This is a genomic window from Sporacetigenium mesophilum DSM 16796 (genome assembly GCF_059569055.1).
Map to the genome: position 1 here is coordinate 1 of NZ_JCANUR010000012.1, position 57,671 is coordinate 57,671.

Below are 57,671 nucleotides of genomic sequence, written 5' to 3' on the forward strand. Positions count from 1 at the left end.
AAGGGGTATTGGGAATAGAGATTTTATTAAGGTTATCAGGGGGATAACCATGTATTAATAATAACAAATTGCGACAAAGTTTGCAATAGTTTTTTAAAAAAATATTAAAATTTATTAAAATATAATATATAATTTAATATAACATATAAAAATTTAGGGAGAGTGTATTTGGTTATGGAAATGATTCAATATGTTATGAAAAACCTATCAGAAAGAAAAATTAATAGCAAGTATTTTGAAAATAGAGAAGAATTAATTGAAGAATTGTTAAAAGAAATATCTATTGAAGAGCTAGTGGCTATAGGTGGTACTAGTACAGTTGAATCTTTAGGTATATACGATAAATTATGTGATAGAGGAAATGATGTTTTATGGCACTGGAAGGTGAAACCAGAAAAAAGGATGGAACTTTTTAAAAAGGCTTTATTCTCAGATGTGTATTTAACTAGTTGTAATGCTTTAACACAAGATGGAAAAATAATAAATATAGATGGAAATGGAAATAGAGTAGCAGCCATGTTCTTTGGTCCTAAAAAGGTTAGAATAATATGTGGATTAAATAAAATAGCCAAAGATTATGATGATGCTATGAATAGAATAAAAACTGTTGCTTGTCCTCAAAATGCAAGAAGGTTAGAAAGAAAAACTCCTTGTGCAGTAACTGAAAACTGTAGTGATTGTAAGAGTCTTGATAGAATGTGTACGGTAACTACTATTATTGAGCAAAAGCCTCCATTTGTAGATTTTGAGGTTTATATACTAAATGAAAATATAGGATACTAATAGGTTACATTTATTTACAAAAATAGATAAATAATATATATTATAATAGAGACAAAAAAGGTCCCATGTTATTTTACTACTTTATATAAAGTTTTAAAATAATATTGGGACTTTTTGAAATATATAAATCAAAAATGCAAAAAATAAAATTAGTAGTTTATATTAAATAACAAAGAAGAAAGTTGGTGTGAATATATGGAAATATATTTAGATAATAGCGCTACTACAAAACCTTACGATGAAGTTATAAATAAAATGATTCAAGCTTTAACTATTGAATATGGTAATCCATCATCTATTCATAAAAAAGGAATTATAGTTGAAAAAACTATAAAACAAATAAGACAAGATATAGCAAGGTCTATTGGAGCTAAGGATAAGGAAATATTCTTCACATCTGGAGGTACAGAATCAAATAATGCAATAATAAGGGGTGTGGCAAATCTAAATAAAAAAAGAGGAAAGCATCTTATAACTACAGAAATAGAGCATCCATCAGTTCTTCATACATTTAAAGATCTAGAAAGTGAAGGCTTTGAAGTTACATACCTTAAAGTAAATGAAAAAGGAATAATAGATTTTGATGAATTTAAAAATTCTGTAAGAGATGATACTTTATTAGTAAGTATAATGCATGTGAATAATGAGGTAGGAAGTATACAACCTGTAGATAAAATAGGAAATTACTTATCTTCATTAGAAAAAAAGGTGTATCTTCATGTGGATGCAGTTCAGTCATTCGGGAAAATAGAGTTTAGACCTAGTAAATATAATATAGATTTTATGAGTGTTAGTGGACACAAGATACATGGGCCAAAAGGTATAGGGTTTATGTATATAAAAGAAAATAATAGACTAAAACCTATTATAACAGGTGGAGGACAAGAAAGTTCTATAAGATCTGGGACTGAAAATGTACCTGGAATATATGGACTTGGAGAAGCTATAAGAATAACTATGTCAAACTTAAAAGAAAATATATCTAATATAAGTAAACTTAAAGACATATTAAAAAAAGAGTTACAAAATAATATAGATAATATAAAAATAAATTCTCCAGAAGATGGAGTATGTCATGTTTTAAATGTATCTTTTATTGGGATAAAAGGCGAGATATTGCTGCATTATTTAGAACAAAAAAATATATATGTATCAACAGGATCAGCTTGTTCTTCTAAGAAAAAAGGTAGCCATGTACTTTTAGCTATGGGATTAAAACATGAAGAAATAGAAGGTGCTATAAGATTTAGTTTATCAAATATGAATAGCGAAGAAGATATTATAAGTGCTGTGAAAATAGTAAAAGAGTCAGTAACAGAATTAAGGGATATAATAAGAAAAAGATAAATATGAGGTGATGAATTTGTATAATGCAATTATAGCTAAATACGGAGAAATAGGAATAAAAGGAAAAAATAGATATATATTTGAAAATAAGCTTATAAAAAATATAAGAAATATATTAAAGCCAATAGGAAAGTTTGATGTATATAAGGAATACGGTAGAATATATATAAATTTAGATGATTATGATTATGAAGAGGTAATAGAAGAAGTTAGAAAAGTATTTGGGATAGTATCTGTAAGTCCTGTTATAAAAACTGAAAAGGATTATGAAAAATTAAAAGAAGCTGCACTTAAATTACTAGACGAAAAAGTAAATAATGGAGCTAAAACATTTAAGGTAGAAAGTAGAAGAGGGGACAAAAGCTTTAGACTAACTTCTCAGGAAATGAACTTAGATATAGGTGGTTATTTATTATCAAATTTAGGAGACAAAATAAATGTAGATGTTCATAAACCAGAAATAAGAGTAAGTACAGAGCTAAGACAAGATTGTGCTATTGCATATGTAGATGCTATACCAGGGTATGGAGGATTGCCTCTTGGAACTAACGGAAAAGCTATAGCCCTTTTATCAGGAGGAATAGATAGCCCTGTAGCAACTTGGATGGTTGCTAAAAGAGGTGTAGAAGTAGAAGCTGTACATTTCCATAGCTATCCATTTACTAATGAACAATCTCAAGAAAAGGTAAGAGATTTAGCTAAAATACTATCTAAATATTGTGGAAAAATAAGACTCCATAAAGTTAATTTACTTAATATACAAAAGGAAATAACAAAAAACTGTAGAGAAGAAGAAATGACTATAATATCTAGAAGATTTATGATGCAAATAGCCCAGGTTATAGCAGAAAAAAGATATGCAAATGCGCTTATAACAGGAGAAAGTATAGGACAAGTTGCATCACAAACAATACAAGGGCTAACTTGTACTAATGCAGCGGTATCAATACCTGTATTCAGACCTTTAATAGCTATGGATAAGTCAGAAATAGTAGATATGGCTAAAAAAATAGATACTTACGAGACATCTATAATAGCAGAAGAAGATTGTTGTACTGTTTTCTCACCTAAAAAACCTGTAACAAAGCCTAGATTAGAGAAAATAGAGGAATCTCAGTCAAAATTAAATGTAGAGGAACTTATAAAAGAAGCAATAGATAATATGGAAGTAGAGGAACTTGAATATTAAAAAGCAGAGCTTATGAAGCTCTGCTTTTTATTTCGATTTTGTATTTTGATAAAACTTCATTTGCTTTTTCTATATCTTCTTTAGTAGCTTCAGGAACACCTTTTAGTGGGTATTCAAGTCCCATATATTCCCATTTATGCATTCCTAAAATATGATAAGGAAGAACTTCTACCTTTTCTATATTGCTTAAGTTTGATACAAACTCCCCTAGGGCTTCTAAATCATCTTGAGAATCTGTTATTCCAGGGATTAATACATATCTAATCCAAACAGGTATATTTTTATCATAAAGATGTTTAGCTAAAGCCATCGTTTTATCGTTAGTAACCCCTGTTAATTCTTTAGCCTTTTCTTTATTCATATGTTTTATATCAAGTAAAACTAAATCTGTGTAATCAAGTATAGGATCTACAACATCTATATCTACAAAGCCAGACGTGTCAAGAGCCGTGTGTATGTCATTAGCTTTTGCTTCCATAAGTAATTCTTTAAGAAATTCAGGCTGCAATGTAGCTTCTCCACCAGATACTGTTAGTCCGCCGCCTGAAAATTTCATATAAGTAGAGTATTTTTTTACATCTTTTATTATTTCATCTACAGTATATTCTTTTCCGCCTTTAGTATCCCATGTATCTCTATTATGACAGTACTTACATCTTAAAGGGCAACCCTGCATGAATAATATATACCTGATACCTGGTCCATCAACTGTACCAAAGGTTTCTATAGAATGAACTCTTCCTTTGATGCTCATATAAACTCACCCCTCTAACAAATCTATAATTAATTTATAATAAATAATATTTCAACTTTAAATTATATACATTGTACTACTTTCTATATATTAATTATAAAACATATTGTATACAATGTCCATAAATGTATTGATTAATTAGTAAAAAAAGTGTGTAAACTGTAGTAGGGTTTACACACTTAAAATACTTTGATGATTTTTATTTAATATTATTATATTCTTTCGTGGAATGTTCTATTTACAACATCTAATTGTTGTTCTCTTGTTAATTTTATAAAGTTAACAGCATATCCAGATACACGGATAGTTAATTGAGGATAGTTTTCTGGATGCTCCATAGCATCTAATAATGTTTCTTTGTCAAATACGTTGACATTTATATGGTGTCCATTTTGAGCAAAGTATCCATCCATCATAGCTGATAAGTTGTTTACTCTTTCTTCCATAGTTTTACCAATAGCACCAGGTACTACTGAGAATGTGTAAGATATACCATCTTGAGCATGTTCATATGGTAATTTAGCAACTGATGATAATGAAGCTAAAGATCCGTTAGTATCTCTTCCGTGCATAGGGTTAGCACCTGGAGCAAATGGTTCACCAGCTTTTCTACCATCTGGAGTGCTACCAGTTTTCTTACCATATACAACGTTAGAAGTTATAGTTAATACAGATTGAGTATGATATGCATCTCTGTATGTTTTTGTATTTCTTATTTTATTCATAAAGCTTTCAACTAAGTCTGTAGCTATTTCATCAACTCTTTCATCGTTATTACCGAATTTTGGATAGTCACCTTCGATTACATAATCAACGGCTAAACCTTGTTCATTTCTTATAACCTTAACCTTAGCATGTTTTATAGCCGATAAAGAGTCAGCAGTTACTGAAAGTCCTGCTATACCACAAGCCATAGTTCTAAATACATCTCTGTCATGTAATGCCATTTCTATTGCTTCATAAGAGTACTTATCATGCATATAATGTATTACGTTTAGTGTATTTACATAAAGAGAAGCTAACCAATCAGTATATAACTCAAACTTTTCCATTACTTCATCGTAATTTAAGTATTCAGAAGTTATAGGAGCATAGCTTGGAGCTACTTGATTACCTTTCTTTTCATCTATACCACCGTTTATAGCATATAGTAAAGTTTTAGCTAAGTTAACTCTTGCACCAAAGAATTGCATTTGTTTACCTATTCTCATTGCAGAGACACAGCAAGCGATGCCGTAATCATCTCCCCAATATGGTCTCATTAAGTCGTCATTTTCGTATTGGATAGAACTTGTATCTATTGACACCTTAGCACAGAACTTCTTAAAGTTTTCTGGCAAATTATTTGACCAAAGTACAGTTAAGTTTGGCTCTGGAGCAGGTCCTAATGTATATAAAGTATTTAATATTCTATATGAACTCTTAGTAACTAACGTTCTACCATCTTCACCCATACCACCTATAGACTCAGTTACCCAAGTTGGGTCTCCAGAGAATAAATCATTGTAGTCAGGAGTTCTTAAGAATCTAACCATTCTTAATTTCATAACGAAATGATCCATTATTTCTTGAGCTTCGTCTTCAGTTAAAACTCCATTTTTTATATCTCTTTCCATATATACATCTAAGAATGTTGCAACTCTACCTATAGACATTGCAGCACCATTTTGTTCTTTAACAGCAGCTAAGTATGCAAAATATGTCCACTGAACAGCTTCCTTGGCATTTTGAGCTGGCTTAGATATATCATATCCATAGCTTAATCCCATTGTATTTAAAGCTTGTAAAGCTTTTATTTGATCAGATATTTCTTCTCTTAATCTTATTACATCTTCAGTCATAGGACTTGAGTCTAAAGTTTTCTTTTGAGCTGTTTTATCTTCTATTAATCTATCAACACCATATAAAGCAACTCTTCTATAGTCACCTATTATTCTACCTCTGCCGTAAGCATCTGGTAAACCAGTTATTATTCCGGCACCTCTAGCAGCTCTCATTTCAGGAGTATAAGCATCAAATACACCTTGATTATGAGTTTTTCTGTATTTAGAGAATATCTCGCTTATAATTGGATCTAGTTCATATCCATAAGCTTCACAAGAAGCTTCAACCATTCTTATTCCGCCATATGGTATAACAGCTCTTTTAAGAGGAGCATCAGTTTGAACACCAACTATTTGTTCTAACTCCTTATCTATATAACCAGCACTATAAGCATCTATACCAGAAATTGTCTTAGTGTCAACATCTAGTGTTCCGCCATTTTCTATTTCTTTTTTCATTAATTGAGAAACTTCATCCCATAATTTTTTTGTTCCTTCTGTAGCACCAGATAAGAAAGAATCATTACCTTCATATGGAGTATAGTTTAATTGTATAAAATCTCTAACGTCTACTTCCTTGTCCCATTTCCCAGTCTTAAAACCTTCCCAAGCTTTCATCATAATGGGTTTCCTCCTTCATAAAATATATAATATAACACCTAATTAGGTATTTTGTATGTATTAACCGTATTTATAATAACATAGGAAAAGTACTTTGTATACACAAAGTAGCAGAGTTAAAATAGTAAATAAATATCAAATTTTAAATATTATTTTAATTGTCTGAATCTTAAATTACTAAAAATTACATTATTAATATATTTTAATTTTACCCAAAATAATATAAATAAAAACATAGATTAATAAATTATATAAATGAAGTAAAATTTAAATATAAAAACATGTAATATAATTTAACTATAGACAATATGTTTAAAATAGAGTATTATAGAGAGATGCCATAAATGATTAGAAAATTAAAGTTAATAATTATGGTAGATCAAAATTTAATTATAGATTTTCGGGTTATGATATTGATTATTTTAATTATACCTACTATAGATGACTATGTTATAGATATTGTATATGACTAAATAAAAGTCCTTTAAGAGGGCTTTTTCTACGTATAAAAAAGGGCGATAAGGTAGAAAATATTAATTGCATATTATAAAAATAAAATATATAATTGTTAAGTTAAGATAAAATAGAAACGGAGAGGATATAAAATATGGAAAAAATTAGATTTGATGAATTACCTTTAAGTGATGAAGTAAAAAGATCAATAGCGGATATGGGATTTGAGGAGCCTTCTCCTATACAAGCTCAAGCTATACCTAAAATATTACAAGGAAAAGACATAATAGGACAAGCGCAAACTGGAACGGGAAAAACAGCAGCTTTCGGTATTCCTATACTTGAAATGGTGGACCAATCAGATAAAAGCCTACAGGCTTTAGTTCTTTGTCCGACAAGAGAACTAGCTATACAGGTATCAAAAGAAATAGGCAATTTAGCCACATATATGAAAGGGATAAAAATCCTTCCTATATATGGAGGACAACCTATAGATAGACAGATAAGATCATTAAAGGGCGGAGTACAAATAGTAATAGGAACACCAGGACGTGTTATAGACCATATTAAACGTAAAACATTAAAGATGAATAATATAAAAACAGTTGTATTAGATGAAGCTGATGAAATGCTTGATATGGGATTTAGAGAAGATATAGAAATGATACTAGAAACTACTCCAGAAAGTAGACAAACTACATTCTTCTCAGCTACTATGGCAAAAGAAATATTAGAACTTACTAAATTATATCAAAAAAATCCTGAACATATAAAAGTTGTACGTAGAGAACTTACAGTTCCTAACATAAAACAATACTATGTAGAAACTAAAAGAGCTAATAAATTAGAAGTTCTATGTAGATTAATAGACGTTTATGATCCTAAATTATCGGTAGTTTTCTGTAACACAAAAAGAGGCGCTGATGAGCTAGTAGGAGATTTACAAGCTAGAGGATATTTTGCAGATGCATTACATGGAGACTTAAAGCAAGCACAAAGAGATATGGTTATGGATAAGTTTAGAAATAGTACTATAGATATATTAGTTGCTACAGATGTTGCTGCTAGAGGAATAGATGTAGACGACGTTGAATGTGTATTTAACTACGATTTACCACAAGACGAAGAATACTATGTACACAGAATAGGTAGAACAGGACGTGCAGGTAGAGAAGGTGTATCATTTACATTTATATTCGGAAAAGAAATGAGAAAATTAAAGGATATAGAAAGATATACAAAATCTAAACTTGAAAAACATGATATACCATCAGTTGCAGATGTTGAAGAAAAGAAAATAAATTCTTTCTTTGAAAAGGTAAAAGGGGCAATTGAAGAAGGTCATATAGCAAAGGAAAGACAATGGATAGAAGCTTTCTATGAAGAAGAAGAATTTGATCTATTAGATATAACTGCTGCGCTTGTTAAAATGTCTTTAGGGAATAATAATGCAAAAGAAGAAATAGTAGAAGAAGAAACATTTGACAATGGTTCAGAAGCAGGAATGACTAGATTATTTATAAATATAGGTAAAAGTCAAAAAATACAACCAAAAGATATAGTGGGATCTATAGCTGGTGAAACGGGAATGCCAGGTAAATTAATAGGAACTATAGATATACATGACAAATATACATTTGTTGAAGTACCTAAACAACATGCTAAAAAGGTACTTGATAAAATGAAACAAATAAAGATAAAAGGAAATAAAATAAATATAGAACCAGCAAGTGCTAGAAGAAAATAAAATTCGCTACGCTCAAGTTAAATAGTTGGAAATTTAAAAAGGTGCCTATGGCACCTTTTTTTATATTTGAGCAACGGATCTGCTTTTCAAGGTCGTTGGCGACATGAGCAAAGCGAATTTTAAAATACTAAGTTTAATTTTAAAAGCCTTTCTTTTAAATCGTTCATTGTTTTTACTTCTTCCTCATAGTCTTGAGCCTCATAGGTTACAGAAAATCTTAAAAAACTACCTGCATCATCCCAGGGAACAGTAGATACTAAACTATTTAGTAATATATACTCACAAGCTTCTTCTGCATTTCTAAAGATAACTCCATCTTTAGTACCTTTGGGAATAGGAACATAACAATAAAATCCACCTTTAGGCTTATATGAATCAAAACCGACTTCCTTTAATATCTTAACTAATAAGTCGAATCTCCTAGAATATCTTCTACAATTTTGATTAAATAATTCATGAGTATCTAGAGCATATATACCAGATTTTTGTATAGCCCTAAACTGCCCTGAATCAGTATGGCCTTTTATGGTACTATATAATTTAATAGCCTTTTCATTTCCGACTACGAATGCAAGTCTCCATCCTGTCATATTAAATGATTTTGATAAAGAGTGAAGTTCAATTCCTACATCAATAGCTCCATCTACAGATAAAAAGCTAAGGGGTTTATAACCATCATAGGTTAGCGAACCATAAGCTAAGTCAGATACTACGAATATATCATTTTTATATGCAAAATCTACGACTTTTTCATAAAATTCTTTTGTTGCTACTTGTCCTGTAGGATTATTAGGATAATTTATATAAAGAAGTTTTGCTTTATTTAATATATCTTTAGGTATATTATCTAAATCTGGGTAAAATCCATTTTGTGGAAGTAAAGGAAGGTTATAGATTTCTCCTCCCATAAATTTAGTATAAGTCCCCATAACAGGGTATCCAGGAACTGTCATTAGACTTATATCACCAGGATTTATAAATCCTATTGGTATCATAGCAAGAGCTGGTTTGGAACCTATGCCATGTACAATATTCTTTTGAGGATCTAAATTGTCTAGTCTATATATTGATTTTAGATATCGGCAAGCTGCTTCTTGGAACTCTATTATACCATTATCTGAGTACCATCTATTTTCAGGTTTGCCTGCCTCCATATATAATATATCAACCATAGCCTTGTCAGCTGCTTTATCTGGTTCACCTATACCCATATCTATAAATGGTATATTAGGATTGTTCGCAATTGCTTCTTCTTTGGCTTTTTTAATTTTTTCAAACTTATATGATTTTGTGTTATTAAAAAAGTCTTGCCCACCCATTCTGTCCGAAATCTTGTTGTCTATAAAACTCATAGTATACCTCCAGTTAAATTAATTATGCTAAAATATGAGTATATGATTATAATATTAAATAAAGTGATTTTGGGTACAATCTTTTCTAAAGGAGTGATTTAATTGAAAATTATAAGTCATGGATGCACATTAGATTGTTGGGACTGTTGTAAGTTCAATGTCTATGTAGAAAATGAAAATGTTATAAAAATAGAAGGAGATAAAAACCATCCATATACAAAAGGCTTTATATGTATAAAAGGTAAAAAACATATGGAAAGGTTAAACCATAAAGATAGAATATATAAACCGCTTCTTAAAGTAGACGGAAAATGGGAAGAAATAAGTTTTGAATACGCTATTAAATTACTAGCAAGTAAATTAGAAAATTATAAGGAAAAATATGGGTCACAATCTATACTTCACTATTATGAATCAGGAAGTGGGTCTATACTTAAGGGAATACAAGATATATTTTTTAACTTTTATGGTGGCATAACTAGATCAAAAGGGAGTACATGTTGGGGAGCAGGAATACAAGCTCAAAGATATGATTTCGGAGATGTAAAAAGTCATTCATTAGAAGATATGTTAAATTCTAAGAACATATTTGTTTGGGGAAGAAATCCTTCTAATACCTGTTTACATACTATGCAAATGATAAAAAAGGCTAAATTAAACGGGGCTAATATTATAGTTATAGATCCAATATATACTGATAGCGCTAAAATAGCAGATAAATATATAAGAGTAAATCCATCTACAGATGGAGCTCTAGCTATGGCTATGGCTAAAATAATAATAGAAGAAAAATTATATGATGAGGAGTTTATAAATAAATATGTTTTAGGGTTTGATGAATATAAGTCATATTTAGATACTTTAGACATTATGTATTTATCAAATGAATGTGGAGTTGACATAGATACAATAAAAGATATGGCATATATATACTCAAAAGATAAATACAACACAATATATTTAGGATATGGATTTCAAAAATATAAAAATGGTGGAAACACAATAAGAGCTATAGATGCATTATGTGCTATAACAGGACAAATAGGAAAAGTAGGAGGAGGGGTAAACTATGCAAATAGAGTTTATCCAGACGTTTTAAATTTAGACCCATATAATAGTTCACAATATGAAAACAATAGGTATTTTAATGTACATAACTTTGCAAATTTTATAAATAAGAAAAAAGAAACACCTGTAAAACTAATTATGGTTTCTAAGGCAAATCCTCTTAATCAATGGCCAAATTTAAACGAAGCTATAGATGCCTTTAAAGATGTTGAATTTAAAGTATGTATAGATATGTTTATGACAGATACAGGGGAACATTGTGATTTATTTATACCTTGTACAAATACACTAGAAACAGAAGATATAATATATAGTTCTATGGGTAGTCCGTATATAATATATAATGAGAAAGCTTTAGAGCCTAGATATAAACTTATGGATGAATATTACTTCTTTATGGAATTAGCCAAAGAAATGGATATGAAAAACTATCCTTATGTTTCTAAGATAGAATATCTAAATAAAGTCATTGAACCATTGAAAAATATAGATTCGTCTATAACACTAGAAAAGATAAAGAAGAATTACATAACTATACATAATGAGATAGCTTGGGAAAATCTGAAATTTAAAACACCATCTCAAAAATATGAACTATACTCAAATAAGGCAAAGGCAGATAATCAAAGCCCTATACCTATATATACTAGTAGTAAGGAAGAGAAGAAGATAAGACTTATAACTACACACCCAAGAAACTCTCTTTTTAGTCAACACTTCCTAGATGTAGAGGGAAATTCAAAGGCTAGTATAAATAAAGAAATGGCATGTAAATATAATATTGAAAATAGAGAAAAAGTAACTTTAAAATCACAATATGGAGAAGTAGAAGTAGAACTATATATAAATGATGATATTCCTAACGATATAATTCATATGTATATAGGTTGGTGGCATAAACATGGAAATCCTAACTTTGTAACGTACAACGGAAGTTCGGATATGGGTGGCCAAGTAACATATAACGAAAGTTTCGTAGACATAATAAAACAAAAATAGTTAAATTTCTCTGAAGGAAACAATATAGAATTTATAGAATCCTATTAAATATTACTTTTTTATGTATTTTTAAATTTGGGTTAGGGGGGGATACGAATGATGAATTGTTTTATAGATAATAGGAATTTACGAGTAGAGTTTTTGTATGCAGAGCTAGACCACCACATAGCAGGAGAAGTTAGAGAAGAATTAGATGCTATAATAACAGAACACAATATAAAAAATATTATATTTGATTTTAAAAATATGAGATTTATGGATTCTTCTGGAATTGGGGTTGTTATCGGTAGATATAAGAAAATAGCAAAAGATGGTGGTAAGGTAGGCGTAATAAATGTAAGTACACAGGTTAAGAAGATATTTGATTTATCAGGGATGAATAAAATAATTGGAGTTTACAACACTTATGAAGATGCAGTTAGTTCTTTTTAAAGGGGGAATAAAGATATGAATAATTTTATGGAAGTTAAATTTGCAGCAAAATCTGAAAATGAATCACTTGCTAGAGTAATAGTTTCAGCATTTGCGTCACAATTAGATCCGACAATAGATGAACTAGCAGATATAAAAACTGCTGTATCTGAAGCTGTTACAAACTGTATAATCCATGGTTATGATGAAGACGAAAGTAAATTTGTGTACTTAAGATGTGAAATAAAAGAAGATAATATAAAAGTAGTAGTAGAAGATAGGGGTAACGGAATAGAAGATATTGAAATGGCTATGCAACCACTTTATACATCAAAGCCTGAATTAGAAAGATCTGGAATGGGCTTTACAGTGATGGAGACTTTTATGGATGAGATGAAAGTTTCTTCTATAGCAGGAGAAGGAACTAAAATAGTTATGAAAAAGAAGATAAGATCATCTAATATAGAATAGAGGTTTTAAGTATGGGGATAACAGCCTTTAAAGAAGAAAAAGAGAAAAGAGTGTTGCTTAGTCACGAAGAAACTTTGGAATTAATAAGTAAAGCCCAGATGGGAGATGAATATTCTAAAAATAAACTTATAGAATACAATTTAGGACTAGTTAGAAGTGTTGTATCAAAGTTTATGAATATAGGGTATGATAGAGATGACTTATTTCAACTAGGGTCAATAGGGCTTATAAAATCAATATATAAATTTGACCCTCAATTTAATGTGAAGTTTTCTACGTACGCAGTGCCGATGATATTAGGAGAGATAAAAAGATATTTAAGAGATGATGGAATGATAAAAGTTTCGAGATCTCTTAAACAAATAGCTGTAAAGGCAAAAATAGAAGGAGAATCACTTTCAAAAAAATTAGGAAGAGAACCTACTATTGATGAAATATCAAAAGCTATAGACGTAGATAAAGAAGACTTGCTTATGGCCCTTGAATCTAATTCTTCTGTTGAATACTTACATGGAGTTATACACGAAGAAGAAGGATCTCCAATAAGATTAATTGACAAAATAAGTTTAAGTGGTGAATGTGAAGAAGAAAAGGTAGTAGACAATTTACTTGTAAAAGAAATGTTAGGAAAGTTAGATAAAAGAGAAAGACAAATAATAATGCTTAGATATTTTGAAGATAAAACTCAAAGCGAAATAGGAGAAATGCTCAATATATCTCAAGTACAAGTATCAAGAATTGAGAAAAAAGTTCTTTCAAAACTAAAATCTTATATTGAATAAAAATAAACCCTTTCTAAAGGGTTTATTTTTTTTGTTTTGTAAAATAATAACATTAAGGAGGAGTTTATAATATGAAAGAAATATATTTAATCCCTAAAGGAAAAATAAACTTTTCTAGAGATAAAAATGAGATTTACTTAGATGATATATATAATATATATCCAAAAGAAATAAAAAAAGATACAAATAATATAATTTTAAAAAAATATAAAAATATAGATATAGAATATGATGTTTTACATGTAGGTGAAGTAATTCAGTCAATAAAAGATATATATCCAGATATGAATATAAAATTGCTAGTTGTTGATGATATTATTATAAACTTTGAAAGTATAAAAAAAGATAATACAAAATTTTTAAGAGTTATTCTAGTTACTATTGTAGTGCTCATGGGATCTATAATGGCCATAATGAATTTTCACTCAGATGTAAATATGGCTGAATCACAAAAAATTATAGTTGAAGTTTTAACTGGAAAACCAGATAAGTATTTACCATACTTTCAAATTTTTTATTCAATAGGAATAGGAGTAGGAGTAGCATTATTTTTTAATAGAATTATACCTAACTATTCAAAACAAGAACCAAGTCCATTAGATTTAAAAGTTCAATCTCTAACTTTAGAAATAGAAAATCAACTTAAAAAGCAAAATAAGGGTGATTCTTAGTGATAATACTAATTATTTTATTTGGATTCTCAGGAGGAGCAGTAGTAGGATCTGGGGTAGTAGCCCTTTTAACATTACTGGGAATAGTTCCTAGGTTGTGTCAGGTAAGCAATACATTTAACTATATTAAGTTTTATGAATTAATTTTAATAATAGGATGTATATTTGGAAGTATATTTTCTTTATTTAATATAAGATTTAACTTTGGAACATCATCAATTATTATAACAGGTATTACCTATGGAATATTTATAGGTTTTTTATCATCTTCCTTAGCAGAGGTATTGGATTATATACCAGTTGTATCAAGAAGATTAAAAATAGCAACACAATATACTAAATACATAATATTTTCTTTGTTAATTGGAAAGACCTTAGGGTCTTTTCTAGGATGGACTATTTTTATAAGGAGGTAGTATTATGACCCATAAAAGAACTAATTTAAAACAAGCTTCAAATGAAGAATATAAAGATTATGTAAAACAAATAAGTCCAAAACCAACCTTTCTTAAGAATTATATATGGGCATTTGTTGTTGGAGGACTAATATGTATTATAGGTGAAATTATAAATCAATTATATAGCTCATTAGGGTTGGCTAAACAACCAGCAGCAGATGCTACGACTATAACCTTGGTATTTCTCGGAGCATTTTTAACAGGACTAGGAATATACGATATTTTAGGCAAAAGAGCTGGCGCGGGATCTATAGTTCCTATAACAGGATTTGCAAACTCAATAGTATCGCCTGCAATGGAATATAAAAGAGAAGGATATGTTTTAGGTGTTGGAGCAAATATGTTTAAAATAGCAGGTCCTGTATTGGTATATGGTATAGGTACATCTGTAATAGTTGGATTAATATATTATTTCCTATACTAAGAAAGGAGTAGTAATATGACAAAAAAACATAAATCTAAAAGAGTAGGAAATCAAACTGTGCAGCTTGAAAATGAGCCAGTTATAATAGCTACAGCATCTATAGTTGGTCCAAAGGAAGGTCAGGGACCACTTAGAGAATATTTTGATACAATATTAGAAGACGATTTGTTTGGTGAAAAAAGTTGGGAGTTTGCAGAAAGTAAAATGGTAAGAGAGGTTGTTAAATCCGCAGTAGAAAAAACAGATTATGTTTTAAGCAATGTAGATTATATGATTGCTGGAGATTTGCTAAATCAATTACTTTCAACATCTTTTGCAGCTAGAGATATAGGACGACCTTTTCTTGGAATATATGGAGCATGTTCTAATATGTCAGAATCTATGGCACTAGGAGCTATGTTAGTAGATGGTGGGTTTGCAAATTTAGTTGTAGGAACTACATCAAGCCATTTCTCTACAGCAGAAAGACAATTTAGATTTCCACTAGAACTTGGAAATCAAAAACCTATGACAGCACAAAGAACAGTTACAGGGTCAGGATGTGCAGTAATAGCATCTAGTGGAAATGGTCCTAAAATAACTAGAACAACTATAGGCAAGATTGTAGATAAAGGAATAACTGATGGGAATAACATGGGGGCGGCTATGGCTCCAGCAGCAGTTGATACAATAGCTGCTTACTTTGATGATACAAAAGATGATCCAAATAGCTTTGATATAATAGCAACTGGTGATTTAGGGATATTAGGAAAACAAATAGCTTTGGATTTACTAAAAGAACAAGGTATAGATATATCTAAGGTTTATACAGATTGTGGAGTAGAAATATTTGATAAAGACCAAGATGTACACTGTGGTGGTAGTGGTTGTGGATGTTCAGCAACGGTGTTTTCAGGATATATATATAAAAAGTTAATGAAAAAAGAGTTTAACAAGGTTATGCTTGTAGCTACTGGAGCACTATTATCTCCAACAAGTACATTACAAAAACAATCAATACCATGTGTAGCACATGCTGTTATAATTGAAAACAAATAGGAGATGATGTTATGTTATTAGACTACCTAAAGGTATTCTTAGTAGGAGGAACTATATGTCTTATAGGACAAATACTAATGGACTATTTTAAACTCCAAACTCCATATGTACTAGTTAGTTTCGTAACAATAGGTGTTTTACTTACCGTAGTAGGGATATATGAGCCTATTGTCCAGTTTGGAGGATCTGGTGCTACTGTACCACTTACTGGATTTGGATATGCACTAGGCAAAGGAGTAATAGAAGGAGTAAAACAAGAAGGGATATTAGGAGCTTTTAAAGGAGGTACTATGGCGACAGCTGGTGGTATAGCTGGGGCTGCATTATTTGGATACCTTATGTCTATAATATTTAGTCCAAAAACCAAACCATAGGTGATATGATGAAATTATCTAATGATATAAATATAAGTAAATATATAATAAAAAAAAGTTTAGGAATAGGTAAAAATATAGTTGGAAAAGATTTATTGGTTAAAAATAAGTCAGTTTATATTGTATATATAAATAACTATATTCAAAATGATATAATTTATGAAATAATAGACTTGCTAAATAATCTAGATGATAGCTATATAAATTGTTTTTACTTAAAAAGGCTTATACAAAACAATGTTTACTATACGTATACAGAGTGTTTTGATAATATAAATGAACTACAAAGGGCAATACTAAATGGAGAAATAGCAATTATTATAGATGGAGAATATGAAGGGATTTTAGTAAAGTTAAATCACAACGAAAGTAATTCATTATCAGAAGGTATGTATATACCTTTAGGTGATGTATCTAGTTTAAGAATTTATAATTAAATAAGAATATTAAAAAAGTAGAGGACAAGCCCTCTACTTTTATGTTTAATTATTACCCTTGCCAGTTTTTTTTCCTTCGGTATTAGTACCGGGTTGAGTACCAGGCTCAGTACCGGGCTGAGTACCAGGCTCAGTACCAGGAGTAGTACCAGGTTGAGTGCCAGGTTGAGTACCAGGCTGAGTACCAGGATCAGTGCCAGGTTGAGTGCCAGGATCAGTGCCGGGATCAGTGCCAGGTTGAGTACTTGGATATATAGGTTTACCTGTAGCAGGATCTGCAGGTAAAGGCAATCCAGTTGCTGGGTCATATGGCCAACCTGTTATAGGATCTAGAGGATAATTAGGGTTAGTTTCTTCAGGCTTTTTAGATGTAGATGCCCTTGAAGGAACTGTACCTTTTATAAATGCTGCATCAGCTGCATTATATCCAGAACTAGATAAACCACCATCATTTAAATTTATTTTAGCAAATTCTATATTAGAAGGTCTTTTAAAGTCTGAAGCTTCTAAATTTTTATGAACATCATTCATAACTTGCTTCCAAAGACCTGCTGCCATAGAACTTCCATGTTTTAAGGAATTATTTTCGTCATCACCTATCCATGTTGCAGCAACATAATGAGGTGTATATCCTACGAACCAAGCATCTTTATTTCCGTTAGTAGTACCTGTTTTACCAGCTACAGGTATACCATGAGAAAGTTTAGCTCTTCCTCCTGTACCACTATCAACAACAGCTGTCATCATATCTGTTATTACATATGCAACTTCTGGATCTACAACTTTATGTTTTTCAGGTTCATTTTGTATTAAAATTTGGCCATCAGAAGTTTCAACTTTTGTAAATGTAATAGGTTCTACGTAAGTTCCACCATTTGCTAAAGCTCCATAAGCTGCTGTCATTTCTAGTGGAGATATACCTTCTGACATACCACCTAAAGTAAGAGCGCTGAAATTATTATCAGTCTCAGAACCATTTTCTTTTAGTGAAGTTATACCGAAGTTTTTTAGATAATCCTTCATAACATCTACAGCTTCACCATAGGTACTTCCCAATGTTTCTCCTGTTTTTACAGCTGCTGTATTAGATGAGTCTTCCAATGCTTTTCTTAATGTCATTTGACCATTCATAGAATGAGAGTTTTTAGGATTCCATCTATTATTGTCTTTAAACTTATAGTCGCCCATAGAACTGTTAACAAGATCTGCTTGAGTCATACCATTGTCTATTGCTGCAGTATAGACAGATAAAGGTTTTATAGAAGAACCAGGTTGTCTTGGATTGGTCGCTCTATTAAACAACTTACTTCCTGTAGTTTGTCTTCCTCCTATTAATGCTCTAATTTGACCAGTACTATAATCCATTATTACCATAGCACCTTGTGGTTGAACTACACCATTTTTATTAGTATAAGTTCCAGGGAAATTAGAGTTATCTTCAAAATCTTTTTCTAGTTCCTTTTGCATATCATAATCCATAGTAGAGTATATCTTAATACCAGTACCATATATAAGATTTAATGCTTCTTCTTCTTCATATCCTTCTTCTATTAATTTTCTTTCAACATCTTTTACAACTAAATCATATATATATGATGTGTCATTGTTATCATTGTCTTTAGAAACTTTTATTTCAATAGGTGATGCCTTAGCTTCAGTATATTCTTGATCTGTTATATATCCTAATTCCTTCATTTTATATAAAACTAGTTCCTGTCTTTTTTTAGCATGGGGACTTGGAACTGCTTTTCTAACAACCATTGTTCCATTTTTAAGCTCTGAATATTGTTTGTTATCAATAAGACCCCAGTCAAGTAATTTTGAGAACATATCTTTTTCAACATCAGTGGCAGCATCAAATCCATCAGTTTTAGTGTACACGCCGATTTTATCTATTAAATCTTCCTTTGTTTCTGTACCATTTAATTTATCCATTATATAAGGTGAATATCTAGATGGATTCTTAGTTGATCCAGCTAACATAGCTGATTCAGCAAGTGTAAGTTCACTAACATCTTTACCAAAAAAGGTTTTGGAACCAGCTTGAACACCTTTTGTACCTCTACCAATGGACATATCATTTAGATATGCACGTAGAATGTCTTCTTTGCTCATTGCTTTATCAATTTCAAGTGCATAATATATATCCTTTATTTTTCTAATTATACTTTGTTCTGTAGAAGTTAATAAGTTTTTAGATAATTGCATATTAAGGGTACTACCACCTTGCGTAGTATCAGTAAACATAGTGATCAAAGTAGATCTTATAAGACCTTTCCAATCGACACCTTTATGTTCAAAAAACCTTTCATCTTCTATGGCGACAACTGCATTTTGTAAATCCTTTGGGATTTGATTAAGTTTTACAGTTTCTTTCTTTTCACCTTGTCTTATTTCTTTTCTTACTTCGCCATTGCTGTCTAGTATATAAGATGTAGTTTCTAGTTTGTCTTCTATAACTTTCTTTGTTATAGGTTCAGTGTTTTTTAATGCAGCAAATGTAACTGCTGTTGCAATGGAAGACCCCAAAACCATTATCGCAAGAAATACAATTGATATAACCTTTAGATATTTTTTGTTTTTATTAGAATTGCTGCGCCTCTGATAAGAATTTGAGTTATTTTCAGGGCTTTGCTTAGAATTACTTACTTTTTTTCGTCTGATTTTATTGTTATCATTATTATTATCGCTCATTAAAATAAAACCTCCTTATCTTAATGTATAATTATAACATATATAAAAGATTTTTGGAATTTCATATGGCAAAAAGATAATTTACACTCAACAAAATATAAGTGATAATAGAATTATATAATTACATTATTTGAACAAAATATATATATATGGTAAAATATTCATTATTTTTAGAATAAAATTATGTGTGAGGTGTATTCAATGGTAGATATAAAAGAGCAATTAAAAATTATTAACAAAGGTGCAGCTGAAATAATACCAGAAGAAGAATTAATAAAAAAGCTAGAAAAATCTATTAAAGAAAATAAGCCACTTAGAATTAAATTAGGATTAGATCCATCAGCTCCAGATATACACTTAGGTCATACTGTTGTATTAAGAAAAATGAAGGCATTTCAAGATTTAGGTCATAAGGTAGTAATAATAATAGGTGACTATACAGGAATGATAGGAGACCCTACAGGAAAGTCTGAAACTAGAAAGCAATTAACTCAAGAACAAGTTTTAGAAAATGCTAACACTTATCAAGAGCAAATATTTAAAATATTAGATAAAAATAAAACAGAAGTTAGATTTAATGGAGAGTGGTTCTCTAAAATGAACTTTATGGAAGTAGGAAATTTAGCTTCTAATTATACAGTTGCTAGAATGCTAGAAAGAGATGACTTTAAAAAGAGATTTACTAATAATCAAGCTATTTCTATACATGAATTCTTTTATCCATTAATGCAAGGATATGATTCTGTAGCTATACAAAGCGATGTAGAAATGGGAGGAACAGACCAAAAATTCAACATATTAATGGGAAGAACTCTTCAAAAGGAATATAATCAAGATACTCAAATAGCTTTACTTATGCCTATACTTGAAGGTACAGACGGAGTTAAAAAAATGAGTAAGTCTTTAGGAAATTACATAGGTATAAATGAAGACCCTAAGGATATGTATGGTAAAACAATGTCTATACCAGATGAACTTATAATAAGATATTTTGAATTAGTTACAGATGAACATCCAGATAATATAGAAAAAATGAAAAATGATATGAAAGAAGATAAAGTAAATCCAAGAGATTTAAAAATGACATTAGCAAAAGAAATTGTAAAATTGTATCATGGTGAAGAAAAAGCTGTTGAAGCTGAAGAACATTTCAAATCTGTATTCCAAAAAAAGAATTTACCAGATGATATACAAGATTTAGAAATTAGCCTAGAAGATTCAGAAGACGGAATATTTTTTATTCCTAAACTAGTAACTACATTAAAATTATCTCCATCTACAAGTGAAGCAAGAAGACTTATAAAACAAGGTGGAATAAAAATAAATGGAGAAAAAATAAGTGAAGAAAAACTATCTATTAATGATGGAGATATTATACAAGTTGGAAAGAGAAAGTTTGCAAAATTAATATTTAGTAAGTAACATAATAACCTTTCCTTGCATAAAATAGTAAGGGGGGGTTGTTTTTTTGAGAAATTTAGGGAAAATTAAAAGACAAAACCAAATTCGAAAAATATTAGGTATTTTCTTATTTGTATTAGCAGGACTCATTCTCGTATCAACATTTATATATATAGATACAAAATTAAGACCTACAATAATGGTTATAGCAGAGGCAAAGGCATTAGAACTTGCAAACAGATCGATAAATTCAGCTGTTGCAGACATAGTAAAAGACGATATAAAATATGAAGAACTCATGAACATAAAAACAGATAATAATGGAAATATATCCATGGTGCAAGCAAATACTATACTTATGAATAAAATATCTTCAGATGTAGCATTAGAAATACAAAATGAATTAAGACAAATAAGAACTAGGTCTGCAAATGTGCCGATTGGTACAGCTTTAGGAAGTCCCTTACTTGCTAAATATGGACCTCAAATAAAAGTATCAATAGAACCTATAGGAACAGTAGGTGTAAATTTTGGAACTGAATTTGAATCTTCTGGTATAAATCAAACGAGACATAGGATATACTTAATAGTTAAAACTCAAGTTAGAGTAGTTATACCTTTGACAACATCTACCCAAGAAGTTAAGTCTCAAGTGCCTGTATGTGAAACTATAATAATAGGAGATGTTCCAGAAAATTACGTTAATATTCCTAAAGAAAACATACCAGATATCTTGCAAAATAATGAAAACTAAAATTCGCTGCGCTCATATAGCCAACGACCTTTAGAAAGTGAGACCTTGCTCAAATTTATTAGTTGGAAATAGGAAAAAGGGGATAAATTATTTATCCCCTTTTAACATCCATCCAATATATACAGCATATCCATAAGAAGGATCGTTTTCTATAGCATGAGAGATAGCTCCTATTACTTTATTATTTTGAATTATGGGAGTACCACTCATGCCTTGAACAACTCCACCAGTATAATCTAACAACCTTTTGTCAGTAATTTTTATTTTAAAAGTTTTAGATTGAGGATGGTTTTGATTATCAATGTTAACAATTTCTATTTCATATTTTTCGATTTTATTATCTTTATTTTGTAATAAAACATAAGCTTTGTCTAATTTTATTTCACTTAAATCTGCAACTTTATAGCTTGGTAAATTATTAAAATTATTATCATTTATTTTTCCAAGTATACCAAATTCAGTATTATTATTAAAATTACCTATTACATTTTCTTTTTGTGCACTTATAGAACCTACATTACCTCTAAATGATTTTTCTACATATACTTTAGATGTAGAATATATCTCACCATTTTTTATAGGGATTTTCCTAGCATTTCCCAAACTTATAGGATGGGCAACTGCACCAAACTCTTTATTTTTGGGATTTAAATAAGTTAATGTAGCAAAACCGGACAATAAATTATTAAAATTAATATTTTCAAGTACTGATTTATCTGTACGTATCACAGAATCTCTATTGTTTCTTTTTAATTTTACTTCAACAGATTCATCTTTGCCTAAATTATCTATTACATCGTTCAATATATTTTGATTTTTTATAGGAGTTCCATTTATATCGAGAATATAATCTCCAACTTGAAATGGACATCCAGAATAAGAACTTCTAACAATTATATTTTCTAACTCTGCATCTATCTGGATTACATTACCAATAGGTGTTAAATAAATTTCTTCATTATTTTTTGAAGAATTTGCATAAATATTATCTGTGGAGATAAAATATAGTAAGAAAGCAAATACAAAACATTTTATTACTTTTTTAAAATTAAAATACATTGAACCACCTTCTTTCTTCAGATTTAAACAAGTTGATTTTATGTTTCTTTTAAAAGTTGGTGTTAAGTTTATTCTTTACAATAATTATTTTTTAATGTCTGGAAAGATGATGTATTCATTGATAAATTTATATGGGGGAATAATATGGAAATATATCAGCATAAACTCAAGTTGATAGATTATATAAAGTCTAAAAATAAAAGACTCATAGCTCCACTTGGAGGAAATAAAACTCTAGGACACGATATAATATATGATTGTATTCATTTTGATGAAATATGTAATATATTAAGAAATAAAAATTATTTAAAAGATGAGATAATAAATAAATATATAAAAAACTTTAAAAAACAAAAACAAGAAAGCAATGCATTAGTAGGAAGTGGATTTTTTGGTCCATTTACTTGTGCATGTATTTATATGGATATAAATATGTCTAAAGATATATGTAATGATAATCCAGAATATGCACATGAGATAATAAACAATATGACTGACTTAATGATTGATTATGTAAAACTTATGGAAAAATTAGGTTCAAATCTTTTATGGATAGCAGAGCCTATGGCATATTTACTTTCAAAAGAAAAATTTAATGAATTTAGTGGAAACTATCTGAAAAAAATATTTGAAAACACTGATGTTTTTGGATTTCTACATATATGTGGAGATGTTACAGATATAATAGATGATATGGTAAAAACTAAAGCTCAATGTATTAGTTTAGACCAAAATGTAAATTTAATTGATATTATAAACAAAGTGCCTAAAGATATTGTAATAATGGGAAATACAGATCCCATGTTTGTTTTAAAATCAAACTATGAAGAAATTTATAATAATGCTCTTCAGTTAAATATTAACTTAAAAAACATAGATAATTATATATTTAGTACAGGATGTATATTACCTGAGCAAACTCCAAGTTTAAATATAAAGGCACTATTTGACGCGGGGGATTATTATAATAAAAAAATAAAGGATGCTTAATAGCATCCTTTATTTAAATTAAATTGAAGTTTCTAACCCACTATCTAACATTTCTATAAAAGCTGACATACGAGTTTTTAATTGTCCTACATCACTTTGAGAATAATCAGTTTCTAGTGCCATATAAGGAACATTTTTTGAACTCATAGATCTTTTAACATTAAAGCTTTCAACATTGTATGTATGACATGCTTGTAATATAACATCTATAACTCCATCAACTTGATATTCATCAATTAGTTCTGAAAGTAATTCTATTCTTTTATTGTTTGGACTCATACAAGAGCATGGTATATTAAGATATTTCTTTGCTAAAGCATCCATAGGATCTATATTTTCATCTACTAGTTCATGAGTAGCTTTTATACCAGTACAGTTTTCAAAGCCAACAACTACAGCATCATTTTCTTCTATGATTTTAACTATTTTTTCAGTAGCTCCACCCATAGGACATCCTGTTATAAGAATTCTCTTTTTACCTTCACCAGCATTTTTTCCTTCTTTATATTCAGCCTTTATGTCTTTAACAAGTTCTCTTAAGCTATTTATACTTTCATTTTTATCCATTTTAAAAGTAGAACCATATAGAACTTGTAACATTTGAAGTCCTGTTATAGGAGCTGGATCGAGTTGGCCTAATTCATAAAATTCTCTTAAGGCCTTTCTTTCTTCGTTTCTAATTTTAATTGCATCTTTTAACTTATCTTCAGTTATTTCAACATTAAATTCTTTTTCTAATCTTTCCTTAAGAACTACCATTTCTTCCTTCCAAGTTCTAAGAGGAGTTTCTCCTATAGAAGTATTTGGAAGTTGCATAACATGTACAGGTTTTATTTCATTCATTAACTCAAACATTTTCTTTTTACCATCGCAAGTAGTTTCACCTACTATTAAATCTGAGAAGTAAAAATATGGACATGTATCAGATTTTGCAAATCCATAACTAGCCTTAACAAGTGGACATAGGTTTCTAGGAAGATCCTTTTCAGCAGCTGGTATTGGCTCTTCACTCATAGCACACAATGATATAGGTACAGCATCAGCTGCTAACATTATCTCCCATGGAGTATATGTACAGTAAGTTCCTACAATGTTTTTCCCTTGATCTTTTAAATTCTTAACTGTTATAAATCCTTGTCTTCTAGCATCATTAAATTCATCAAATTGTTTTGGAAGTTGATTATTCATAAGTATCCCCCTTAAAATAAAAAGTTTGTCAAATCTAAGTATACGATTATATTTCTAAGTAGTCTAATTTATAATTTCTATATTCAAACTATTATAAATAGATAATTTCTATTTATATATAAACATCACATATATAATACTAAATTCATATTATATATAACATTAAATATAGGACTTAGGGGTGGGATAGATATGTTAGGATTTTTTATAGGAAATATGTATTGCTATCCTCAATTATATGATTTATATGTAGTACCACAACTAGCAAACAATATATTACTAGAAAAAAATATAGCTATAATATCAAATAATGGCCAGTATGTAACAGTAGATGAAGAAAATAAATTAATTGCTAATAAAGACACTATAGGAGAAAAAGAAAAATTTAAACTTATAAAAGTAGCACATAACAAAATAGCATTATTAGCATATAATAAAAAATTTGTATGCTCAGAACAAGGAGGAGGGTATGAACTTATAGCTAATAGAGAAGTAATAGGAAATTGGGAAACTTTCACCATATTTCCTATAGGTAATGGTAAAGTAACAATGAGAGTTTATAACGGTAAGTATATAGGGATAAATAATGATGAAGAGAGAATTCTAATATCTGATAAAGATGGAATTGTCCTATCAGGTAGATTTAGAATAATAGAATTGGTGTAGAGTACCCTAAATAGGGTGCTTTATCATGGCGATTTATGTATATAATATATACAAATACATAAATAATGGAGGCAATTATGTTTAAGGATAAAATTGTTCTTGTAACTGGAGGAGCAAATGGAATAGGTAAGGCTATAGCAGAAGAATATCTAAAAAATAATGCTATAGTAATAATAGGAGATATAGATGAAGAACAAGGATTTTTAATACAAGAAAAGTGGACAAACCTAAATAAAGAAGTTTTATTTTATAAAATAGATTTTTCAAAATCAGATAGTATATTAAATATGATGGACTTTATAATAAATAAGTACAAAAAAATAGATATTTTAATAAATAATGTTGGGATATCTAAGTTTCAAAACCCATTAGAATTAAGTATAGATGACTGGGATTATATATTAAATGTAAATCTAAGAAGTGTATTTATAACATCAAGAGAAATGGCCCAAAATATGAAAGATAAAGGTGGGAACATAGTAAATATAGCATCTACTAGAGCCTTTATGTCTGAAGAGGGAACTTTGGCTTATAGTGCATCAAAAGGTGCAATAGTTGCACTTACTCATTCGTTAGCAATAAGTTTTTCTAAATATAACATAAAGGTAAATTGTATAAGCCCTGGATGGATACAAAATTTAGACTATGATAGCTTAACAAAAGAAGATCATATACAACATCCATCTAATAGAGTAGGTAAGCCGGAGGATATAGCTAGAGCTTGTTTATTTCTAACTAATGATGAAAATGACTTCATAAATGGAGAAAATATAATAATTGATGGGGGTATTACTAAAAAGATGATATATAGTGAATAAATTTAAAAAGCACCTATACTTATTGAGTAGGTGCTTTTGGTTTTTTCTTTTTAGTTTTTTTACGGTGCACATCTTTAACTTTATCAGCAGCAACTTCAGCACCAGCACCTGGGCTAATTGGATTTGTTGGGCCAGCTACATCAGAAAATGAGTCCTCTGTATCATCTGAATTATCTGGGGTGCAAAGTTCTCTAGCTGTATTAATAAGATTTAATTGCTCTGCAATAACGGCAAAAAAAGCAATAAGTACAGTTAGCTCTTCTTTATCTAATTCATCAGCAATTGCAAGAGATAAAGCTGAAGACAAAGCAATATAATCCCTAGGGGCAAAACGACATAACTTAGATTTAGCCATACTGTTAATCCTCCATAACTAAAACTTATAATTAAGTATATGGACATTAGCTTGTACAATATTACTTGTCAAATATAAATGTTTTAGAAAGTCTATCTTTACCAATAACTGTATTTTTAAATATCGCTTTAGTGTTCTCTAAAAAATCTTCAGGATTATTCATAGCTGGACTAAAATGTGTAAGCCATAATTCATCTACATGAGCTTTATTTGCCATTGTTGCAGCTTCACTAAAAACCATGTGTTTTTTAGGTATCATTTTAGGTATATATAAGTCGTCTCCATACATACCTTCACATACAAATAAGTTACTATCCTTTGCAAAATCTATAATTTCATCTAATGGCCTAGAATCAGTACAATATGTTACTTTGATACCGCTTCTAGGTTGTCCTAAAACCATATCTGATTTATATATTATTCCTTCATATTCAACTATATCTTGCTTTTGCAAAACACTCCATAACTTTTGTGGAACTTTATTGAAAGTTGCTTTATCCTTATCAAACTTTGGGGACCTTCTTAAATAAAATGAATAAGCATTACAATTGGTTCTATGGTCTACCGATAGAGATGATATTGATATATTATTTATATTTAATAAGTCATTACTATATCCATCAGATTCTATTATGTTTATATCATATGGAAGGTCTGGACATAAAACTCTAAGTCCATTTATTATATCTTTAATTCCAGTAGGACCTACTATTGTAAGGGGCGTAGTTTTTTGTGAATTAGCAATAGTAAGTAAAAGTCCTGGTATACCTACTGTATGATCTGCATGAAAGTGTGTTATACAAAGGACATCTATAGATTTAAAGCCACAGCCTAATAATTTCATTGATACCTGAGTTCCTTCTCCACAATCTACAAGTATCTTAGAACCATTATATGTTATAAGAAGAGATGTTAAATATCTATCTGGAGTAGGCATGCTTCCTCCACATCCAAGTAAAGTAATATCTATCATAAAATCACCTTTCTAAATATATATTGATTTTATTTTTTGATAAAATAGGATTTATATTCTAATAAATATTCACTTTTAAATTATTGCACATATAATAAATTATAGATATAATAAGATAATTAGATATTTATCTAAATAATTAATACAATGAAAGTAGGTGAATATATGAACGATATATTTAAAGCGTTGGGAGATCCAACAAGAAGAAAAATACTAAATATGTTGAGAGAAAAGGATTTAACTGCAGGAGAAATAGCAGATAATTTTAATATGACAAAGCCATCTATAAGTAATCATTTGAATATACTAAAAAATGCAGATTTGGTTATGTCGGATAAAAAAGGACAGTATGTATATTATTCATTAAACACCACGGTATTTCAAGAGATAATACAATTTTTATTTGATTTATCTAAGAAAGGGGAAAATTATAATGAAGAAAACGAATAGGTTAATATTAATGTTATCAATTATATCTTTAATTTTAACAACTATTATTTATCCAAACTTACCGGATGTAATACCCCAACATTTTGGTCCTAGTGGAGAGGTAGATAAATATGGGCCTAAATATATGGTATTTATAATGGCAATTATGCCTATTGCTATTTACTTTTTTATGGATATAACTAGAAGTATAGACCCTAAAAAAGAATCCTACAAAAAACATGAAAAGGCATATGCTGCTATTAAATTAGTTACAGCCATATTATTTATTATAATGAACTGGACAATGATACTTATATCTTTAGGATATAATTTAAGAATAAATATTATTATATCTATATGTATAGGGATAATGTTTATAATAATTGGAAATTATATGACTCAACTTAGAGATAACTTTTTTATGGGAATAAAAAATCCCTGGACATTAAGTGATAGTACTGTTTGGAAGAAAACACATAGGGTAGGCGGATATACATTTATGTTATTAGGGGTTATATGTATATTATCAGGCTTAATGTCTATATACAGACCGGAGATAAGTTTTATAGTATTTATGTCAATTACAATTATATGGACAATAGGTATAAATTTGTATTCATATATAATATACAGAAAACTACACAATAAAGATATATAAATATAAAAAAGACTACACTGTTTGTAGTCTTTTTTAATTATAAGGATATTATAATTTATCCGTTCTGTGGATAAGTTATAATATCCAACTAATACATTTGAGCAACGGACCTGATTCTCAAGGTCGTTGGCGACATGAGGGTCGCGAATTTTTTATATGTTTAAGAAAAATATTCCTACTAATGTAATTAATATACCAAATAATTCTTTCTTTGATAATGTTTCTTTAAATACCATTATTCCAAATAAATTTATAACTAATATCGTACCTACTGAATAAGTAGGAAAAGCTATAGATGCTTTTATATATTTAAGTGAATTTATTAAGAAAAATGTTGAAAAAAGGTTAGGTATACCTACGCATACACCTGTAGCTATATCATATTTAGTTATTGAACTACCTTTTTTAAAAGATTTATATAATAAAACTAAACTAAGTAAAAATGCAGTAAAAAATACAATAAATAAAAATAAAGATTTATATTCTACTAAAGTATACTTTTCAAATATTTTAGAAGTAAATTCTGTAAATCCATTTACAAAAAATAAAAGAATCAAACTCCATTTAATAGATTTATAATTAAATTTATTACTTGAAAAGTCTAAGTTTATTATGAGTATAGATAATATTGATAAAACTATACCTATCCATTGAAAGCTACTTGGAATTTCACCCCATAGACTTATGGATAGCAATGTAGGAACAATTATACCAAGTTTAGAAAATGTTCCTGTTAAAGAAATTCCTTGTTTGTATACACAGAATTGATACATTAATAGGGATATTAAATATAATACTCCAGTAATACTCCCAAGAAATATACACCAAGTTAGTGTGTATTGTAATGAAAATACATTGTTATTGGAAATAACAGTATTAGCTTCACTTAAAAAATTAGATACCTCGATATCTGGAATTATGCTTTTAGATTGAAATATTAATATTAAACTTATAAAAACAGCTGTCATATAATTAAAAGTTGTTACAGCATATCTATTTAATTTATTATTTTCACTTATTTTAAATATTATAGCTATAGCTGAACTACATAAAATAGAAATTATTAAATAAAACATAAAACCACTCCTTCCTTATGTATTATATAGGAAATTATTATTAGGCGATACATAAAAAATTAAGATTTGACTCACATTATATCTATAAAGCTAAAGAAGGAGTGATAAAATGAAAAAGTACAGAATTTTAGTTAGTGCACTTATAATTTTAGGAGTATTTTTAATATCAACATCTAATCCTATGGTAGATTTAAGTACAAGTTTGAATTTTAGAAATAAAAAGGAAAACAAAGACATTGTAATATGCATAGACCCTGGACATCAGTCAAAAGGAGACCCAAAACAAGAACCTGTAGCACCAGGATCAGGTCAGACAAAAGCAAGGGTATCATCGGGAACATCTGGAGTTGCAACTAAGAAGGCGGAGTATATACTAAATCTAGAAGCATCTATGGTATTAAAAGAAATTTTAGACCAAAAAGGATATAAGGTTGTTATGACTAGAACTACCCATGATATAAATATAAGTAATGCAGAAAGAGCTATGCTTGCAAATAAAGAAAAGGCAGATATGACTGTTAGAATACATGCAGATAGTTTAGCTAATTCCGGCAAAACAGGAGCTTCTATATTAGTCCCATCTAAAAGTGGCAAATATACAACTACAATATATGATTCAAGTTACAAATGTGCTCAAATAGTAAAAGATAAAATGGCTCAATCAGGTATAAAAGTTAATGGGATATTTGAAAGAGGAGACTTAACTGGATTTAATTGGTCTACAGTTCCAGTTATATTAGTTGAAATGGGATTTATGAGTAATTATAACGAAGATAGGATGATGTCAGATCCTAACTATCAAATGAAAATGATGCAAGCAATAGGGGATGGAATTGAAGAATATGTTAAATCAAATTTATCAAATAAACAAACTGAAGGTCGATAATCCTAATAAGGATAAACTAATAAACAAGGCTAGAAACTTACCAGAAGTTCCTGGTATATATTTAATGAAGGATAAAAATAATTATATAATTTATGTTGGAAAATCTAAGAATCTTAAGAATAGGGTTACTTCTTACTTTTATGAATTAAAAAATAGATCATCTAAAATAGAAAAAATGATAGGAAATATAGAAGATTTTGATTATATAGTTACAGATACAGAATTAGATGCATTAGTATTAGAATGTAATTATATAAAAAAAATAAAACCTATGTATAATAGTATGCTAAAAAATCACAATAAATATCCATATATTAGAATTGCTATAGAAGAAGAGTATCCCTATTTAGAATTATGCTTTGAAAAAGATGATAACAAAAGTATGTATTTTGGACCTTATGTAAGTAGAAGTTATGCACAAGATATATTAAACTACATTAATTTTAAATATAAAATAAGAAAATGTAAAAGATACAAAAATAGTCCATGCTTAGATTATCATCTTAAAAAATGTACAGGTCCATGTACAAATAACATAGATAAAGATGAATATAAAACCAATATAGATGAAACAATACATCTTCTAAAAGGAAATATTTTAAAGCATATTAATGACTTAGAACGTAGGATGATGCAATGTTCTATAGATTTGAATTTTGAAGAAGCTCAAATATGCAAAGACTATATATCTACATTAAAATACTTATCAGTAAATCAAAAGGTAATAAATGAAACATATAAAGGCAGGAATATATTAGCTTGCGAAAAAATATGTAATAATAATGTGAAAATATTTTTAATCAAAGGTAATAATATAGTATACAGTGAGGTTATTGACAAATATAAATACAATTTAAATGTATTAAGTGCAAAATTAAAATATTATATAGAACGTTATTTTAATAAAGATATTGAAAATATAGTTTTAAATAAAGAAGACATAGATGAGGCAATTATTATCTATTCTTATTTAAAATCAAAAAACAACAATATAAAACATGTAGAAATTCAAAAAAACTTGCTTAATAAAAATAATGAAAATAGATTAGACACATATATATACAATTTTATTAATAACGAAATTTTGATTTAAAAAATCTAAAACCTTAGGTGATGATAATGAAAAGACACGTTGAAAAAGCTTATGGAAATGCACTTTATAGTACTTTAAAGGCAGTAAACCCAGTTAAGAAAAAGATAATAAATACTCATTGTCTTGTTCATAAATTTATACAACAACACTCTCTTCAAATATTAAAAAATGAAGGTCATATGAAAGAGTACATACTTTTTATGAGTTATATAGAAGATATTAACAAAGGATTAGTTTGGGCAGATCAAGATTTTAAAAGTTATAGCCATTTTTATAATCCAATAACTCAAAAAGGAAAATATGGTTACGAAGACAATGCATTAATTTTAGCGAGAAGATATTATAATAAAGCTATAAAGTTTTATGCTCTAAAAAAATATAAAAAATCTATGTTTTTCTTGGGAGCTGCATGTCATATAATACAAGACTTGACTATACCACAACATGCAAAAGGAAAATTATTGGATAAACATAGACAATTTGAAACTTTTGTAAAAAAACATTACAATATGACTGCTAACTTTAGGGTTGAAAAAGGATCTATAAAATTAAAATCTATTAAAGAGTATGTAGATTTCAATTCCAAAATGGCATTAAAAATAGATGAAAGATATGAAGATATAGAGCAAGAAAGACTTAGATTTTATAAAATAGCTATGAAAAGCTTGGCATTATCTCAACAAAGTACAGCTGGCTGTATGATAATGTTTTACAATGATTTATTTAGTTAAAAAATGTAGGTAATTATAAAATGGGGGAAATTCAATGGAGTTTATAAGTAATTTTAAAAAATTAAATAAAAATGTTTTTTTATTCTTAATAATAAACTTATTTGCATCTTTTTCAATGGGTATATTTATTATGTTTGCAGGTATATATCTAAAAGAAATAGGATATGGAGAACATTTTGTAGGAACTATACTTTCGGTAAATACAGTTGCTATAGCCTTAGGCTCTATAATAAGTGCTTATTTAATAGAAAGAGTAGGTAGAAAAAATAGCTTTGTAATTGGATTTATATGTATAGCAGTAGGTGGTATATTTATAGTGCTTGTAAATAACCCATTAGTTATAATTATTATGGCAATAATAAATGGATTTGGATTAAGTATAAAAATGACTGCAGAAGGTATGTATCTTACAGAAAATACTAAAGAAGAAAATAGAGTATTTGTTTTTAGTATAAATTTTATAATAGCTAATATAGGAATGATGGGTGCAAGTTTTTTAGGTGGATTGGCTTCAAATATGTTATCTAATTATTTTAGCAATATAACATCTATAGTATATATATTTATAGGATCATCTTTGTTATCTTTATTGTCACTAATATCTATATATTTTATGAAGGAACCCGAAAATTCAGATAATAGAACTCTAAAAGATTGTTTAAAAGGTTATATAAATATATTAAATAAAAAAGTAGCAACATTTATGACATACAACTTCATTATAGGAGTTGGAGCAGGACTGGTTGTGCCATTTTTTAGTGTATACCTAAAATACTCCATGGATATATCAGATGATATTGTGGGGTCAATATTGTCAATTTCTCAGATAGGATGTATAATAGGTGGATTTATTATTCCTATAATGGCTAATAAACTAGGAAGAATAAGATCAGTTATAATATGTCAATTACTATCTATCCCATTTTTATTATCTATAGCATTTCCCCAAGGAATAGCAATAATAACATTATCATTTTTTATGAGAAATGGACTTATGAACATGGCGATGCCTCTTATACAAAACTTATCAATGGAAATTGTAGATGAAAAAGAAAGAACAAATCTAAGTAGCTTTGTATCTTTATCAAGCAATATAAGTAGGGCATTGGGTATATATATTGGAGGATTTCTAATGGAAACATTTACTTACAATACTCCTTACTATTTTACAGTTCTATTTTATATAATAGGAGTTGTAATGTTTGCATTTATGTATAAAAGAGAAATAAAAATAGAAAAACAAAAAGTTTGTGTATAAGGTGCTTATTAATAAGCACTTTTTATTTGACTTTTTTGTCTGAATTTAGATAATATAGTATAGATGATTAAAAATATTAATGATAGAGGTGTATAGATTGCTAGTAGTAGAAAATGTAAACCATGGCTTTGGATCTAGAATTATACTTGAAAATGTTTCATTTAGGCTTAGAAAAGGAGAGCACATAGCTTTAGTTGGGCCTAATGGAGAGGGAAAATCTACTTTTTTAAATATAATAACTAAAAAACTTATGCCTGATGCAGGAATGATAAAGTGGTCAAATAGAGTAAGTGTAGGATATTTAGATCAACATACAGTACTTGAAAAAGGAAAAAGTATAAGAGATGTATTAAGAGATGCATTTAAAGGAATGTTTGACTTAGAAAATGAAATGTTAGCCATGTACGATAAAATGGCTGAAGCAAATGACGATGAAATGCAAAAACTTATGGAAGAAACAGCAGAAATACAAACGATACTAGAACATAGTGGATTTTATACAATAGATGCAAAGATACAAGAAGTTGCCAATGGATTAGGGGTTGGAGACTTAGGGTTAGATAAAGATGTTACTGATTTAAGTGGTGGACAAAGAACAAAGGTACTTTTAACTAAACTTCTTCTTGAAAATCCTACTATACTAATATTAGATGAGCCTACAAACTATTTAGATGAAGAGCACATAAATTGGTTGACTAGATATCTTCAAGAATATGAAAATAGCTTTGTACTAGTATCTCATGACATACCTTTTATAAATGATACATGTAATGTTATATACCATATGGAAAATGGAGAACTTAATAGATATAAAGGAAATTACGATGAATTCATGAGATTGCATGAGATAAAAAAGAGACAAGAAAACCAAGCATATGAAAGACAAGTAGATGAAAGAAAGAAACTTGAGGATTTTATTTCTAGAAATAAAGCTAGAGTTGCAACTAGAGGAATGGCAAACAGTAGACAAAAGCAATTAGATAAGATGGAAATATTAGAAAGACCAAAAGAAAAAATAAAACCTACTTTTCATTTTACTGAAGCAAGGGTACCTAGTAAGATAGTATTTGAAACTGAAAATCTAATTTTAGGATATAATGAACCTCTTACTAAACCTCTTAATTTCCAATTAGAAAGAGGGAAGAAGGTAGCTTTAAAAGGTATGAACGGTATAGGAAAATCTACTCTTCTTAAAACATTATTAGGTATAATTAAGCCTTTTAATGGACAAGTTGAAGTAGGGGATTATCTAGAAGTAGGTTATTTTGAACAAGAAAGTTCAAGAGATAATTCTAATACTCCAATGGATGAAATATGGGAGGAATACCCATCACTTAGTAACTTTGAAGTAAGACAACATTTAGCTAAATGTGGTTTAAGCAATGATCATATAACTAGCCAAATGAAGGTTTTAAGTGGTGGAGAAGCTGCAAAGGTTAGAATATGCAAACTTATGTTAAAGAAGATAAATTTCTTAGTATTAGATGAGCCTACTAACCACTTAGATACAGAAGCTAAGGCAGAGCTTAAAAAAGCAATAAAGGAATTTAAGGGAACTGTGTTATTAGTATCTCATGAGCCAGATTTTTATTTAGATATAGTAGACGATGTATTGAATATAGAGGATTTTACAACTAAAATAGTATAGTCGTTAGTGGAGGAAAATTATGAGTTCCTATATTAAGAAACACAATAGTTTGCATAGTAAAATACTAGATATATTATTTTCTATAGCATTGAGCTTAGTTGTTATATTATGCTCTGTTAAACTTACATTGTCATTTAAACAAATTTATTATTTTGATATAAATTATTTAAATATACCAGCAATAACTAATATGGCTGAAGAAGACATAAAATCTAATTACGATTATTTAATAGATTACAATCTAAGTAGTGAAGAAAAAGATTTTAAACTTCCAACTCTTTCATCTTCAAAATATGGAAAGATACATTTTGAAGAAGTTAGAGATATATTTCAAACTTTAGACAAGTTACTTTATATATGCATAGGTATAAGTATATTAGGTGTTCTTATAGATTTTAGAAATAAAAACTTTAAGTTCTTAAAATATACCTATATTAGTTTAATAGCTATACCTATAATATTGGGGCTTCCTTTTATAATTAATTTTGATGCAAGTTTTATATTGTTTCATAAATTAGCATTTAGTAATAACTATTGGATATTCGATCCTAGTTTGGATCCAGTAATAAATATTCTTCCTCAGGAATTCTTTTTTCATGAGGCCATGTTAATACTAATAATAATATTTGGAACAAGTTTTATATTTAGATATATATATAAGAGATTAATAAATAAAAGCTAGGGCAACTTAATGTCCTAGCTTTTTTTTATTAATTTCCAACATACAAACTTGAGCAAGGTTCCATCTGGTCGTTGGCGACATGAGGGTCGCGAATTTTGCTAATCTATTTCACTTCCAATTTGTATAACTTCTTTCATTTTGGCCATTATATGTTCATACCCTCCTGTGCTGTGAGGAACTAAGCAATTAGAACAATCTTTAATTCCATTTTTATATTTAAAGTTTCCGCCACATTTATTCTTTAGCATGTAAAGAGGACAGTAGCAAAAAAGACAATTAAATTCATCTTTATTTTTTGTGTTATGGCACGGAAAATATTCGCATTTATTATGTTGGTTAAATTTAAAATTTTCAGACATAATTATAATCCTCCTGAGATTTAGTTTATATGGTAATATTATACAATAACTATATTTAGAAAGTATTATTAAATTTCATAATAATGGTATAATAATATTATGAGAAAATACATATAATGAGGTGTTTATATGGATAAAAAGATAGAAAAATTAGAAAAAGCAGTACTTGTAGGATTGAATATAACGACTATGTCAAAACAGGTAGATGATATAGATATAGAAGATTCTATGGATGAATTAGGAGAACTTGTTAAAGCTGCCGGTGCAGAAGTAGCAGGAGTCATAGTTCAAAATAAACTAGCAAGAGATGCAGCTTACTATATTGGCAAGGGAAAAGTAGAAGAAATAAAGAATTATTGTGATTCATTAGATGCAAATTTAATTGTATTTAACGATGAATTATCAGGCGCTCAAATGAGAAATATTGAAGAAATAACTGGGACAAAGGTTTTAGATAGAACTGCTTTAATATTAGATATATTTGCGCAAAGGGCTTTAAACAAAGAAGGAAAGTTACAAGTAGAACTTGCACAACTAAGATATAGACTTCCTAGACTTCATGGATTTGGTGGAGAAATGTCTAGAACAGGGGCAGGCATAGGAACTAGAGGGCCGGGAGAACAAAAGTTAGAAGTAGACAAAAGACATATATTAAGTAGAATTTCGGATATAAGAAGCGAGCTAAAAGAAGTTAAGAAAAACAGAGAAACTCAAAGAGCTCAAAGAATAAAAACTCAAATTCCTATAGTAGCGCTAGTAGGATATACTAATGCTGGCAAATCAACATTAATGAATGAAATTATAAAAACTCATAAGGATTATAATGAAGAAAAAGAAGTTTTGTCAAAAAATATGTTATTTGCTACTTTAGATGTAGCTCTGAGAAAAGCATTACTTCCTAACAAAAAAGAGTTTTTATTAGTAGATACAGTTGGATTTGTAAGTAAACTTCCTCATGACTTAGTAGAAGCTTTTAAGGCTACATTAGAAGAAATAAATTACGCAGATGTAATAATACATGTTATAGACGCATCTAACAAAAGTTATGAAATACAAGAAAAAACAACATTAAACGTATTAAAAGAATTAGGTGTAGTAGATAAGCCTATGATAACTGTATATAATAAAGCAGATAAAATAGACTACAAAGTAAATGTATTAAAAGATGAAAATACTATATATGTATCTGCTAAAACAGGTCATAATCTTGAAAAATTGTTAGAAAGAACTCAAGAAAAACTAATGGGTACTATGTATAAAGTTGCTCTTTTAATCCCTTTTGATAGGGGAGATATATTTAACACACTTAAAAATAAATATAATATAGATAAATTTGAGTATGTTGAAAATGGAACATATGCAGAATTAAGTTTAAATGAAGAAGATTATGGAAGATATAAAGAATATATAGCAGAGAAATAGGAGAAAAAAGTGGAGATAAATTGGGACAATATAAATAACTTAGAAGATCATTTTATCACCTATTTGTTGTACAGAGAAGGAAAAGATGTAGGGAAGATAAGTAAAATAAGAAATATATCGCCAGAAGCAGTAAATGATGATCTAATAAAAGCAAAACTAGAAATAAAATTAAGTGTTAAAGAGATTGAGGAAAACAAAGATATAATAGATAAACTTTTAGAATTAGATAAAAATTCTAGATTAGTATATATAGAATCCTTTGATGAAAAGCAACTGCTTAATTTTAAGAAAAAGCTTTATAAGAGAATATTAATTGAAAAAAATGCTGAGGATTTAATGATATTAGTATGGACTATAGGTGAATTAAAAGATGAAAAATTTTTAAAACTACTACACTCTATAGCTAGTCACAGACATTCAGATGTAAGAAGAATGGCCTATTCAGCTATGAGAAAAATAAGTTCTCCAGAAAGCCTTCCTTATTTACATAAGGGTCTTTACGATAGCAATCCTCAATCAAGGCAATATTGTGCAAAGGCTTTAGGTAAACTAGGTAATAAATATACTGTAGATTTATTAAAGGATATTTTAAGAAAAAATAAAAATGAAAAAAGTTATGTTATCAATGCAATTAAAGAGACAATAAAAGAAATTGAAAAAGGACAATAAAAAGACTATATACAGTGTTTAAACCTTCATAATTGATTCTTCCTCAACATATAATTTATAAACAATAATTTAAATGACATCACTGCAACTCCCGGTGTAATTATCAGTGCTTCATATAGATTGTAAAATTATTTTATAAGGGGAGGAATTAAAAATGATAGTAAGACGCTGTGCAGGAGGAGTAGTATTTTATGGGAATAAGGTATTACTTCTAAGAAATGATAAAGGTGAGTGGGTGCTTCCTAAGGGAAAAATACTTGAAAGTGAACTTACTACACAAACTGCTATAAATAAAGTAGAAGAAGAAACAGGAGTAAAAGCTAATATATTAGGAACAGCAGGAGAAACTGTATATGAATTTTTCTCTAGAAGTAGACAATCAAAAGTTTGCAATGCCATAATATGGTATGTAATGGAATCTAAAAATACAGAACATGATATTAATAAAGAAAAGGGATTTTTAGATGGAGGATTTTTCAAAATAAAAGATGCGCTAAATATTTTAACACATAATAATGATAAAGCTATAGTAGACATATCATTTCAGAAATACAAAAATTTAAAAAAATCTGCATAGAGTAATTAAATATTATAATAAAAAGATTAGCTAAGATTAAAAAAAATTAGCTAATCTTTTTTATTTTTTGAAGTTTAATTTTTAACTGAAAATTTAAATTAGTGTGTACCTTAAAAAATAAAGTTTAACATATATTGGGAGGGTGTCCACTTTATTTTTTTTATTATATATGGGAAAACGTATTAATAATTAAGAACTTTTCTAAAGGAGTACCTTTTTAAATAAATTCTGATATACTATATCCTATAAATACTAAATAAGTGATATACTTCTTAAAGTTGATGGAGGGAATTAAAATGATAGGTTTACACAATATAAAGGATAATTTATTTGGAAAAGTTATAGTAAATCCTAAAAGGGAAGAACTAAGACAACTAGCAAAAAATATGGAAGTAACTACAGAATTTAAAAGTGCAAGTTATATAAGTGAAGTTAGAAATAGAAGTGCTAAAAATACTTATATAGTTGATGAGATAAATACAGGTGTAGATCAAAAAGAAATAAGCAAGGAAAAAGCAGATGAAATAGCTAAAAAGGTTTTAGAATACGTTAAAGATAAAGAAATGATAAGAGTAGACAGAAAGATGGGAATGAATGATAAGTTTTCATTTAACTGTAGATTATATATATCTAAAGAATATGCTAGAATAGCGCATATGTGGAATAATACTTTATTTGATCCAACTGATGCTGAAAATCCTGATCTTATAAGTATATACGTTCCAGAGTGGCCTGAAAGAATAATGTTTGCTTATCCAGAAAGTGGAATGACATTTATATTAGGTAGTGATTATTTCGGAGAATCAAAAAAATCTTTCTTAAGAATGGCTATGTATAAAGTTAAGCAAATGGGTGGTTTAGGATTCCATGCTGGAAGTAAGGTATTAAGAGTTTATGATAAGAATCAAAATTTAAAAGATGTTGGATTCATAATGTTTGGATTAAGTGGAACAGGCAAAACTACATTAACTATACATGATCATGGTTTAACTGGAGAAGAAAGAGCGATAGTAAGACAAGATGACGTTGTATTTATGGATAAGAATGGATTCTGTGCAGGAACAGAAAATGGATTCTATATAAAGACAGAAGGGTTAACTCCAAATCAACAAGAAGTTTTATACAAAGCTGCTACAAGTCCTAATGCAGCACTTGAAAATATAAAAGTATTTGAAGGTGGAAAAGTTGATTTTGATGATACATCATTAACTTCAAACGGAAGAGGAGTTATCTTAAGAGAAGAAATAGATACTACAGATAATACTGTAGATTTAGAAAAAGCAAATAAAATAATTTTTATAACTAGAAGAAATGATATAGTTCCTCCTGTAGTAAAACTTACTCCAGAGCAAGCTTTAGAGGCATTTATGTTAGGAGAATCTATAGAAACTTCTGCAGGAGATCCAACAAAAGCAGGTCAATCTAAGAGATGTGTAGGAACTAATCCATTTATAATGGGTTCAGAAATAGAAGAAGGTATAATGCTTAAAGAAATATTAGAAAACAATCCAGATATGGAATGCTATATACTAAACACAGGAAGTATTGGGGCTAAAGGTGATTTCAAAGGTGAAAAATTATCTATAAAAGTTTCAACTACTATAATGAAAGAAATGGCGAGAGATACTATAGAGTGGATAGAAGATAGTGAATGGGGTTATATGGTACCTAAATTTGTTGAAGGTATAGATATAGAAAAATACAATCCTAGAAGCTACTATACAGAAGCTGAATATAGTCAAATAGCAACTAAATTAAAAGCAGAAAGAGTAGCTTGGTTAGCTAAATATGAAAATCAAGATATACTAGAAGTAGCTGCAACTGAATAAATTATTAAGCTGAGTGTATATACTCAGCTTTTTTAGTTTTAATAATATATGGTATTATTAAGTTATAAATATTACATAATAATAACGGAGGAAGTTATATGATTAAAAGTTATAAAACTATCCATGAATACGGTTTTGATGAAATTATAATAGAAAAATCTACTTTTATAGGATATTCTAAACCTGTAGAAACTGAAGATGAGGCAGTAGAATTTATAAAAGAAATAAAGAAAAAACATAAAGATGCAACACATAATGTATGGGCATATACTATAGGTATGAATATGGAAATTCAAAGATATAGTGACGATGGAGAACCTCAAGGAACTGCAGGAATACCAACACTAGAAGTTATAAAAAAAGAAGATTTAAGAAATACAGTAGTTGTAGTAACTAGGTATTTTGGAGGAATAAAGCTAGGAGCAGGTGGTTTAGTTAGAGCATATACCAAAGGAGCTAAAATAGGTTTAGAGAGTTCTAAAATAATAGAAAAAGTATTATATAAAGATATTAGAATAAAAATAGAATACAATCAACTTGGAAAAGTACAAAATGAAATAATAAATATGGGATATTACATAAATGATACTTTATATGAAGATAAGGTAGTTTTTATGGTTTATTCTAAAATGGATGAAGTTGATAATCTAAAAGAAAAAATAATAGAAATAACTTCTGCAACTGCAGAAATAAGTGAAAAGGAAGAATTCTATTTATCAGAATATAATGGAGAAATACTATTATAAAGGAGTAATAATTATGAAAGATATAGATGTTGTAAAAAAAGAGATGTTAAATTTAAAAAAATGGGCTGTTATAGGATTTACAGATGACAAAAATAAATATGGATATAAAATATTCAATAAACTAATAAAAAAAGGATATACAACTTATGGAGTAAATCCTAAATATGATGAAATAGATGGTATTAAAGTATATAATTCTATAAAAGATGTACCTGAAAAAGTTGATTGTGTAAGTATGGTTGTAAATACAAAACTGTCATTAAATGCATTAGATGATATAGCAGAATTAGGAATAAAATACGTTTGGTTTCAACCAGGTACATTTGATGAGAATGTAATAGATAAAGCTAAAAAACTTGGATTAAGTATAGTGTATTATGAATGTGTATATGTAGATTTAGGATATTAGGATAAATGAGGGCAAATGCCCTCATTTTTAAATGAATTCCTCAATAAAAGGATCGACCTTACTAGGATCTAAATGTATATCAACTAAAGGAACATTATTTTTAAGATTAGGAATCAAATCTATATATGTGGGCTTTTTTACTTCGTAAAAAATACCCATAGGTAGTTTGTTATCTATTTCTTGATTTAAAGCAATTTCAATAGCCTTTAACTTATTACTTTTGTCGTGGTCTTTGGGTATTTCATAAAGATGTTCTTTATACCATCCATAAGTATTTACTTTATTAAATACTACACATGGTTGCATTATATCTACAAAAGAATAACCTTTGTGGAGTATTGCAGCTTTCATTATCTCAGTAAGGTGCTTTTTATCTCCTGAGAAGCTTCTAGCTACAAAAGTAGCACCGCTTATTATAGAAAGTGCTATAGGGTTTAAAGGATGGCTTATAACCCCATCTAATTGCATAGTAGTTATTTGACCAAATGCAGTAGTAGGAGATCCTTGGCCTTTGGTTAAACCATATATTTGATTATTATGCATAAAGTGGGTTATATCTATATTTTTTCTCATATTGTGAATTGTATGGTTTCCACCTTCGCCTAAACTATCTCCATCCCCTGAGTTAACTATAACAACAAGATTTTTATTTGCAATTTTCATTCCAACAGCAGGGGATACACCTCTGCCATGTAGTCCGTTAAATCCATTTGTATTAATATAGTGAGGTGTTTTAGCTGCTTGACCTATACCTGATACAGATATTACTTCATGAGGATTTAGACCAAGGGCTTCTAATGCCTTTTTTAGACAATCCAAAATAGAGTAGTTACCGCATCCAGGACACCAAGATGGTTTTAAGTTACAATCAAATCTCATTTACAACACCTCTTTTCTTAAAAATTCTAATATATCTTCATGATTTAGTTGACGACCATCGTACTTACATAAACTTTTATCCATAGTTATTTGAGTTTCTTGAGATATTAATTTAGATAGTTGACCACTGTAATTTTGTTCAATATTTATAATATAATTTGCAATGCCTGAGTATTTGTATAATAGTTTAGTTGGAAGAGGATATATATCCCCAAAAACTAATGCTCCTATATTTACTTTTTCACTTGTAAGGGTATACACAGCTTCTCTTAAGGCACCTTGAGTTGACCCCCATCCTACAAGTAATATTTCAGGAGATTTGTTTCCAAAATAATTAGGTTCATGAATATCATTATTTATTAATGTTTCTAACTTTTTATCTCTTTTTTTTACCATATTGATTCGTACTAGTGGATCTTCTGTAATATGCCCATTTTCCAAGTGTTCATGGGAATCCGTTAGTACTAAGTGATTTGATTTACCAGGGATTAATCTTGGAGATGCTCCGTTGTCACTAAATTCATATCTCTTGTAATTTTGTATTTCACTAGGATTTGCTAAATACCTATCTATGGTTACCATAGATGAATCAAATACTGGAGTTGTAATATTACAATCAGCCAAATATTCATCAGATAAAATAATTACAGGTATTTGATATTTTTCTGATAAATTAAATGCTCTAGTAGTTTGATAAAAACAATCTTCAGTGTCTCGGAGTGATATAATCATTCTTGGAAATTCTCCATGTCCTGCAGTTAAAACAAAGCTTAAATCGCTTTGTTCTGTTCTAGTTGGAAGTCCTGTAGCAGGGCCAGGACGTTGTACATTAACTACAACCAAAGGAGTTTCACTTACACCTAAGAAACTTAGTGTTTCTGTCATAAGTGCTAATCCGCCCCCAGATGTTGCTGTCATAGATCTTACGCCGGCAACAGATGCTCCAACAGCCGTATTAATAGCTCCTATTTCATCTTCTGCTTGTTCTACAACCATACCTGTATGATTTTGTTTAGTTGATAAATAAGTCATTATACTGGTAGCAGGGGTCATTGGATATGAAGAGAAAAATGTACATCCTGCAGATATAGAACCTAAGGCTAGGGATGTGTTTCCATTTATAAGCATACTTTCTTTTTTATCTATATTAGGAAGGGTAAGGATATTTTTACCAATACTATATCCAGCTTTCAAGGCTTTTTTGTTTAACTCTAACTTTTCACCTTTAAATGAAGAAGATAATACATTTAATGCTATATCTAAATTTAAGTTAAACATTTTAACCAACATACCCAAAAGCACAGTGTTAGACATAAGTATATTGCCTAGAGACTTTGCCGTGTTATTTATATTAGCGGAAAAAATATTATCATCAGTATATGTAGTAGAATTATCACATAGTATAACTCCATTTGTTTTGAGCTTATGTTTATGATTTTTTATTATTTCATCATTTAAGGCTATTATAAAATCAAATTTATTAGAATGTGAATATATAGGGTGTGAAGAAAATCTTATTTGGATGTAGTTGTGGCCGCCCCTAACTCGAGATTCGTAGTTTTTTGTAGAAATTAAATAGTATCCTAGTTTATGAAGAATTTTTTCAATATTATTAGAAATGGTATCCATTCCTTGACCGGCTGCCCCACCAATTAATATGTTATAATCGCTCATCGCAAGAAGCCCCCTTAATAATTTATATAGTTAAACTTATGTAAAAAACATATAAATTATTAATAAAATTCGCTTTGCTCATGTCGCCAACGACCTTAAAACAGGTCCGTTGCTCAAAAAACTACCTTTGATTTATCAAAGGTAGTTTTAGTCATGTGGTAGGCCTTTTTTAATTTCATATATACCGATTATAAGTAAAAATACTCCAAAGAGTTTTTTTAGAGCTGTAGAATCTAAATGGTTTGCAATAAAAGACCCAAATACAGCTCCAGCTACTCCAAAAGCAGCCAAAGGAATTATAAGATCGAATCTTACACTTTTATTTCTCATATGAATCATTAATGCAAATAAAGACATAGGAATAGAAGATAGTAAATTAACACTTTGAGCTATATGAGGTTCAATATTTGCTAGTATAACTAGTGAAGGTATAAGTATTGTGCCGCCACCCATCCCCATACCACCTATAATACCAGCCAAGAAACCTATAAATACTAGAAACATTAAAACACCATCCTAATAGCAGCTATAATCATAATACTTCCAAACATTAACCTCAAATGTCTACCTGTAAATCTATTTAGAAGTTTTGCTCCAACAATACCTCCAACTATGCTACCTATGGCTACCTTGTAAGTTATGCTAAGGTCAAAGGTACCTTTAGATATGTAAACTACAGAACTAGACGTAGTTAAAAATACTACTATACCTAATGCAGTAGCATGAGATTGATGTTCTTCTACTTTTAATATGTTATTTAAAGCAGGAACTAGTATAGTACCACCACCAGAACCAAATATCCCATTTATAAAACCACTAATTATACCTACTAGCGTAGTTTTTTTATTAAACTTTGCATATTTTTTTATATCCATATTATCACCTTCTTGTATTATTTTGAGCCAAAAGTGTAAATTATATTTAATATAAATTAAATATGATATAATTAATAATAAGTATGGAATTAAATTACAGAAAGGGGAAAAACATGTCTAACATACAAGAAAAAATAGAAAAAACGGTTCATTGGCTAAGAGAAAAAACAAAAGAAGCTAATGCCAGTGGATTAATAGTTGGAGTATCTGGAGGTATAGATTCTGCAGTAGTTGCATATCTGATAAAAAAAGCATTTCCTAATGATTCTATAGGTGTAATTATGTCTATAAAAAGTAGTTCTAAAGATAGAGAAGATGCTCTTAAAGTTATAAATGGATGTAATATGACTCATTTAGATTTAGAGTTATCAGATATTCAAAACTTGCTTTTAGATAAGGTATTATATTCTATGCAAGATAAAGGATTATACAAGGAAGACAACCTAAAAATAACAGATGCAAATTTAAGAGCAAGAATGAGAATGAGTACTTTATATACAGTTGGAAACAACTTAAATTATCTAGTTGTAGGTACAGACAATGCGGCTGAAATACATACTGGGTATTTTACTAAGTATGGAGATGGTGGCGTAGATTTAGTGCCACTAGCTAATTTAACAAAGAGAGAAGTATATGAATGGGCTAGGGAATTAGGTGTACATGAAGATGTAATTGATAGAAAACCTTCAGGAGGATTATGGGAAGGTCAAACAGATGAAGCTGAAATGGGAACTACTTATGATATGATAGATGCTGTAGTAGAAGGAAGAATAAGTGAAGTACCACAAAAAGATAGAGAAATAATAGAAAGACTTCACAAAAGAACTGAACACAAAAGGAATATAGCAGCAGCTCCACCTAAATTCTAATTAGTTTACTAATTTAATAAATTATGATAAAATTACGGTGTATCTTTTGATACACCGTTTGTATTTTTAAATTATAAAATTTTTATATATAAATTAAGGAGTGGAAGTTATGGGACGTATAGGCAATATAATAGATAGAAAAGGAAAACAAGATTCTAAAAGAGCAAAGATATTTACTAAGCATGCTAGAGCTATAACTGTTGCAGCTAAAATGGGTGGAGCAGACCCAGAGTACAATGCAACTTTGAAAACTGCAATAGAAAAGGCAAAGGCTGACAATATGCCGAATGACAATATAGATAGAGCAGTACAAAAAGGTGCAGGTGGAGGACAAGGAGAAAACTTCGAGAACATAACTTACGAAGGATATGGTCCTGGTGGAGTTGCTGTTATAGTTGAAACATTAACTGATAATAAAAATAGAACAGCTGGTAATGTAAGATTCTACTTCGACAAAAATGGTGGAAACTTAGGTACTAGTGGTTGTGTATCATTTATGTTTGATAAAAAAGGACAATTATTAATAGAAGCATCTGAATATGTATCTGAAGAAGATTTAATGGATGTAGCTTTAGAAGCTGGAGCGGAAGACTTTATAACAGAAGAAGATGGATATGAAGTAATAACAACTTCAGAAGATTTTGCTGCTGTAAGAGATGAACTAAAAGCTAAAGGGTATGATTTTATATCAGCTGATGTAAAAATGATGCCTCAAACTACAACTGTATTAACTGATGAAGAACAACTAAAGTTTATGAACAGACTTATAGATATGTTAGAAGATGATGACGACGTACAAAATGTGTACCACAATTGGTCAGTAGAAGAGTAAACAAAAAGGTATAGCAAATGCTATACCTTTTTTGCTAATATGTACAAAATACTGCGTTAACTTCAGCTCTCACTTCTAAGGTACCTTCAGATATAGGAGTAGTACCTACTTCCTTAGTAGCAGCAAGTACATAAGGTCTAGGTGGAGGAGTTTGAGACATAACAACTTCTGATATCTCCTTAGGTACTTTTTTTAGTCTAACACCTAAAGTATTTGCCATTAATTTTCCTTTATTTACAGCATCTCTAACTGCCAATACCAAAGCCCTATCATAGTATTTTTCGATGTTAGAAGCAGTGAATGTTATATCTACATCACTATTAGCTCCATTTTCAATTGCTATTGTATAAACTTCGCCTACTTGACTTATATCTCTAACTGTTATTTTAAGTATATGTACTACCTCATAACCTCTAAATATTTGTCTTCCATCTTCATAATCGTATGCCTTTCTTATACTTATATCTACTGTTTGAATGTCTTCTTTGTCTATACCTATATTATATAAGTCATTTAATATGTTGTTAATTATTTCGTTGTTTTCACTTTGAGCAACTTTAACATCCATAGATTCTGTAGTAACTCCTAAGGTTAAAATAGCAATGTCAGGGTTAACTTGTATAATCCCTATTCCATTTGTAGACATAGTTCCTTCATCGCAAGTACTGTGCATTTGATTCTTCATTGGGTGCATATTCATGTAAGGTATCATATTTATCCTCCCTATAATACAAACTTAGTACAAATATATGAATGAAAAAAATATATTATGTTATAAATAAAAACAAAAAAAGAAGGTTTAAACTACCTTCTCTTAATCAACTAGACGATATAATCTTTCATAGTTCCAAGGCTTTAATATTACTTTAGATATTAGCTTAGCAGAGTCAGAATATTTTTTTATTTGAGGGCATATTTTATATATTTCGAATTCATAATCTTCTAAATTTACCTTAACGTCATTTTCTATTTTTTCTTCATATATTTTCAGTAAATTTTTTAATTGATTATATTCTAAAGAAGATAGTTCATATAAAAGTGAAGCCTTATGTTGAGGCTGTTTAAAAAATAATAAACCTTGTTTAAACTCTATAAAATCTAATCTGTCTTGAAATTCTTTTAGTTTTTCGTCCATAAGAATTCCTCCTTCAAGCCTTTTATTTATTGTATGAAAAAATATAGGAAAAGTTAACCATAAATACAGCATAAATGTATAAATACCTTAAAACTGGATAAAATAACCTTTAGAAGGAGGTTGGTTTTATGTTTGAGAAAAGAAGGTTTCCTTGGCACATACCAGTTATAGCAATAATAGGTATATTAGTTTTAGCAAGTGGAGTATACATAGGATTAAAATCAGAAAGCGATAAAAACAATAATACTGAATTGGTTTCTAAAATAGATAGGACTAATAAAGAAAGTGCTATGGATATAAGTGAAGAATGTGAAATATGGGTTGTAAAAAAATATCCAGACGGAACTCCAGTTGAAGAAAATGGAGGAACTATGGTAGGAACTATTCCAAAAGATTTAATAGGAAAGTCAAAAAGTGATATATCAAAATATCTTTTAAATGAATATCCAAATAGAAAAATAGAAAAAATGAGTAAATATGAAATAACTTTAGTAGAAACAATAAGTGAACAACCACAAGCAAAAGGCGAATATAGTATAGAGGAATTAGATGGTTATATTGTAGTTTATAAACACGGTAAAAACAACGAAAAAGAGATATTAGAAAAGACAGATATACATCTTAATTCTCTACCAAAATCAAGTCAGGATGAAATTAAACAAGGTATATTTGTAAATTCAGAAGATGAAGCATATAGCAAATTAGAGGACTTTGGAAGTTAATATAACTTCCAAAGCCTTTTTTTGTTATAATAGTATAGAATATACGTTTGGTGGAGGAATAATTATGATTATTTTAGGAATAGACCCGGGAATTGCAACAATGGGGTTTGGAGTAATAGAATATGTTGGAAATAAATTTAATGTTATAGATTATGGTGCAGTTATAACTACTCCAGATATGAACACAATACACAGACTTGAAAGAATATACAAAGGAGTAGATACGCTTATAAAAAACTACAATGTTGAAGAAGTTGCTATAGAAGAGTTGTTTTTTAATAAAAATGTAAAAACAGCTATAACTGTAGCTCAAGCTAGGGGAGTTGCAATGCTTGCCTGTGGACATAACAATGCAAGCGTATATGAATATACACCTCTACAAGTTAAACAAGGGGTAGTGGGATACGGTAGAGCAGATAAAAATCAAGTTCAACAGATGATAAAATCTATTTTAAATTTAGAAAAGGTTCCAAAACCAGATGATGTTGCAGATGCATTAGCTATTGCTGTTTGTCATTGTCACTCTAATAAATTAGAAAAAACTCTAAAAAATATAGGAGGATACTATGTATAGTTATATAAAAGGAATTATTGAAGAAATTAATATAGATCATATAGTAATAGAATCTTTTGGAATAGGATACAGAATAAATACTTCTCAAAACACAATGGTAGATTTAAAAAAAGGACAAGAATCTAAAATATACACAAAGCTAATAGTTAGAGAAGATGATATGAGTTTGTGTGGTTTTAGTAGTAGAGAAGAATTAAATATGTTTGAACTTTTGACATCAGTATCTAAAATAGGACCTAAAGTTGGCCTTGCTATGCTTTCATATGCAAATCCAAAACAAATAGGAGCTTTTATAATAAGTGAAGATATTGCTAAATTGTCGAAGGCCCCTGGAGTAGGAAAGAAAACAGCAGAAAGAATAGTACTAGAACTAAAAGATAAAGTTGACAAAACTAATGTAGAGTTTGAGCCAACTTTACTTAGTTCACAACCGATGGGGGATTCTTCTGATGAGGCAGTTAGCGCTTTAGTTGCGCTAGGCTATTCTACACAAGAATCAAAAGAGGCTGTAGAAAAATGTAGGAAAGACAGCTTTAATACGGAAGATATTATAAAAAAATCACTAACATATCTTATGACTAAATTTGTAAAGTAGGGGGGTAAATATGGATTTTAACGAAGATGAAAGAATAATAACTTCTAATATGAAAAATGAAGATGTCGATATAGAAAGTAGTTTAAGGCCTAAGACACTAGATGACTATCTTGGTCAAGAAAAGGCAAAGGAACAACTTAAAATATTTATAGAAGCTGCAAGATCTAGAAGTGAGCAGCTAGATCATGTACTTTTATATGGACCTCCTGGACTTGGTAAAACAACATTATCTTCTATAATAGCAAATGAAATGGGAGTAAACTTAAGAATAACATCAGGCCCTGCTATAGAGCGAGCAGGTGATTTGGCAGCAATACTTACGAACCTAAGTGAAAATGACGTATTATTTATAGATGAGATACACAGAATAAATAGAAGTGTAGAAGAGGTTTTATATCCTGCCATGGAGGACTTTTGCTTAGATATAATAATAGGAAAGGGACCTTCTGCAAGATCTATAAGACTGGATCTTCCTAAGTTTACATTAATAGGAGCTACAACTCGTGCAGGAATGCTTACAAATCCATTAAGAGATAGATTTGGTGTTATATCTAAGTTAGATTATTATACTGTTGAAGAATTATCTAAGATAGTAATGCGTTCGGCTCAAATCTTAGGAGTCGATATACAGTCAAGAGGAGCAACAGAACTAGCAAAAAGGTCAAGAGGAACCCCAAGAATAGCAAATAGACTTTTAAAAAGAGTCAGAGACTATGCACAAGTTAGAGCAAATGGAATAATAAGTGATGATGTAGCCAAAGATGCACTTGAACTTTTAGGAGTAGATAGTTTGGGACTTGATTATGTAGATGAAAAACTTATGATGACTATAATAAATAAGTTTAATGGGGGCCCTGTAGGACTTGATACATTGGCAGCATCAACTGGAGAAGATAGAAATACAATAGAAGATGTATATGAACCTTATCTATTGCAGTTAGGTTTTATAAATAGAGGGCCAAGAGGAAGAATAGCAACTTCTCTTGCTTATAATCACTTTAATATTCCTTACCCAAATAAATAATATTATTAAAAATATAGAAAAATATTATTGGTTTTGATAATATAGTATTTGTATTTTTTGTAAAAAACATAAATAGAAAGGAAGTTCATTTTGAAAACTAGCGATTTTTATTTTGATTTACCAGAAGAACTAATAGCACAAACGCCTTTAAAAAATAGAGATGAATCAAAGCTTATGGTATTAGATAAAGAAAGTGGAAAAATAGAGCATAAGATATTTAAGGATATAGTTAACTATTTAAATCCTGGTGATTGTATAGTATTAAATAATACAAGAGTTATACCTGCTAGATTAATAGGAGAAAAGTTAGAAACAGGTGGAAAAATAGAATTTTTACTTTTAAAGAGAATAGACAAAGACACTTGGCAATCACTAGTAAAACCAGGAAAAAAAGCTAAAATAGGATCTAAATTCTCTTTTGGAGACGGTAAACTTATAGCAGAAGTTATAGATATGGCAGAAGAAGGATCTAGAATAATAAAATTTTATTATGAAGGAATATTTGAACAAGTTTTAGATGAACTAGGAAACATGCCTCTTCCTCCTTATATAACAGAAAAGTTAGAAGATAAAGAAAGATACCAAACAGTTTATTCAAAACATGAGGGATCGGCAGCAGCACCTACTGCAGGTCTACACTTTACAAATGAACTACTTCAAAAAATAAAAGACAAAGGTGTAGAAATAGCCTTTGTAACTCTACACGTTGGGCTAGGCACATTTAGACCTGTAAAAGTAGACGACGTAGAAAAACATGATATGCATTCTGAATTTTATATGGTAAGCAAGGATAATGCAGATAAAATAAATAATGCAAAGAAAAATGGGAAAAAAGTAATATGTGTTGGAACTACAAGTTCTAGAACATTAGAGTCAGTAAGTGACGAAAATGGATATATATCTGAAATAAGTGGATGGACAAATATATTTATATATCCAGGGTATAAATTTAAGTGTGTAGATTGCCTTATTACGAATTTTCATTTACCTGAATCAACTCTCATAATGCTAATAAGTGCTCTTTCAACCAAAGAAAATGTCTTAAATGCATATGATATTGCAGTTAAAGAAAAATATAGATTCTTTAGTTTTGGAGATGCGATGTTTATAAAGTAATTTTAAAAACAGGGGAGTAAATATGAATAAAGTTACGAGTGAAATAAAAAAATTTAAAAAAATATTTCTAAGATGGGCTTATTTACTTGAATCTATTATAGCTGTAGTTGTATTAATAGCTGTATTACTTGGAGTAATCGATTTAATTAGAATAATATGGGGAGCTTATATAATAGACTTTGCCCATCCAGTTAAATACGAGCAAATAAATGATATACTAGGTCAAGCGCTACTACTTGTAATAGGAGTGGAACTTGTAGTTATGTTATCCCTACATATACCAGGTGCTTTACTTGAAGTTTTACTTTATGCAATAGCTAGAAAATTATTACTGCTTCCAAAGACTAGTTCAATGTTAGATTTAGTTTTAGGAGTTTTTGCAATAGCTGGTTTATTTGCTATAAAAAAATATCTAACATCAGATAGTAAAGGTCCTATAAGTATAGATAGTTCAAGAGAAGCAGAAGAAGCTATTACCAGAGAATTTACCATAGACAAAATTAATAAATAAGGAGAACATCATATGTCAGCAATAAGATATGAATTAATAAAAACATGTAAACAAAGCGGAGCAAGATTAGGAAGACTACACACTCCACATGGAGTTATAGAAACACCAATATTTATGCCTGTTGGGACTCAAGCGACTGTTAAAGCTATGACACCAGAGGAGCTAAAAGAAATAAATTCACAAATAATATTAAGTAATACATATCATTTATATATGAGACCGGGCCACAATCTTATAGAAAGAGCAGGAGGTCTTCACAAGTTTATGAACTGGGACAGACCTATACTTACTGATAGTGGAGGATTTCAGGTTTTTAGCTTAGGCCCTCTTAGAAAGATAACTGAAGAAGGAGTAGAGTTTAGATCTCACATAGATGGTTCTAAACATTTCTTAAGTCCAGAAAAAGCTACCGAGATACAAAATGCATTAGGGTCAGATATCATGATGGCATTTGACGAATGTGCTCCATATCCTGCTGATAGGGACTATGTTAAAAAATCTTTAGAGAGAACTACAAGATGGCTAAGACGATGTAAGGACGCACACAAAAACCCAGATAGACAAGGTTTATTTGGTATAATTCAAGGTGGTATGTACAAAGATTTAAGAGAACAATCTGTAAGTGAAATATTAGATATAGATTTACCAGGATATGCAGTAGGTGGACTTAGCGTTGGTGAGCCAAAGCCTCTAATGTATGAAGTACTAGAATATACAACTCCTTTGATGCCTAAAGATAAACCAAGATATTTAATGGGCGTAGGAAGTCCTGACGATTTAATAGAAGGAGTACTAAGAGGAATAGATATGTTTGACTGTGTACTTCCAACTAGAATAGCTAGAAATGGTACTGCCATGACTAGCCATGGTAAAGTAGTAGTTAGAAATGCTAAATACGCAGAAGATTTTTTACCACTAGATCCAGAATGTGATTGCAACACTTGTAAAAACTACTCAAGAGCTTATATAAGACACTTAGTAAAAGCGGATGAAATATTAGGTGCTAGACTTATAACAAATCACAATTTATATTTCTTATTAAAACTTATGGAAAATGTAAGAGAAGCCATAAAAGAAGATAGATTATTGGATTACAGAAGAGAATTTTTTACAAAATATGGATATGAGTTATAATAAACATGTTATAATAAAAACAATATGTAAAAATTTAAAGGAGTGGTAAAGTTGGATAGAAATGCTTTATACGGAATATTAATATGGGTTTTATTCTTCGTTGTATTTTACTTTATATTAATAAGACCACAGAGAAAAAGAGATAAAGAATTAAAAGAAATGAGAAGTGCAGTAAAAGTAGGCGATGAAGTAGTTACTGTAGGTGGAATAGTAGGTCATGTAGCTAAGGTTGAAGAAGACGTTATAATTATAGAACTAGGACCAAGTAGAACAAAGGTACCTGTTGAGAAATGGGCTATAGGATCAGTAAAAGGTCAAGAAAAATCAGACAAAAAGAAATAGTTAATATGTATTATACAAGCCTCCCTGGAATATATTTGTAGAAAGGGGAGGTGTTTTTGTGGGAAAAGGTAATGCAGTATTTAAAAGTTTGGCTTATTCTTATTTGGCTACATTAGGAGCGATATTACTTTATAATTTACTACTTACTTTTACAAGTGTATCAGGTAATACTATACCTATGGCTGCTGCGACTATAACAACTATAGCTTCTGCGTATGGAGGATTTTATGCATCTGTAAAAATAAAAGAAAAAGGGTTAATATACGGAATGCTAGTAGGATTATTGTATATTACATTTATGTTACTAGCAGTATTTTTAGCAAATGATGCATTTAAATTTGAAATGAGTATAGTATACAAGATGTTACTAACAATAGTATCAGGAGGAATAGGCGGTATTTTAGGAGTGAATTTTAAATAAAGTTTAAATCCTGGAAAATTTATGATATAATCATAAAAGATTGTTGTAGCATAGGAGGTAATTTTTATGGAAAAGAAACATGTAAAAACATTATCTAAGGCTACTCTAAAGAAGAGTGCTGAAAAAGGTGGATGTGGAGAGTGTCAAACATCTTGCCAATCAGCTTGTAAAACTTCTTGTACAGTAGCTAACCAAGAATGCGAAAGATAATACATAAGAAAATTAGCAGCATACTCATAGGGGATGCTGCTTTTTCTTTGCTATTATATAGATTAAAAAGTATTATAAATATGTATAATACGTAAGATTAGATCTTCTTTACAGGGGTATTTAGAAAAATATGCTAAAGGTAAGTTAAGAATATGTGAAAATTATGTGAAGAATATGTGTAGAAACTATTTACATTTAATTAATCAATTGATATACTTAAGTTGTGAAAATTTTACGAATAAGAACAACATATCCTAAAAATGTTGTTAAATTAACAACATAATTTGTACATAATTGTTTTTATTCGCAAGATCTTAAAAACTTATAACTAAGGGGGAAATTCTAATGAAGAGAAGATCAATGATCTTAGGTTTCGCTATGGCAGCAATGTTAACGTTTGCAGTGCCATCAGACAATTCAAAATTTGGTGGAGTAGACGAGGTTTCTGCTGCTTCAAGTACTGGTTCATCAACAAGTAAACCATCAACAAGCAAACCATCAACAAGCAAACCATCAACAAGCAAACCATCAACAAGCAAACCATCAACAAGCAAAACATCAACATCAAGTTTACTTAAAGTAGGGGTTAGAAATAACTCTGTAAAGTCTCTACAAATTAAATTAAACGTTAAAGGATACAATCTTGTTGCAGATGGTATATTTGGAAGCAAAACAGCAACTGCAGTAAAGGACTTCCAAGGTAAAAATGGTCTTAAGCAAGATGGAATAGCTGGACCACTTACTCTTGCAAAGTTAAATGCACCAACAACAACACCAACAACACCAGTAACACCTAAGCCTGAAGTAATTTCAGCTGCTTCATTAAACGTACAAAGTGCAGCTGTTTTAGAAAAATCAATAGGTAAAGACGGTAAATGGATAATAGCTACTACTAAAGACATAGTTAGCACTAATGCACTTGTTTTAGATGGTAACTTTAAAAATGGTAAGAAAAATGCAGATGGCACAGATGCTATCCAACGTAAAATAGCTCTTTATGCTCAAGATGATAATAAAAATGTAACAGATAGTTATAAATTAACAGCTCCAAAATTAACTATAAATAGTGCAAATGCTAGAATTCAAGGTGGAACATTTGTAGGAGATATTTATGTAAATGTACCAAACTTCGCGTTAGTAGATGCTAATGTTGTTGGAAATATACATTTTAAAAATCAAAAAGCTCTAGATACATTCACAACTACAAACTCTATAGTTAGAGGAAAATTATTATCTGACGTAGATGCTGTAGCAACTGCTTCATTAGTAAGAACTGAGTCTGCTTTACAAAGTGCAATAGGAAGTAATGGAAATTGGATTGCTGGTATATTAAATGATGTAACAGCTAAAAAAGACCTTGTTATAGAAGGTGAAAAGAAGAAAAATGCAACTGATGCTGCACCTGGACGTAAATTAGCTCTTTATTCACAAATAACATTACCTGATGGTTCAAAGCTGGTAACTTATAACTTTAAATTAACAGCTCCATCATTATCTGTAAAGGCTACTAATACTAATTTAACAAATGGTACATTCAAAGGTGACATATATGTTACAGCTGCAGGATTCAAATTAACAGGCACTAAAGTTGAAGGAAATATATACTTCGCTACAGAAGAACTTAAAAATGGATTTAACCTAGGAACTGGTACTGTAACAGGAACTATAGGAGTAAAAACTAAATAATTAAGTTTTTAAACACTACATATGGCTACATATGTAGTGTTTTTTCTTATATACAAATCTATATATTTGATAAATATAAGTAAGTTTGATAATATATAATGTGTATATATAATATGGAGGTAAGATTATGGGCATGATTCATAAATTTTCAATGAACGGATATAACATAGTAATAGACGTAAACGGTGGAGCTGTACATGTAGTAGATGATGTTGCTTATGACATACTTAATTACTATAAGGAAAAACCATTAGATGAAATCGTAGATATACTTAAATCAAAACATAATGAAGAAAGAATAAATGAAGCATATATTGAGTTAAAGAATTTAGAAAATGATGAGTTATTATACTCTAAAGATGAATATATAAATCATCCTAGCTTTATAAATAGAAAACCTGTTGTTAAAGCTTTATGTTTACATATTGCACACGATTGTAATCTAAAATGTAATTATTGTTTTGCTGCTCAAGGAGATTTTGGTGGAGCAAAGGAACTTA

General features: G+C 29.3%; 64 protein-coding genes (1 of these 64 running past the window's edge). 48 read left to right on the forward strand and 16 right to left on the reverse strand.

What is annotated here, in order from left to right; all coding sequences use genetic code 11:
- Positions 1-174 precede the first annotated feature (174 nt).
- The 3 genes from BS62_RS10155 to thiI all read left to right on the forward strand — a co-directional run bounded on the left by BS62_RS10155 (position 175) and on the right by thiI (position 3,319).
- Entirely contained in the window at positions 175-783 is a 609-nt protein-coding gene (locus BS62_RS10155; protein WP_496491159.1) for a lactate utilization protein, read from the forward strand.
- Between the two features lie 195 nt (positions 784-978).
- Positions 979-2,130 (forward strand): cysteine desulfurase family protein, encoded by a 1,152-nt coding sequence (locus tag BS62_RS10160; protein ID WP_496491160.1) that lies wholly within the window; start codon positions 979-981, stop codon positions 2,128-2,130.
- 16 nt (positions 2,131-2,146) lie between these two features.
- Positions 2,147-3,319 (forward strand): tRNA uracil 4-sulfurtransferase ThiI, encoded by a 1,173-nt coding sequence (thiI, locus tag BS62_RS10165; RefSeq protein WP_496491161.1) that lies wholly within the window; start codon positions 2,147-2,149, stop codon positions 3,317-3,319.
- A 10-nt stretch (positions 3,320-3,329) separates the two neighbouring features.
- On the opposite strand, the gene pflA is transcribed toward thiI, so the two are convergent.
- Both pflA and pflB read right to left on the reverse strand, forming a co-directional pair.
- Positions 3,330-4,073, reverse strand: a complete 744-nt coding sequence (gene pflA, locus BS62_RS10170) for a pyruvate formate-lyase-activating protein (protein ID WP_496491162.1) — start codon at positions 4,071-4,073, stop codon at positions 3,330-3,332.
- A 212-nt stretch (positions 4,074-4,285) separates the two neighbouring features.
- Positions 4,286-6,514, reverse strand: a complete 2,229-nt coding sequence (gene pflB, locus BS62_RS10175) for a formate C-acetyltransferase (RefSeq protein WP_496491247.1) — start codon at positions 6,512-6,514, stop codon at positions 4,286-4,288.
- A 347-nt stretch (positions 6,515-6,861) separates the two neighbouring features.
- Between pflB and BS62_RS10180 the strand changes: the two genes are divergently transcribed.
- Complete coding sequence (locus BS62_RS10180; RefSeq protein ID WP_496491163.1) at positions 6,862-6,990, forward strand: hypothetical protein; 129 nt, start codon at positions 6,862-6,864, stop codon at positions 6,988-6,990.
- Positions 6,991-7,124: 134 nt separating this feature from the next.
- The gene (locus tag BS62_RS10185; RefSeq protein ID WP_496491164.1) at positions 7,125-8,717 is read left to right on the forward strand and encodes a DEAD/DEAH box helicase; all 1,593 of its coding nucleotides are present in this window, start codon (positions 7,125-7,127) and stop codon (positions 8,715-8,717) included.
- A gap of 119 nt (positions 8,718-8,836) precedes the next feature.
- Here the strand turns inward: BS62_RS10185 and BS62_RS10190 are convergent, their stop codons facing one another.
- A complete protein-coding gene (locus BS62_RS10190) occupies positions 8,837-10,069 on the reverse strand; it encodes an LL-diaminopimelate aminotransferase (RefSeq protein ID WP_496491165.1) in 1,233 nt (410 codons plus the stop codon).
- Between the two features lie 102 nt (positions 10,070-10,171).
- On the opposite strand from BS62_RS10190, the gene BS62_RS10195 reads away from it, so the two are divergent.
- From BS62_RS10195 to BS62_RS10240, 10 genes are all read left to right on the forward strand, one after another.
- On the forward strand, positions 10,172-12,136 hold the full coding sequence (locus BS62_RS10195) for a molybdopterin-dependent oxidoreductase (RefSeq protein ID WP_496491166.1): 1,965 nt from the start codon (positions 10,172-10,174) through the stop codon (positions 12,134-12,136).
- 96 nt (positions 12,137-12,232) lie between these two features.
- Positions 12,233-12,568, forward strand: a complete 336-nt coding sequence (gene spoIIAA, locus BS62_RS10200; RefSeq protein WP_496491167.1) for an anti-sigma F factor antagonist — start codon at positions 12,233-12,235, stop codon at positions 12,566-12,568.
- A gap of 15 nt (positions 12,569-12,583) precedes the next feature.
- Complete coding sequence (spoIIAB, locus tag BS62_RS10205; RefSeq protein ID WP_496491168.1) at positions 12,584-13,018, forward strand: anti-sigma F factor; 435 nt, start codon at positions 12,584-12,586, stop codon at positions 13,016-13,018.
- Between the two features lie 11 nt (positions 13,019-13,029).
- Complete coding sequence (gene sigF, locus BS62_RS10210; protein WP_496491169.1) at positions 13,030-13,800, forward strand: RNA polymerase sporulation sigma factor SigF; 771 nt, start codon at positions 13,030-13,032, stop codon at positions 13,798-13,800.
- A gap of 71 nt (positions 13,801-13,871) precedes the next feature.
- A complete protein-coding gene (locus BS62_RS10215) occupies positions 13,872-14,471 on the forward strand; it encodes a hypothetical protein (RefSeq protein WP_496491170.1) in 600 nt (199 codons plus the stop codon).
- Complete coding sequence (locus BS62_RS10220) at positions 14,471-14,887, forward strand: stage V sporulation protein AB (RefSeq protein ID WP_496491171.1); 417 nt, start codon at positions 14,471-14,473, stop codon at positions 14,885-14,887. Before BS62_RS10215 ends, BS62_RS10220 begins: the two co-directional genes overlap by 1 nt.
- Before the next feature lie 4 nt (positions 14,888-14,891).
- Positions 14,892-15,353, forward strand: coding sequence for a stage V sporulation protein AC (gene spoVAC / locus BS62_RS10225; protein WP_496491172.1), 462 nt, complete (start codon positions 14,892-14,894; stop codon positions 15,351-15,353).
- Positions 15,354-15,368: 15 nt separating this feature from the next.
- Positions 15,369-16,391, forward strand: coding sequence for a stage V sporulation protein AD (spoVAD, locus tag BS62_RS10230; RefSeq protein WP_496491173.1), 1,023 nt, complete (start codon positions 15,369-15,371; stop codon positions 16,389-16,391).
- 11 nt (positions 16,392-16,402) lie between these two features.
- Positions 16,403-16,765, forward strand: coding sequence for a SpoVA/SpoVAEb family sporulation membrane protein (locus BS62_RS10235; RefSeq protein ID WP_496491174.1), 363 nt, complete (start codon positions 16,403-16,405; stop codon positions 16,763-16,765).
- A 5-nt stretch (positions 16,766-16,770) separates the two neighbouring features.
- Positions 16,771-17,202 carry a spore germination protein gene (locus tag BS62_RS10240; protein WP_496491175.1) on the forward strand — a complete coding sequence of 144 codons (432 nt, stop codon included), beginning with the start codon at positions 16,771-16,773 and terminating at the stop codon, positions 17,200-17,202.
- Between the two features lie 45 nt (positions 17,203-17,247).
- Here BS62_RS10240 and BS62_RS10245 read toward each other — a convergent pair whose 3' ends face one another.
- Complete coding sequence (locus tag BS62_RS10245) at positions 17,248-19,896, reverse strand: transglycosylase domain-containing protein (RefSeq protein WP_496491176.1); 2,649 nt, start codon at positions 19,894-19,896, stop codon at positions 17,248-17,250.
- 201 nt (positions 19,897-20,097) lie between these two features.
- On the opposite strand from BS62_RS10245, the gene tyrS reads away from it, so the two are divergent.
- Positions 20,098-21,318: a tyrosine--tRNA ligase gene (tyrS, locus tag BS62_RS10250; RefSeq protein WP_496491177.1), complete on the forward strand. Its 1,221-nt coding sequence runs from the start codon at positions 20,098-20,100 to the stop codon at positions 21,316-21,318.
- A gap of 46 nt (positions 21,319-21,364) precedes the next feature.
- Entirely contained in the window at positions 21,365-22,051 is a 687-nt protein-coding gene (gene yunB / locus BS62_RS10255) for a sporulation protein YunB (RefSeq protein ID WP_496491178.1), read from the forward strand.
- A gap of 87 nt (positions 22,052-22,138) precedes the next feature.
- Here yunB and BS62_RS10260 read toward each other — a convergent pair whose 3' ends face one another.
- On the reverse strand, positions 22,139-23,110 hold the full coding sequence (locus BS62_RS10260; RefSeq protein ID WP_496491179.1) for a SpoIVB peptidase S55 domain-containing protein: 972 nt from the start codon (positions 23,108-23,110) through the stop codon (positions 22,139-22,141).
- Between the two features lie 144 nt (positions 23,111-23,254).
- Between BS62_RS10260 and BS62_RS10265 the strand changes: the two genes are divergently transcribed.
- Positions 23,255-24,100: a uroporphyrinogen decarboxylase family protein gene (locus BS62_RS10265; protein WP_496491180.1), complete on the forward strand. Its 846-nt coding sequence runs from the start codon at positions 23,255-23,257 to the stop codon at positions 24,098-24,100.
- 18 nt (positions 24,101-24,118) lie between these two features.
- On the opposite strand, the gene BS62_RS10270 is transcribed toward BS62_RS10265, so the two are convergent.
- The gene (locus tag BS62_RS10270; protein WP_496491181.1) at positions 24,119-25,288 is read right to left on the reverse strand and encodes a double-cubane-cluster-containing anaerobic reductase; all 1,170 of its coding nucleotides are present in this window, start codon (positions 25,286-25,288) and stop codon (positions 24,119-24,121) included.
- Positions 25,289-25,480: 192 nt separating this feature from the next.
- Between BS62_RS10270 and BS62_RS10275 the strand changes: the two genes are divergently transcribed.
- Together BS62_RS10275 and BS62_RS10280 are read left to right on the forward strand one after the other, a co-directional pair.
- On the forward strand, positions 25,481-25,954 hold the full coding sequence (locus tag BS62_RS10275; RefSeq protein WP_496491182.1) for a fascin domain-containing protein: 474 nt from the start codon (positions 25,481-25,483) through the stop codon (positions 25,952-25,954).
- A gap of 77 nt (positions 25,955-26,031) precedes the next feature.
- Positions 26,032-26,772 carry an SDR family oxidoreductase gene (locus BS62_RS10280; protein ID WP_496491183.1) on the forward strand — a complete coding sequence of 247 codons (741 nt, stop codon included), beginning with the start codon at positions 26,032-26,034 and terminating at the stop codon, positions 26,770-26,772.
- 19 nt (positions 26,773-26,791) lie between these two features.
- On the opposite strand, the gene BS62_RS10285 is transcribed toward BS62_RS10280, so the two are convergent.
- Positions 26,792-27,127 carry a hypothetical protein gene (locus BS62_RS10285; RefSeq protein ID WP_496491184.1) on the reverse strand — a complete coding sequence of 112 codons (336 nt, stop codon included), beginning with the start codon at positions 27,125-27,127 and terminating at the stop codon, positions 26,792-26,794.
- A 61-nt stretch (positions 27,128-27,188) separates the two neighbouring features.
- The gene (locus BS62_RS10290; protein WP_496491185.1) at positions 27,189-28,100 is read right to left on the reverse strand and encodes a ribonuclease Z; all 912 of its coding nucleotides are present in this window, start codon (positions 28,098-28,100) and stop codon (positions 27,189-27,191) included.
- A gap of 165 nt (positions 28,101-28,265) precedes the next feature.
- Between BS62_RS10290 and BS62_RS10295 the strand changes: the two genes are divergently transcribed.
- Both BS62_RS10295 and BS62_RS10300 read left to right on the forward strand, forming a co-directional pair.
- On the forward strand, positions 28,266-28,550 hold the full coding sequence (locus BS62_RS10295) for an autorepressor SdpR family transcription factor (RefSeq protein WP_496491186.1): 285 nt from the start codon (positions 28,266-28,268) through the stop codon (positions 28,548-28,550).
- Positions 28,534-29,187, forward strand: coding sequence for an SdpI family protein (locus tag BS62_RS10300; RefSeq protein ID WP_496491187.1), 654 nt, complete (start codon positions 28,534-28,536; stop codon positions 29,185-29,187). Before BS62_RS10295 ends, BS62_RS10300 begins: the two co-directional genes overlap by 17 nt.
- A 152-nt stretch (positions 29,188-29,339) precedes the next feature.
- Here the strand turns inward: BS62_RS10300 and BS62_RS10305 are convergent, their stop codons facing one another.
- On the reverse strand, positions 29,340-30,263 hold the full coding sequence (locus BS62_RS10305) for an SMR family transporter (RefSeq protein WP_496491188.1): 924 nt from the start codon (positions 30,261-30,263) through the stop codon (positions 29,340-29,342).
- A 109-nt stretch (positions 30,264-30,372) separates the two neighbouring features.
- On the opposite strand from BS62_RS10305, the gene BS62_RS10310 reads away from it, so the two are divergent.
- From BS62_RS10310 to BS62_RS10335, 6 genes are all read left to right on the forward strand, one after another.
- Positions 30,373-31,149, forward strand: coding sequence for an N-acetylmuramoyl-L-alanine amidase family protein (locus BS62_RS10310; protein ID WP_496491189.1), 777 nt, complete (start codon positions 30,373-30,375; stop codon positions 31,147-31,149).
- Complete coding sequence (locus BS62_RS10315; protein WP_496491248.1) at positions 31,106-32,242, forward strand: GIY-YIG nuclease family protein; 1,137 nt, start codon at positions 31,106-31,108, stop codon at positions 32,240-32,242. The genes BS62_RS10310 and BS62_RS10315 overlap by 44 nt, the downstream gene beginning before the upstream one ends.
- Before the next feature lie 26 nt (positions 32,243-32,268).
- Positions 32,269-32,973 (forward strand): zinc dependent phospholipase C family protein, encoded by a 705-nt coding sequence (locus tag BS62_RS10320; protein WP_496491190.1) that lies wholly within the window; start codon positions 32,269-32,271, stop codon positions 32,971-32,973.
- A 34-nt stretch (positions 32,974-33,007) separates the two neighbouring features.
- Positions 33,008-34,231, forward strand: a complete 1,224-nt coding sequence (locus tag BS62_RS10325) for an MFS transporter (protein WP_496491191.1) — start codon at positions 33,008-33,010, stop codon at positions 34,229-34,231.
- Between the two features lie 79 nt (positions 34,232-34,310).
- Complete coding sequence (locus BS62_RS10330; RefSeq protein ID WP_496491192.1) at positions 34,311-35,879, forward strand: ABC-F family ATP-binding cassette domain-containing protein; 1,569 nt, start codon at positions 34,311-34,313, stop codon at positions 35,877-35,879.
- A 19-nt stretch (positions 35,880-35,898) separates the two neighbouring features.
- Complete coding sequence (locus BS62_RS10335; RefSeq protein WP_496491193.1) at positions 35,899-36,561, forward strand: TIGR01906 family membrane protein; 663 nt, start codon at positions 35,899-35,901, stop codon at positions 36,559-36,561.
- Positions 36,562-36,659: 98 nt separating this feature from the next.
- On the opposite strand, the gene BS62_RS10340 is transcribed toward BS62_RS10335, so the two are convergent.
- A complete protein-coding gene (locus BS62_RS10340; RefSeq protein WP_496491194.1) occupies positions 36,660-36,920 on the reverse strand; it encodes a cysteine-rich small domain-containing protein in 261 nt (86 codons plus the stop codon).
- 129 nt (positions 36,921-37,049) lie between these two features.
- On the opposite strand from BS62_RS10340, the gene hflX reads away from it, so the two are divergent.
- From hflX to BS62_RS10370, 6 genes are all read left to right on the forward strand, one after another.
- Positions 37,050-38,342: a GTPase HflX gene (gene hflX / locus BS62_RS10345; protein ID WP_496491195.1), complete on the forward strand. Its 1,293-nt coding sequence runs from the start codon at positions 37,050-37,052 to the stop codon at positions 38,340-38,342.
- A gap of 9 nt (positions 38,343-38,351) precedes the next feature.
- Positions 38,352-39,011, forward strand: coding sequence for a HEAT repeat domain-containing protein (locus BS62_RS10350; protein WP_496491196.1), 660 nt, complete (start codon positions 38,352-38,354; stop codon positions 39,009-39,011).
- Positions 39,012-39,165: 154 nt separating this feature from the next.
- Positions 39,166-39,588: an NUDIX hydrolase gene (locus BS62_RS10355; protein ID WP_496491197.1), complete on the forward strand. Its 423-nt coding sequence runs from the start codon at positions 39,166-39,168 to the stop codon at positions 39,586-39,588.
- A gap of 296 nt (positions 39,589-39,884) precedes the next feature.
- Positions 39,885-41,417, forward strand: a complete 1,533-nt coding sequence (locus BS62_RS10360; RefSeq protein ID WP_496491198.1) for a phosphoenolpyruvate carboxykinase (ATP) — start codon at positions 39,885-39,887, stop codon at positions 41,415-41,417.
- 98 nt (positions 41,418-41,515) lie between these two features.
- The gene (locus BS62_RS10365; protein ID WP_496491199.1) at positions 41,516-42,163 is read left to right on the forward strand and encodes a YigZ family protein; all 648 of its coding nucleotides are present in this window, start codon (positions 41,516-41,518) and stop codon (positions 42,161-42,163) included.
- Positions 42,164-42,176: 13 nt separating this feature from the next.
- A complete protein-coding gene (locus BS62_RS10370) occupies positions 42,177-42,572 on the forward strand; it encodes a CoA-binding protein (protein ID WP_496491200.1) in 396 nt (131 codons plus the stop codon).
- A 27-nt stretch (positions 42,573-42,599) separates the two neighbouring features.
- Here the strand turns inward: BS62_RS10370 and BS62_RS10375 are convergent, their stop codons facing one another.
- The 4 genes from BS62_RS10375 to BS62_RS10390 all read right to left on the reverse strand — a co-directional run bounded on the left by BS62_RS10375 (position 42,600) and on the right by BS62_RS10390 (position 46,090).
- Positions 42,600-43,451 (reverse strand): 2-oxoacid:ferredoxin oxidoreductase subunit beta, encoded by an 852-nt coding sequence (locus BS62_RS10375; RefSeq protein ID WP_496491201.1) that lies wholly within the window; start codon positions 43,449-43,451, stop codon positions 42,600-42,602.
- Positions 43,452-45,125, reverse strand: coding sequence for a 2-oxoacid:acceptor oxidoreductase subunit alpha (locus BS62_RS10380; protein WP_496491202.1), 1,674 nt, complete (start codon positions 45,123-45,125; stop codon positions 43,452-43,454). It lies immediately after the preceding gene.
- A 147-nt stretch (positions 45,126-45,272) separates the two neighbouring features.
- Entirely contained in the window at positions 45,273-45,629 is a 357-nt protein-coding gene (locus BS62_RS10385; protein ID WP_496491203.1) for a TSUP family transporter, read from the reverse strand.
- The gene (locus tag BS62_RS10390; RefSeq protein WP_496491249.1) at positions 45,629-46,090 is read right to left on the reverse strand and encodes a sulfite exporter TauE/SafE family protein; all 462 of its coding nucleotides are present in this window, start codon (positions 46,088-46,090) and stop codon (positions 45,629-45,631) included. The genes BS62_RS10385 and BS62_RS10390 overlap by 1 nt, the downstream gene beginning before the upstream one ends.
- Before the next feature lie 23 nt (positions 46,091-46,113).
- On the opposite strand from BS62_RS10390, the gene nadE reads away from it, so the two are divergent.
- Positions 46,114-46,869, forward strand: coding sequence for an NAD(+) synthase (gene nadE, locus BS62_RS10395; RefSeq protein WP_496491204.1), 756 nt, complete (start codon positions 46,114-46,116; stop codon positions 46,867-46,869).
- A 109-nt stretch (positions 46,870-46,978) separates the two neighbouring features.
- Positions 46,979-47,701 (forward strand): YebC/PmpR family DNA-binding transcriptional regulator, encoded by a 723-nt coding sequence (locus BS62_RS10400; RefSeq protein ID WP_496491205.1) that lies wholly within the window; start codon positions 46,979-46,981, stop codon positions 47,699-47,701.
- A gap of 34 nt (positions 47,702-47,735) precedes the next feature.
- Here the strand turns inward: BS62_RS10400 and BS62_RS10405 are convergent, their stop codons facing one another.
- The gene (locus BS62_RS10405) at positions 47,736-48,413 is read right to left on the reverse strand and encodes an SIMPL domain-containing protein (RefSeq protein WP_496491206.1); all 678 of its coding nucleotides are present in this window, start codon (positions 48,411-48,413) and stop codon (positions 47,736-47,738) included.
- A 102-nt stretch (positions 48,414-48,515) separates the two neighbouring features.
- A complete protein-coding gene (locus BS62_RS10410) occupies positions 48,516-48,836 on the reverse strand; it encodes a hypothetical protein (protein ID WP_496491207.1) in 321 nt (106 codons plus the stop codon).
- A 128-nt stretch (positions 48,837-48,964) separates the two neighbouring features.
- Here BS62_RS10410 and BS62_RS10415 point away from each other — a divergent pair, with 128 nt between their 5' ends.
- The 12 genes from BS62_RS10415 to scfB form a co-directional block, all read left to right on the forward strand.
- Positions 48,965-49,558: a BofC C-terminal domain-containing protein gene (locus BS62_RS10415; protein WP_496491208.1), complete on the forward strand. Its 594-nt coding sequence runs from the start codon at positions 48,965-48,967 to the stop codon at positions 49,556-49,558.
- Between the two features lie 64 nt (positions 49,559-49,622).
- On the forward strand, positions 49,623-50,132 hold the full coding sequence (gene ruvC, locus BS62_RS10420) for a crossover junction endodeoxyribonuclease RuvC (RefSeq protein ID WP_496491209.1): 510 nt from the start codon (positions 49,623-49,625) through the stop codon (positions 50,130-50,132).
- Positions 50,125-50,727, forward strand: a complete 603-nt coding sequence (gene ruvA / locus BS62_RS10425; protein WP_496491210.1) for a Holliday junction branch migration protein RuvA — start codon at positions 50,125-50,127, stop codon at positions 50,725-50,727. Before ruvC ends, ruvA begins: the two co-directional genes overlap by 8 nt.
- Positions 50,728-50,737: 10 nt before the next feature.
- Entirely contained in the window at positions 50,738-51,751 is a 1,014-nt protein-coding gene (gene ruvB / locus BS62_RS10430; protein ID WP_496491211.1) for a Holliday junction branch migration DNA helicase RuvB, read from the forward strand.
- Between the two features lie 90 nt (positions 51,752-51,841).
- Positions 51,842-52,867 (forward strand): tRNA preQ1(34) S-adenosylmethionine ribosyltransferase-isomerase QueA, encoded by a 1,026-nt coding sequence (gene queA / locus BS62_RS10435; protein WP_496491212.1) that lies wholly within the window; start codon positions 51,842-51,844, stop codon positions 52,865-52,867.
- Between the two features lie 22 nt (positions 52,868-52,889).
- Positions 52,890-53,378 carry a hypothetical protein gene (locus BS62_RS10440; protein WP_496491213.1) on the forward strand — a complete coding sequence of 163 codons (489 nt, stop codon included), beginning with the start codon at positions 52,890-52,892 and terminating at the stop codon, positions 53,376-53,378.
- 12 nt (positions 53,379-53,390) lie between these two features.
- Positions 53,391-54,512, forward strand: coding sequence for a tRNA guanosine(34) transglycosylase Tgt (gene tgt, locus BS62_RS10445; protein WP_496491214.1), 1,122 nt, complete (start codon positions 53,391-53,393; stop codon positions 54,510-54,512).
- A gap of 51 nt (positions 54,513-54,563) precedes the next feature.
- A complete protein-coding gene (yajC, locus tag BS62_RS10450) occupies positions 54,564-54,854 on the forward strand; it encodes a preprotein translocase subunit YajC (protein WP_496491215.1) in 291 nt (96 codons plus the stop codon).
- Positions 54,855-54,912: 58 nt separating this feature from the next.
- Positions 54,913-55,275 carry a TIGR04086 family membrane protein gene (locus tag BS62_RS10455; protein WP_496491216.1) on the forward strand — a complete coding sequence of 121 codons (363 nt, stop codon included), beginning with the start codon at positions 54,913-54,915 and terminating at the stop codon, positions 55,273-55,275.
- A gap of 66 nt (positions 55,276-55,341) precedes the next feature.
- A complete protein-coding gene (scfA, locus tag BS62_RS10460) occupies positions 55,342-55,485 on the forward strand; it encodes a six-cysteine ranthipeptide SCIFF (RefSeq protein WP_490141404.1) in 144 nt (47 codons plus the stop codon).
- 345 nt (positions 55,486-55,830) lie between these two features.
- A complete protein-coding gene (locus BS62_RS10465; RefSeq protein ID WP_496491217.1) occupies positions 55,831-57,171 on the forward strand; it encodes a peptidoglycan-binding domain-containing protein in 1,341 nt (446 codons plus the stop codon).
- Between the two features lie 127 nt (positions 57,172-57,298).
- Positions 57,299-57,671: the start of a thioether cross-link-forming SCIFF peptide maturase gene (scfB, locus tag BS62_RS10470; protein WP_496491218.1), read on the forward strand. 998 nt of this gene lie beyond the right edge of the window; 373 of the gene's 1,371 nt are visible here — the first part of the coding sequence; the start codon lies at positions 57,299-57,301; its stop codon lies beyond the right edge, outside the window.

Bases quoted from the DNA above. Each gene is read 5' to 3' on its own strand.
- BS62_RS10155 (WP_496491159.1), top strand. From the start codon at position 175: ATGGAAATGATTCAATATGTTATGAAAAACCTATCAGAAAGAAAAATT.
- BS62_RS10160 (WP_496491160.1), top strand. From the start codon at position 979: ATGGAAATATATTTAGATAATAGCGCTACTACAAAACCTTACGATGAA.
- pflA (WP_496491162.1), bottom strand. From the start codon at position 4,073: ATGAGCATCAAAGGAAGAGTTCATTCTATAGAAACCTTTGGTACAGTT.
- pflB (WP_496491247.1), bottom strand. From the start codon at position 6,514: ATGAAAGCTTGGGAAGGTTTTAAGACTGGGAAATGGGACAAGGAAGTA.
- BS62_RS10180 (WP_496491163.1), top strand. From the start codon at position 6,862: ATGATTAGAAAATTAAAGTTAATAATTATGGTAGATCAAAATTTAATT.
- BS62_RS10185 (WP_496491164.1), top strand. From the start codon at position 7,125: ATGGAAAAAATTAGATTTGATGAATTACCTTTAAGTGATGAAGTAAAA.
- BS62_RS10190 (WP_496491165.1), bottom strand. From the start codon at position 10,069: ATGAGTTTTATAGACAACAAGATTTCGGACAGAATGGGTGGGCAAGAC.
- spoIIAA (WP_496491167.1), top strand. From the start codon at position 12,233: ATGATGAATTGTTTTATAGATAATAGGAATTTACGAGTAGAGTTTTTG.
- spoIIAB (WP_496491168.1), top strand. From the start codon at position 12,584: ATGAATAATTTTATGGAAGTTAAATTTGCAGCAAAATCTGAAAATGAA.
- sigF (WP_496491169.1), top strand. From the start codon at position 13,030: ATGGGGATAACAGCCTTTAAAGAAGAAAAAGAGAAAAGAGTGTTGCTT.
- BS62_RS10215 (WP_496491170.1), top strand. From the start codon at position 13,872: ATGAAAGAAATATATTTAATCCCTAAAGGAAAAATAAACTTTTCTAGA.
- spoVAC (WP_496491172.1), top strand. From the start codon at position 14,892: ATGACCCATAAAAGAACTAATTTAAAACAAGCTTCAAATGAAGAATAT.
- spoVAD (WP_496491173.1), top strand. From the start codon at position 15,369: ATGACAAAAAAACATAAATCTAAAAGAGTAGGAAATCAAACTGTGCAG.
- BS62_RS10235 (WP_496491174.1), top strand. From the start codon at position 16,403: ATGTTATTAGACTACCTAAAGGTATTCTTAGTAGGAGGAACTATATGT.
- BS62_RS10240 (WP_496491175.1), top strand. From the start codon at position 16,771: ATGATGAAATTATCTAATGATATAAATATAAGTAAATATATAATAAAA.
- BS62_RS10245 (WP_496491176.1), bottom strand. From the start codon at position 19,896: ATGAGCGATAATAATAATGATAACAATAAAATCAGACGAAAAAAAGTA.
- tyrS (WP_496491177.1), top strand. From the start codon at position 20,098: ATGGTAGATATAAAAGAGCAATTAAAAATTATTAACAAAGGTGCAGCT.
- BS62_RS10260 (WP_496491179.1), bottom strand. From the start codon at position 23,110: ATGTATTTTAATTTTAAAAAAGTAATAAAATGTTTTGTATTTGCTTTC.
- BS62_RS10265 (WP_496491180.1), top strand. From the start codon at position 23,255: ATGGAAATATATCAGCATAAACTCAAGTTGATAGATTATATAAAGTCT.
- BS62_RS10270 (WP_496491181.1), bottom strand. From the start codon at position 25,288: ATGAATAATCAACTTCCAAAACAATTTGATGAATTTAATGATGCTAGA.
- BS62_RS10275 (WP_496491182.1), top strand. From the start codon at position 25,481: ATGTTAGGATTTTTTATAGGAAATATGTATTGCTATCCTCAATTATAT.
- BS62_RS10280 (WP_496491183.1), top strand. From the start codon at position 26,032: ATGTTTAAGGATAAAATTGTTCTTGTAACTGGAGGAGCAAATGGAATA.
- BS62_RS10285 (WP_496491184.1), bottom strand. From the start codon at position 27,127: ATGGCTAAATCTAAGTTATGTCGTTTTGCCCCTAGGGATTATATTGCT.
- BS62_RS10290 (WP_496491185.1), bottom strand. From the start codon at position 28,100: ATGATAGATATTACTTTACTTGGATGTGGAGGAAGCATGCCTACTCCA.
- BS62_RS10295 (WP_496491186.1), top strand. From the start codon at position 28,266: ATGAACGATATATTTAAAGCGTTGGGAGATCCAACAAGAAGAAAAATA.
- BS62_RS10300 (WP_496491187.1), top strand. From the start codon at position 28,534: ATGAAGAAAACGAATAGGTTAATATTAATGTTATCAATTATATCTTTA.
- BS62_RS10305 (WP_496491188.1), bottom strand. From the start codon at position 30,263: ATGTTTTATTTAATAATTTCTATTTTATGTAGTTCAGCTATAGCTATA.
- BS62_RS10310 (WP_496491189.1), top strand. From the start codon at position 30,373: ATGAAAAAGTACAGAATTTTAGTTAGTGCACTTATAATTTTAGGAGTA.
- BS62_RS10315 (WP_496491248.1), top strand. From the start codon at position 31,106: ATGTTAAATCAAATTTATCAAATAAACAAACTGAAGGTCGATAATCCT.
- BS62_RS10320 (WP_496491190.1), top strand. From the start codon at position 32,269: ATGAAAAGACACGTTGAAAAAGCTTATGGAAATGCACTTTATAGTACT.
- BS62_RS10325 (WP_496491191.1), top strand. From the start codon at position 33,008: ATGGAGTTTATAAGTAATTTTAAAAAATTAAATAAAAATGTTTTTTTA.
- BS62_RS10330 (WP_496491192.1), top strand. From the start codon at position 34,311: ATGATAGAGGTGTATAGATTGCTAGTAGTAGAAAATGTAAACCATGGC.
- BS62_RS10335 (WP_496491193.1), top strand. From the start codon at position 35,899: ATGAGTTCCTATATTAAGAAACACAATAGTTTGCATAGTAAAATACTA.
- BS62_RS10340 (WP_496491194.1), bottom strand. From the start codon at position 36,920: ATGTCTGAAAATTTTAAATTTAACCAACATAATAAATGCGAATATTTT.
- hflX (WP_496491195.1), top strand. From the start codon at position 37,050: ATGGATAAAAAGATAGAAAAATTAGAAAAAGCAGTACTTGTAGGATTG.
- BS62_RS10355 (WP_496491197.1), top strand. From the start codon at position 39,166: ATGATAGTAAGACGCTGTGCAGGAGGAGTAGTATTTTATGGGAATAAG.
- BS62_RS10360 (WP_496491198.1), top strand. From the start codon at position 39,885: ATGATAGGTTTACACAATATAAAGGATAATTTATTTGGAAAAGTTATA.
- BS62_RS10365 (WP_496491199.1), top strand. From the start codon at position 41,516: ATGATTAAAAGTTATAAAACTATCCATGAATACGGTTTTGATGAAATT.
- BS62_RS10370 (WP_496491200.1), top strand. From the start codon at position 42,177: ATGAAAGATATAGATGTTGTAAAAAAAGAGATGTTAAATTTAAAAAAA.
- BS62_RS10375 (WP_496491201.1), bottom strand. From the start codon at position 43,451: ATGAGATTTGATTGTAACTTAAAACCATCTTGGTGTCCTGGATGCGGT.
- BS62_RS10380 (WP_496491202.1), bottom strand. From the start codon at position 45,125: ATGAGCGATTATAACATATTAATTGGTGGGGCAGCCGGTCAAGGAATG.
- BS62_RS10385 (WP_496491203.1), bottom strand. From the start codon at position 45,629: ATGTTTCTAGTATTTATAGGTTTCTTGGCTGGTATTATAGGTGGTATG.
- nadE (WP_496491204.1), top strand. From the start codon at position 46,114: ATGTCTAACATACAAGAAAAAATAGAAAAAACGGTTCATTGGCTAAGA.
- BS62_RS10400 (WP_496491205.1), top strand. From the start codon at position 46,979: ATGGGACGTATAGGCAATATAATAGATAGAAAAGGAAAACAAGATTCT.
- BS62_RS10405 (WP_496491206.1), bottom strand. From the start codon at position 48,413: ATGATACCTTACATGAATATGCACCCAATGAAGAATCAAATGCACAGT.
- BS62_RS10410 (WP_496491207.1), bottom strand. From the start codon at position 48,836: ATGGACGAAAAACTAAAAGAATTTCAAGACAGATTAGATTTTATAGAG.
- BS62_RS10415 (WP_496491208.1), top strand. From the start codon at position 48,965: ATGTTTGAGAAAAGAAGGTTTCCTTGGCACATACCAGTTATAGCAATA.
- ruvC (WP_496491209.1), top strand. From the start codon at position 49,623: ATGATTATTTTAGGAATAGACCCGGGAATTGCAACAATGGGGTTTGGA.
- ruvA (WP_496491210.1), top strand. From the start codon at position 50,125: ATGTATAGTTATATAAAAGGAATTATTGAAGAAATTAATATAGATCAT.
- ruvB (WP_496491211.1), top strand. From the start codon at position 50,738: ATGGATTTTAACGAAGATGAAAGAATAATAACTTCTAATATGAAAAAT.
- BS62_RS10440 (WP_496491213.1), top strand. From the start codon at position 52,890: ATGAATAAAGTTACGAGTGAAATAAAAAAATTTAAAAAAATATTTCTA.
- tgt (WP_496491214.1), top strand. From the start codon at position 53,391: ATGTCAGCAATAAGATATGAATTAATAAAAACATGTAAACAAAGCGGA.
- scfA (WP_490141404.1), top strand. From the start codon at position 55,342: ATGGAAAAGAAACATGTAAAAACATTATCTAAGGCTACTCTAAAGAAG.
- BS62_RS10465 (WP_496491217.1), top strand. From the start codon at position 55,831: ATGAAGAGAAGATCAATGATCTTAGGTTTCGCTATGGCAGCAATGTTA.